Origin of the sequence: Sulfuricaulis sp., from assembly GCF_041499725.1 — a bacterium.
Classification (GTDB): domain Bacteria; phylum Pseudomonadota; class Gammaproteobacteria; order Acidiferrobacterales; family Sulfurifustaceae; genus Sulfuricaulis.
Genome location: NZ_JBGQKW010000015.1, coordinates 1 through 43329 on the forward strand (window position 1 = coordinate 1; position 43329 = coordinate 43329).

Below are 43329 nucleotides of genomic sequence, written 5' to 3' on the forward strand. Positions count from 1 at the left end.
GCTACCGGGTCGAGAAACGCCCCGAAGGGGGACGTCTGTTCCAATCGGCGCGCGAGATAGCCGTCCAGCCAGTCAGTGAGTGCCGCCAAAATGAAAAGTCCGGTGGCAAGCGCATGCGCCCACGGCCGGGCGAGGTAATACGCCACGATAAACGCAGGAATCAGGGCGATGCGCAGGAATGTCAGCAGATTCGGAGTATTGAACAGCATGGTTATTGACCCGGCATATTCGTTCTTGAACTAAGGTAGCGAACCATGAGCATTTCATGGCCTGCGTGGCGACACGGACGTGCCGGATCAATAATGAGGTGGCAAAACGGTCTCGATCCAGAGCTCAGGCAGAATATAGACTGCCGCATATGTTCAAGATGAATCATGCCGCCTCAATAATCATTCCGCGCCGTGAAAGGCGTCATAGATTTTCTGCGCCAGTTCCTGGCTGATGCCCGGCACCCGCGTCAAGTCCTCTACCCCCGCGCGCGCGACCTCCCGCAGGCCACCGAAGTTCTTGAGTAATGCCTGACGGCGCTTGCCACCGATGCCCGGAATCCGTTCGATCGTCGATGTGGTGCGTGCCCGTCCGCGGCGCAGCCGGTGCCCCGCAATGGCAAAGCGATGGGCCTCGTCCCGCACCTGCTGAATCAAGTGTAATCCAGCGGAATCGGCGGGCAGTATAGTGGGCCGCCGGGAGCCGGACAAGAAAAGTTGTTCCTTGCCCGGTTTGCGTTCGCGCCCCTTGGCGACGGCAACAAGCTTCACGTCTTCCAGCTGCAGTTCCTGCAGCACCGCCTCGGCGGCGGATAGCTGTCCCTTGCCACCGTCGATGAGCAGCAGATCCGGCAGCTTGCCCTCCCCTTCCTTCACGCGCCGATAGCGGCGGGTCAGGGCCTGGGTCATGGCGCCGTAATCGTCGCCTGGCTCGATGCCGGCGATATTGAAGCGGCGGTATTCCGATTTGATCGGGCCGTTGATGTCAAATACGACGCAGGAGGCCACCGCTGCCTCGCCCATGGTGTGACTGATATCGAAACACTCGATGCGTTCGGGGGTGGATTCGAGCTTGAGTGCATCGCGCAGCGTCTCGAAACGGCCCTGCATGTCGATCTTGCCGGCGAGGTGGCGGCGTAGCGCATCGGCGGCGTTGAATTTGGCCATTTGCATCCAGCGACGTGGCGCACCACGCGGGTTGACGGTGAGGGCGATTTTCTTGCCGGCGTGTTCGCTGAAGGCGCGTTCGAGCAGCGCGCGGTCGACGATGGCTTCGCTCAGGTATATGCGTGCCGGGATGGTGCGGCCGGACAGGTAATATTGCGACAGGAACGCGTCCAGCATTTCCCAGGGCGTGGATTCCGCGCCCATGCGCGGGAAGAACGACTTGCTGCCGAGGTTCTGCCCGCCGCGGATCCAGGTGACGACGATACAGGCAGCCTCCAGTGTGGCGGCGATGGCCATGACGTCGGCGTCGCCGCTCTCCCCCGTGATGTACTGCTTTTCCTGGATGCGCTTGAGCATGGCGATACGGTCGCGAAATAGCGCCGCCGTCTCGAAATCCTGTTTGTCCGAGGCCTGTTCCATTTGCTTGATGCTTTCGCGCACCAGGCTCTGGCTTTTGCCCTCCATGAACATCACCGCCTGCTGCACGTCGGCGGTGTAACGTTCGGGTTCGATCAGGCCGACGCAGGGGCCGGAGCAACGTTTGATCTGGTATTGCAGGCAGGGCCGCGAACGGTTGCGAAAGAAGCTGTCGTGGCACTGGCGCACGCGGAAGATCTTCTGCAGCAGGTTGAGCGCCTCGCGCACGCCGTAGGACGACGGATAGGGGCCGAAGTAGCGCCCCTTCTCGCGCTTGGCGCCGCGATGAAAACCGATGCGCGGGTACTCCTGGTTGTCCGAGACAAAGATGTACGGGTAGCTCTTGTCGTCGCGCAACAGGATATTGAAGCGCGGGAGCAGCATCTTGATGAGGTTGTTTTCAAGCAGCAGCGCCTCGGTTTCAGTGTGTGTGACGGTGATCTCGATATTCTGAGCCTGATGCATCAGCAGCATCACGCGCGCCGCGAGACCGCTGGCGCGGAAATAACTCTGCACCCGCTTGCGCAGGTTGCGCGCCTTGCCGACGTACAACACCTCGCCCTTCGCGTCCAGCATGCGGTAGATGCCGGGCTTGGGCGGCAGAGACATTATTAATGATTTGGGATGTTCGACGGGCATGGCTCACCCGGCCAGCAATTCACGCGCCTGCCGCAGGATGGCGTCGAACATCTCCGCCGTCAGGCGCTTGGTCTGGGTGTTGTAGCGGCTGCAATGATAGGAATCGATCAGGCGCAGGTCGTTCGGAAGCGCATGCTGTGCGCCGTGCGCGAATTTGTATTCTTTGCGCTTCAGCTTGAACGCCTTGAGCACGGCCTCATGCGCGACGGTTCCAAGCGCAAGAATGACGCTCTTCGGTTTGATATTCGCGAGTTCGGTTTGCAGATACAGATTGCAGGTGGCGATTTCCGCCGGCAACGGCTTGTTGCCGGGCGGCAGGCATTTGACGGCATTGGTAATACGGCAGTTTTTCAATGTCAGGCCGTCGCGCACCGATTCCGAAACCGGACGGTTGGCGAAACCATGCCGGTGCAATGTTTCATATAAAAGGATACCGGCGTGATCGCCGGTAAACGGCCGTCCGGTGCGATTCGCCCCGTGCATGCCGGGCGCCAGCCCGACGACCAGCAGCCGCGCCTTTGGGTCGCCGAACGGCGGCACGGGGCGCGCGAAATAACGCGGATACATGTCGCGGATATTGGACAGATGGCTCGCCAGCCGTGGGCAGGCTAGGCAGTGTGGATTGAATTCAGGCATTGGGACTGTCGGTAAACGGCGATACCGACATCCTAACGAACTTCAGGCGGGAACGACAGACGGAAGTTTTCGTAGGTTGGGCTGAGCCTTGCGAAGCCCAACAAATAAATATGCGTGAGCGTGCTGAGCTTCACGGCGTTCAGCCTAACCTACATTTAAGGGAAAAGCGTGAAGAGCGAGCCCGGTGTCGAGCGCTCAGTTCATACGCACCATGTTGGTGCCGTAGAAGATCTCGGCCATCTCGTGCATGAGGTGCTGCGTGACGATCTTGTTTTCCTGTGGTGACAGGTCCGCTTCTTTTACGCCGAAGAGGTAGTTATCCAGCTTGGAGTCCTTCAGCATCATCTTGGTATGGAAAATGTTTTCCTGGTAGACGTTCACGTCCATGGCCTGATAACGGGTTAGCGTGTTCTTATCGACGAAGTTCTGGACCGAGTTGATCTTGTGGTCGATGTAGTGCTTGGTGCCCTTGACGTCGCGAGTAAAGCCTCTCACGCGATAGTCGATGATTACGATGTCCGACTCGAAGCTGTGGATCAGGTAGTTCAACGCGCGCAACGGCGAAATCTTGCCGCAGGTGGACACATCGATGTCGGCGCGGAACGTGGCGATGCCGTTGTCCGGATGCGATTCCGGATAGGTGTGTACCGTGATATGGCTCTTGTCGAGGTGCGCCACTACCGATTCCTTGACCGCGCGTTCGGGTTCGAGCACCAGATTCGTCTGCACGCTGCGGTGCTGGCGGTTGTGCGCCGCGTCCGGCAGCGGGCCGGGGGCTTCGGGATTGAGCGGCTCCTCCTGGATCGGCAATTCGGAGATGAGCATGGTCACGCTCGCGCCCTGCGGGTCGTAGTCCTGGTGCGCGATGTTGAGCACATTGGCGCCAATAATGCTGGCCACCTCCGACAGGATGGCGGTCAGACGCTCCGCGTTATACGCCTCGTCAATGTACGCAAGGTATTCCTTCTGCGCCTGCTCGCTGGGGGCGTAGCAGATGTCGTAGATGTTGAAGCTCAGCGTCTTGGTGAGATTGTTGAAGCTCTCGAGCTTCAGCTTTTTAAGCGCACGAAACAGATCCAATTCCTAATACCCCCGGCAGACGGATAATATGACTTATCGCTTATTATCGGTCATCTCTGACGCGAATCAATATTTTTTTGCGCTCACGCGATGCCGGAAACGGCGCGCACTGCGTCACGATACGCCTGATCCAGCGCCAGTTGCGCGCGCGTCGTATTTTCCCGTCCGTGCATGCGCACCAGACGCAAATGTGACACCGGATCGTCGTAGGTGCCCAATCCCGTCAGTACCTGATCGGCCGCGGCCGGATCGTTGCACACCAGCACCATGTCGCAACCGGCGGAAAGCGCCAGTTTTGCCCGCGCCACGGCGTCACCCGCCCCTTTGGCGCCCTCCATGGACAGGTCGTCGCTGAAGACGACGCCCTGAAATTCAAGCTGACCACGCAGAATTTTCCTGATCCAGGTGCGGGAAAATCCGGCGGGTTGGGCGTCCACGCAGGTGAAAATCACGTGCGCTGGCATGATGCCCTCGAGGCCGTAATGAATCATGCGCTCAAAAGGCACCACGTCTTCGGCCATGATGTCGACGAGCAGGCGATCGTCTACCGGCAGGGCCACATGCGAGTCGGCCGCCACCGCTCCATGCCCGGGGAAATGCTTGCCGGTGGCGGCCATGCCGGCCCGGTGCATCCCGTGCATGTAGGCATGGGCCAGATCGGCCACGGCGTCGGGACGGGAATGAAACGCCCGGTCGCCGATGATCTGACTGATGCCGCGATCGAGGTCGAGCACCGGCGCAAAGCTGAAATCAACACCCACGGCGCGCAGTTCTGCCGCCATGAGCCAGCCGCTGGTCTCCGCCAGGCGCATGGCACGCTTGGGATTTTCATCGTAAATATGACCCAAGTGTCGGATCGCCGGCAGGCCGGTAAAGCCGTCGCGGAAACGCTGCACCCGCCCGCCTTCGTGGTCTACCGCCACCAGCAACTGCGGCTCGCGCAGGCCGTGGATTTCCCGCACCAGGTTTTCAACCTGTTCCGGGGATTGGTAATTGCGCGCAAACAGGATCACGCCGCCGACGAGCGGGTGTCTGAGCCGCTCCCGTTCGACGGCGCTCAGCGCCAGTCCCTCCACATCCAGCATGACAGGACCGAGCGACATGATCAGCCCCGGATATACACGCGCGTGCCCGGGACGACGCGGTCGAAGAGTTCGATGATCTCGTTGTTGCGCATCTTGATGCAGCCGCGCGAGCCGGGCACGCCCATGGGGTCCTCGTCCGGGCAGCCATGGATATAAATGTAGCGGCGCATGGTGTCCACAGTGCCCAAGCGGTTGTTGCCGGGCTCCAGGCCGCAGAGCCAGAGAATGCGGGTGAGAATCCAGTCGCGATTGGGGAAGGCGGTGCGCAACGACGGCGAGTAGATTTCGCCGGTCGGCCGGCGCGATACCAGCACCGCGTCAGCCGGCAGCCCGGCCCCGATCCTGGCGCGGATGTAGTGCGCGCCGCGCGGGGTCTTTTCACTCCCGTTCTCCTCGCCTACGCCGTTGCGTGCCGTGGAAATCCGGGTTTGCATGAGTATCCGCCCCTGGGCATCCTTCAGAGTCAGGGACTGGGTGGCAACGTCGATTTCGATCACCGGTTGCGACACGGTCATGATCAGGGCCGGACAAAAAGCGCCATGGATTCCACATGGCTGGTTTGGGGAAACATGTCCATCGCGCCGGCCGCGGCCAGACGGTAGCCGAGCGCATGTACGAGATATTCGCAGTCGCGCGCCAGTGTCGCGGGGTGACAGGACACGTAGACAATCCGCGACGGCAGCGGTTCGATAAGGCGCTTGATTGCCGCGATGGCCCCGCCGCGCGGCGGATCGAGCAGCAAGCGGTCGGTACGGAAATCCGTCCACGGCGTCGGGCCGCCCTCGTGGTAAAGGTTGGCCACCCTAAATTCGGCATTGGCGATGTCGTTCAGTCGCGCATTGCGCCTGGCGCCTTCGATTAATGCCGTATCGGCCTCCACACCCAGCACACGCCCGGCGTGTCGCGCCAGCGGCAAAGTGAAGTTGCCGAGCCCGCAGAAGAGATCCAGCACCTGTTCATCGCCCTTGAGTTCCAGCAGCCTGACTGCCTGGCTGACCATCTTCTGATTGACGGCGCTGTTGATCTGCACGAAGTCTGTCGGCCGGAAACGGATTTCCACGTTGAATTCGGAAAGACGGTAATACAGTTCCTCCGGCTCATCCGGCCAGAGCGTCACGATGGAATCCGGAGCATGCGCTTGAAGGTGAATTTGAATATCGTGCCGTTTGCCAAAATCGCGCAGGAGTTCCTCGTCGCGCGCCACCAGCGGGAGAAGATGCCGGAACACCAGCGCGGAGGCATTATCGCCCGAGGCCACTTCGATCTGGGGAATACGATGCGCACAGGAAAGGCCGCCGACCAGGGTGCGCAGCTCAGGCAGGAGCCCGGCAATTTTGGGTTCCAGTACCAGACAGGTATCCAGATTGGCGAGAAAACTTTTGCGCCGCTCGCGGAATCCGATATGCATCCCGCCCCGCTCGGGCACGAGCCGCGCACCCAGCCGCGCGCGCCGCCGGTAGCCTAGGGCGGGTCCCGTAATGGATTCGAGCCAGCTCTCCGGCTGCACCTTGCCGATGTGCGCGAATTGTTCCGCCAGAATCCGCTGCTTGGCCTGGATCTGGACCTCCGGATGCAGGTGCTGCAAGTCACAACCGCCGCAGGTACCGAAATGCGGGCACGGTGGCGTCACACGGTTCGGGCTGGCCTCCAGCAGTTCAACCAGCTCGCCGCTATCGAAATTCTTGTGTCTGCTGAGATAACGGAACAGCACCCGCTCACCCGGCAGTGCGCCCTCGATGAATACCGTTTTTCCGTCCAGGCGCGCGACGCCGCGGCCATCGTAGCCCAGGGATTTCACCGTGGCCGTGGCGCCGTCGCCGCCGGCGGAAGGAAGATTGCCGTGGAGGCGGGATGATTTTATAGCTGGCGTCGCCATGAAATGGGATGCTTCACTTCCAGGCATCGAGAAAGGCATGGAGATGGGGTTTGTCGGCGTCGCGCAAGGTTTTGCGCACCAGATCGGTTTCGCGCTGCCACCCGGACTCGTCGAGGTTGCCGCGTATCAGTTCGAAGCGCAGATATATAAGATAAGTATTGAGCGCGTCGGTTTCGCAATAGTCGCGGATCTCGCAGATCTTGCCGGCCAGGAACTGGCCCCAGACCTCGCTTCCGTGCCGGCCGAGCTTGCCCGGAAACCCGAGCAGTTGTGCAATCTCGTCGAGCGGCGCCGTGGCGCGCGGCTGATAGCCCGACAGTACATCCATCAGGTCGGTGTGGCGCGCGTGGTAGCGGCTGAGGTAATTGTTCCATTTGAAGTCGCGGTCATTATCGCCGGTGTCCCAGTAGCGCGGCGCCGCCACACCGTATTTGAGGGAGCGATAATGCAACACCGGCAGATCGAAGCCGCCGCCGTTCCAGCTCACGAGTACCGGCGTATATTTCTCGATGCCGTCGAAAAACCGCTGGATCAGCTCGGCCTCACTGGAATCCGGTTCGCCCAGCGACCACACGCGCAGGCTGTCGCCGGTTCGCAGCACCGCCGAAATCGCCGCCACGCGATGCAGGTGATGACGCAGAAAATCGGATTCGCCGGTCTGTTCACGGCGCTTGGCAAACATGACCTGTGCCACGTCCTTGTCGCTCAGCCCGTCCAGTCCGTGCAGCTTGCGGCCGGTGTCGACGTCCGGGATCGTTTCGATATCAAAAGCCAGGATGTTCATGACTTATTCCGGAAATACGCCGGTGGAAAGATAACGATCGCCGCGATCGCAGATGATGGTCACGATCACGGCGTTTTTCAGTTCCTGCGACAGACGCAGCGCCGCGATCGTGGCACCGCCGGAGGAAATACCGCAAAACACACCCTCCTCGCGCGCCAGTCTGCGCGTCATTTCTTCCGATTCTTTCTGCGTGACTTCCATAATACGGTCCACGCGTTTGGCGTCGTAGATTTTGGGAAGATATTCCTTGGGCCAGGCGCGGATGCCGGGAATCTGCGATCCCTCGGCGGGTTGTACGCCGATGATCTGAACCACCGGATTCTTTTCTTTCAAATAGCGTGACACGCCCATGATGGTGCCGGTGGTGCCCATGGAACTCACGAAGTGCGTGATCTTGCCCTGCGTGTCGCGCCAGATCTCCGGCCCGGTGCCTTCGTAGTGCGCGCGCGGATTGTCCGGGTTGGAAAATTGGTTCAATACCTTGCCCTTCCCTTCGCGTTCCATTTTATCCGCCAGATCGCGCGCGCCTTCCATGCCCTCCTTCTGTGTCACCAGTATCAGTTCTGCGCCGAAGGCCTTCATGATTGCACGCCGCTCGAGGCTCAAATGTTCCGGCATGACAAGCACCATGCGATAGCCTTGCATCGCCGCGGCCATGGCGAGGGCGATGCCGGTGTTGCCGCTCGTGGCCTCGATCAGCGTGTCGCCGGGTTTGATCTCGCCGCGCGCCTCGGCATGTTTGATCATGGAAAGCGCCGGCCGGTCCTTGACCGAGCCGGCGGGATTGTTGCCTTCCAGCTTGGCTAGAATGACATTCGACGTCCTGCCCGGCAGGCGTTGCAGTTGCACCAGTGGCGTGTCGCCGACGAAATCTTCCAGACGTTTCATACGCGGAATATTAACCCGCGCGCGACTGCAAAGCGACCCGGCGACATGTGTGGCAAATGTTCTCTGTCCCTGTCACGGACGGGGAATTTATGACGTGGTCGCCGGCTCGACGTTGCTGATCGCGGTGTCGGCATGTTCCAGGTGTTCGATAATCAGCTGCAACGAACGGTATCCTTGGTATTCGTTCACATCCAGTTTGTAAGCGGTGCGGATACGGGAATAGGTGACGGCTTGTCCCTCTCGTACACGGTTGAACGCGATTGCCTCCAGCGTCTTGGTGTGATGCGGCGCGCGCAAGGTCAGCTTGAGGTGCTTCTCGCCCACCACTCGCTGGCTGACCACGTCAAAGCAACCGTCGAAGACGGGTTCCGGGAATCCCTGCCCCCACGGGCCGGCCGCGCGCAACAGCTCGGCGACCGGCAGCGTCAACTCCTCGCCCGTGAGTTCGCCGTCGCTGATGATTCTTCCCTGCAAATCGCTGTCGGAAAGATGGCGGCTGACTTCTTCATCGAAGGCTTCCCGGAAGGCCTCCAGGTGCGCGCGTAGCAGGGTCAGCCCGGCCGCCATCGCATGTCCGCCGAAACGGCTCAACAACTGCGGATGGCGCGCGGCGACGGCATCGAGCGCATCGCGGATATGCAATCCGGGTACCGACCGTGCCGAGCCCTTGATCTCGCTATCGTTGGCCGGCGCAAACGCGATCACCGGACGATGGGTGTGTTCCTTGATGCGCGAGGCCACCAGGCCGATCACGCCCTGGTGCCAGGATTCGTCGAACAGGCACAAACCGCGCGGCAACGTCGCCATGTCCAGATGCAGGCTCGCTATCGCCGCGAACGCCTGCTCTTGCATCGACGCCTCGATGGTGCGCCGCTCACGGTTCAAGGCATCGAGCTTCCCGGCCATGTCTTGCGCCGCCGCACAGTCGTCGGTCAGCAGGCATTCGATGCCGAGCGACATGTCCGTGAGCCGGCCGGCGGCGTTAAGGCGCGGTCCGACGACGTATCCCAGGTCCATGGCCGTCACGCGCTGCGGTGAGCGCCCCGCCACACGCAACAGCGCCGCGATACCAGCACAGGGATTACCTTGATTAATCCGCTTCAGTCCCTGGGCGACCAGTATCCGGTTGTTGTAATCGAGCGGCACCACGTCGGCGACGGTGCCCAGGGCCACGAGATCCAGCAATCTGGCGAGATTGGGTTCGGGAATATTCTGTTGTGCGAACCACCCGCTTTCCCGCAGGCGCGCGCGCAACGCCAGCGTGACGTAAAAAATCACCCCGACACCGGCTAGGTTTTTGCTCGGGAAATGGTCGTCCGGCTGGTTGGGGTTGACGATCATCGTCGCCATCGGCAGCGTCGCGCCGGGGAGATGATGATCGGTAACCAGCACATCGATGCCGCGGCGGCGGGCCTCCGCCACGCCTTCCAGGCTCGAGATGCCGTTATCGACCGTGATGATCAGTTCCGGAGATTGCTGTGCAGCCAGCGCGACGATCTCGGGGGTGAGACCGTAGCCGTACTCGAACCGGTTCGGCACGAGATAGCGCACGTCCCGCGCGCCCATGGCCCGCAGCGCCCGCAGCGCGAGTGCGCAACTGGTCGCGCCATCGGCGTCGAAATCCGCCACGATCAGTATGCGCCGTTGCCGCTGCAGGGCGTCGGCCAGCAATGCGGTGGCCTGATCAATCCCCTTCAGTTGGGTCGGCGGAATAAGCCGATCGAGCGACTGTTCCAGTTCCTGTGCCGAGGTGACATGACGCGCCAGGTAAATGCGCCGTAGCACCGGATGCAGATCGTCCGGAAGATTTCCGGATTCACCCGGTGGACGGCGACTGATAATTTTGGCGTGCGTCATCCCTGACGCACACCCAATCTTGTTCTAGACAAAATTGTCTTGTCGGATGGCATAAATGAAGCCCTACTCTGTTCGTCCTGACATATGACTCGTAGCCCTACTTCGCTTCGCTCGTTCGTCTTGACATATGACTAGAAGCCCTACTTCGTTCGTCCTGTCATAAGAAGTGTCAGGGCTGCGCTGCGAGATAAGTCGCCAAGGGGCGACGAAACCGCCACCAGCGGCGCGCCTGGCGGGATGTGAGCGAGAGACTCATTCCCGTATCCGTAATCAATGTGGCGTTCGAGATGGCGTTTGATTTCAATGCCTGTAATAGCGGCATCATCCAGTCTCGCTCCAGTCGCTGCACGGCGTTATTCCATTCCGGCATATCGCCATATAACGCCGCGTGTTGAGCGTCGTCCAGCACCACCAGGTACTCGCCGGGTCGGTCCGCCAGTTTATGCCAGTCTTCAAATCGGTCAGGTGTGTTTTCACTTGGCGTGCCGGACAGCCTTGCCAATGATAAACTTACCGGTTCTTTGCTCCAGATCCGCGTCCAGGATACCGGCTTGATGCGCGGCAGACGACCGCCTCCCCAGAACCACAAGCTGTTGATGGGGAGTTTGCCGTTTTTCTCGCGTTCGGTATTCACGGTCGTCGTGTGCAGAAGAATCTGGATTTCATTCAGAGTCGTATGCCAGGCCTTGCCGTCAGGACCGCACGGCAGAAATGGATGCACGTCCTGGCCAATCACCTGTGCCAGAAAAGTGGTGATTATCTTCGGTGCACTTGCCGGCTTGAGATACCAGCGATCCGGTCGCGGCGCCTTGAGCAGCCATCCGTCCGCGGTAAACACTTCCATGATCTCCGCCACCATGCGGTTTGCCTCATCCTGCGTGATGTCCAGTCTCCGGGCATCGGTCAGAATCAGGCGGTCCTGTTCCAGACTCAGATGCACGGGGTCGGCGCGCAGCCACCAATCGTTGTCGATCACGCCCATGTCGTGCATGCGGCTGACGGCGGCAACTGGAAGATCGGTATTTTCCTCCTGTTCAAGGCCAAAGAGCCTGAACAGGCCATGTTCGTGCCCGGTAGGCCCTCCGGCTCGCGGCTTTTGCTCGGCCCGTGCCAGCAAGGTTTCCAGCGCACGGCATGTGCCAAACGCCATGTGGTCATTTCCGCGGGCGTTGAGCATGCCGGGGACATAGAGAGTCAACTGCAAGGGAGGTTTGTCGGGGAATAGAATCATGTTGCGCTGTTTATTTGGCTGTTCCGTAGTACTGCATGCCGCTGCGGCGATTTTAAGGTAAAAAATGCAAACAGGGTCGCGTCATGCGGAATTTTTCCGGCAGCACCGGGTTCCTCGGGCCTAGCCTTTCCACCCGGCATTCTGCTGTCTCTGGGAGGGGCGATATCGCCTGAAAAACCTGTCCCTGGCAGGAATAGACGCTTAAACACCTTTGTTTCACCTTGAATTTCAGCCTTTGGCCTGACTTTTGCATCAATATCGACATTTACTATGTTTTCAGGCAGGACGCCCTTGAACCCGAAAACCGGCTTGTCACCAGCGCAGGAGAGCCCCCTACCCGACACCAGTAATGTGGTGGCGATCGAGGATTTTGTGCAGTCGCGCAACGCCAAGGCCATCCTCGGCAGCTTTTCCGAGGAGTTGGCCCACTTCAAGCGGTGGCGTGATGATCTCGCCCAGGCGATTGCCGATTATCAATCCTGGGTCGAAGGACAGGGCCTCACGGACGGTGAGCAGGATTTGCGCGTGTATGAACTCATCGAGACGCTCCAATCCGACAAGCTGACCGTGGCGTTGGTGGCGGAATTCTCCCGCGGCAAGACGGAACTGCTGAACGCGATTTTCTTTTCCGATTACAAGCAGCGTCTCCTGCCATCGTCGGCCGGTCGCACGACCATGTGCCCGACCGAATTGCGCTGGGACGAGAAAGACGGGCCCTGCGTCAAGCTGCTGCCCATCGAGACGCGCAAGACCGCGCTCACCATTTCCGAGTACAAGCGCACGCCGGTGCACTGGACGACACAGCATATTCTGAAGCTGAGTTCCGCCGAGGAAGTACGCGAGGCTTTGTCCGAAATTACCAAAACGAAAAAGGTCAATATCCGCGAAGCGCAGGAACTGGGTCTGTATGATTCCCGGGCGCAGGCTCAGAAACCGGCGCCCAATGAGATGATCGAAGTTCCGGTATGGCGCCACGCCATCGTCAATTTTCCGCACCCCCTGCTCAAGCAGGGACTGGTGGTGCTGGACACGCCCGGACTGAACGCCCTGGGCGTGGAACCCGAGTTGACGCTGAACACGCTGGCCAATGCACAAGCCATCCTTTTCGTGCTGGCAGCCGACACCGGCGTCACCAAGACGGATCTCGAGGTCTGGGCCAACCACGTGAACACGGTGAAGGGCAATTCCCACCTCATAGCCCTCAATAAGATAGATATTCTCTGGGACGAATTGCATGACGAGGCCGCCGTGGCCAAAAGCATCGCCCGGCAGATTGAAGAAACCGCGCGCGTGCTGCATGTGGATCGGAAATCGATCTTTCCGGTATCCGCGCAGAAGGGCCTCGTTGCCAAAATCAAGGGCGATCAGGCACTAACCGAAAAAAGCGGGCTGCCGGTGCTCGAGCACAAACTGTCGGAAGACATGATCCCTTCCCGGCACATGCTCATCCGCAACCGCATCGTGCATGAAATCAGCGGGCGGGTGGAAAGCAGCCGCGCGCTGCTGGAATCGAAACTCACCGACGTCAGCCGGCAGTTGTCCGATCTCAAGACCCTGAGCGGCAAGAATCTGGAAGCCATCCAGAAGATGGTCGCGCGCATGCGCCAGGAAAAGCAGAAGTATGACAAGGAGCTCGAAGGCTTTCAGTTGACGCGTGCGGCGCTGTCCCGTCAGGCCCAGATTCTGCTTGGGTACCTGAGCATGAAAGGCCTGGACGAATTGATCTCCAAGACGCGCGTGGGTATGAATGACACCTGGACCACGCGCGGCCTCAAATCCGGTATGTCGACGTTCTTCGCGGGAACCCTGGAGCGCATGGAAAAGGTCAACAAGGAGGCTGACGAGATACGCAAGGTGGTCGAGGCTATCTATTTACGCCTGCATACCGAATACGGGCTGGCCAAGATCATTCCGCCGCGGCTGTCGCTGTTGCCGTTTGTCCTGGAGTTCAAGAAGCTGGAAGAAAAAGCCAACGAGTTCCGCGAAAGTCCCGTGACCGTGATGACGGAACAGCGCTTTGTGATCAAGCGTTTTTTTATCACCTTGGTCAGCCAGGCGCACCATATTTTCAATGAGTGCAATACCGCTTCCAAGAACTGGTTCCAGGCCGCGGTGAACCCGGTATTTGCCCAGATTCAACAGCACAAGACCATGATTGACCGCAGTTTCGAGGCCTTGAAGAAGATTCACGAGAACATGGACAGCCTGGGGGAGCGTATCGCCGAGCTGGAGGAAGTCCGGAAAGGCCTGGAAGATCAGATGAAGACCACGGATATCCTGCTGGAGCGGATCCACCGCCCCTTGACCGAGTAACGCATGCTCTGGAATTGCCTAACCGTACCTTACTGCGTCTGTCAGTAATAAATGGAAGCAAGGTTATGATCAAGAAGATACACGGGAAATTGAATGTGCAACCTGCGATTCAGCCTTTTTTTTATAGAGGTATTCCTTGGGCCGAAATTCGTCTGACATCACCCGAAGAACTACATTTATAAAGGTAAAGCCCGAACAACCGCGAGATTTGAGAATCTTATTATATACAGCCGGGCGTGGAATGACATGGACACCATTCTGATCATCGATGACCAATTCACGAGCCGAAAGATTCTCGAAGAATTAGTCTCATCCCTGGACGATGAGATATTCGTGAAAACTTTCGCCGAACCGTTGAAGGCGCTCGAATACGTCGAGCTTCACGAACCCGACCTGGTGTTAGCGGATTTCAAAATGCCGCTAATGAACGGGGTTGAGTTCACGAAACGGTTTCGCGAGATCTATAAAGATATACCGCTGATGGTAATCACGGGCGTTGACGATAAAAAAGTTCTGTATGACGCCCTGGACGCCGGCGCCACTGATTTTCTTACTAAACCCATCGACCACCGCGAATGTCGTACGCGCTGCAGTAACCTCCTTAAACTGCGTCGACAGCACCAGATCATCAAAGGCCGGGCCAAGTGGCTGGAATCGAAATTCGCCGAGGCGGTCGTGGACGTGCGACGCCGTGAACACGAGACGCTGATGCGGCTTGCCAAGGCCGGCGAATATCGGGATGAAGAAACGGGGAATCACATCATACGCATGGCGAGATATTCCCGTCTGATTGCGAATGGACTGGGACTTGGCGCGGAGGAATGCGAGCTTATCGAGTATGCCGCGCCGATGCACGACATTGGCAAGATCGGAATATCCGACACGATTCTACTCAAGCCCGGTCGCCTCACGCCCGATGAATTTAAAGTTATGCAGCAGCACACAGTATTCGGTTATGAGATCCTGTGCGGCAGCCCGTCAAAATATCTTCAGATGGGTGCGGTGATCGCGCTGGGCCATCACGAGCGATATGACGGCACGGGATACCCTCATGGCCTTGCCCGCGACGCTATTCCGCTGTCCGCCAGGATCGTGGCGATCGCGGACGTATTTGACGCGCTTACGTCCGCACGACCGTACAAAAAGGCTTGGTCGATACAAGACGCCCTTAATTACCTGAACTCAGAGATTGGAAAACATTTCGATCCTGATTGTATCGACGCCTTTCACGCCCAATTCGAGAAAATTCTCAGTATCCGTCAAAAATTCCTCGATTTACCCGCTGTTAAAAACGGATAGCGAATGATGAGCACGGATGCCAACGCCACGCCGGTTCACCAATCCATAACGCCGATAGCACTATGTACAACGTCAAGCGAAGCTGTAAAAACAGAAATCGAATCTGTAGCAGCAAGTCTGCACCGCTTGCGCTCGTTCGTGTGGGTAATCAGGCAAATTAATACCGGGAACGAATGATTATCCAATGAGCGTCGATATCCCTTCAACATCATCTCGCAGTTCAATTTTTTCCAGACTGCGCGATAAGCTCTCTCAGCGCCCTGACAGCGAACATGAGCAAGCACTTATACGTCTAGCTATAGCAGTGATTATTGTCGGCTATTTTTTTACATCGGCAATCCTTGATGGAGAAATCTCCCAAAGTGAGTACCCGGTTCTATCGCTATCTATCCTGATTTTATTGTTCTCAATTGGAATTATTTTTTGGATTTTTATTAATCTAAAAAAATCTGTTGCACGCCGCTTACTTGGGATGATGACTGACTTGTGTGCATCAGCATACTGTATGTATTTAAGTGGAGAAGCAGGGACGCCAGTTTTTGTCGTATTTCTTTGGGTCACATTTGGAAATGGTTTTCGCTATGGCGAAAAATATCTTTATGCCGCCATGACAATAAGCGTCATAGGCTTCCTGTCGGTTTTAATCGCAAGTGACTACTGGGCTGCACATCGTACTCTGGGTACAGGGATACTGATTGCGCTGATAGTGCTTCCTTTATACGTTGCAACTTTGGTGCGTCAACTCCATATGGCACTTGCACGCGCCAAGGAAGCGAGCCAAGCGAAAAGCCAGTTCCTGGCGAACATGAGTCACGAGATACGGACACCGCTAAACGGGGTGATCGGCATGAGCCATCTGCTGATGGGAACCTCTCTCCAGCAGGAACAGAAAGACTATGCGCAAACCATCCATGCCTCGGCGCAGACGCTATTAACCCTGATCGAGGATATTCTGGATATTTCTAAGATTGAGGCCGGCAAAGTCACGCTGGAAACAACCGATTTCGATCTGCATGGACTTGTCAACAGCATTGCTATGATGTTGGCGCCCCAAGCGCATGCCAAAGGTCTTAATTTTTCTGTCCACATTGCGCCTGAAACTCCCTTCCTCTTACGCGGCGATCCGCTGCATGTACGCCAGGTTCTGATCAATCTTGTTGGTAACGCGATAAAATTCACAGAGCATGGCGAAATAGAAATACGGGTTAAGCTACTCAAGGAAGAGCCCGCCAGTGTCAGCATAAGGTTTGAAGTTATCGATACAGGAATAGGAATTCCGCAAGAGGCGCAGGCAAGGATATTCGAAAGCTTCACGCAGGCGGACGCGTCCACCACACGCCGTTACGGTGGGACAGGCCTGGGAACCACCATTGCCAAGCAACTCGTACAATTAATGAACGGCCGGATAGGACTGCGCAGTACGCCCGGCGATGGCTCGACGTTCTGGTGTGAGATAAATTTCGACAAGCAAGCGCTGGCTGCACAAATACTGGCCAACACGGAGAAGCTGGTGGATAGCCGCGTGCTCATGATTTCATCCGGCACGGTTAACCGTTCGCTCGTGTTCGGTTATTTAAAGATATGGGAAGTCGAGCTGTCCATGGCGGAAAATGCCGCACAGGCGTTTGCGCTGCTGGTGAATGCGGCGCACAACGACCGACCGTTCCACACGGTATTGGTGGATCAGGAGCATCTTGACATGTACGCCCTGCAATTCATCGCGGCGGCGCGCTCGGAATCCTCGCTGTTCGAGCTTTCCCTCGTGCTCATTCGTACCAAAGAGGATAACAAGACTGCTGATGACTATCTAACAGCGGGATATTCGTACGTCCTGGAAAGTCCCGTGGAAAAACGACTGCTTTTTAACGCCCTGCATGCCAGCACTACGGCGCAGCATTACGAGAATGAAGGCGTAATATGGCTGAATGATCGCTATAAAAGACATGCGGGGATCAGACAATCCGGTCTCAAGATACTGGTCGCCGAAGACAACGCCATTAACCAAAAGGTGATCAGCAAAATCCTCGAGAGTGGAGGTCACCGCCCTACCCTGGTGGCAAACGGGGAACAGGCGCTGGACGCCCTGGGGAGGGAATCGTTTGACCTCGTAATACTCGATATGCAAATGCCGGTAGTGAGTGGCCTTGAGGTGGTGAAAATCTATCGATTCACCTGTCCGAAGGATTCCCCTGTTCGTTTTCTGGTTCTGACGGCGAATGCTACCACCGAGGCAATGAACGAGTGCCGCGAGGCTGGCGTTGATGCCTATCTGACGAAACCTATTGACCCCGCGAAATTGCTCGATCAGATCGATCTCCTTGCCCCAAAGGGGGCAGCCGGCAGTTCCACAGACAAGGTGTCAGCGCGAACCTCTGTCATGCCAGCCGTCACACCGCCATCCAGTCACATTCTGAATGACGCCACGCTTGCCAGCCTCGAGATCATGGGAAAGCGTTCCGCGTTTATACCCGAACTAATCCATGGCTTCCTGCAGGATACAGAACGGCTATTGGGTGACATGGAGACAGCCTTGAGGGGGAAAAAATACGGTGATTTTAAGGACTTTGTACATGCGATGAAGGGTAGCGCCGGCAGCGTTGGTGCCCAGGCACTCTACGATATCTGCGCAAGCATGTACGGGATGCCGGACGAGGCGCTTCGCAGCAAGGCGTCTTCACTTATGCACGAGTTGGTTACGCAGTATGAATCTGCACGTTACGAGCTATTAGCCTATTTGGATAGGCGCGCGGCTAGCTAAGAAAGTGGCACAATGTACGAAGAATCACCGTACCTTCTCAGGCGAGTTGTTTCACCACCGCCGTTGGACGAATAACTGTAAATTTCTCCTGGGCGCGTGCTATCCGTTCCATGACGCGTAAGTCTCGTTCGTTGAGTTGTAACGCGGCGTCAACCCAAATCGTGACTATACGCATGAGTTCGTCGTAACTGATGGGATGATATATTTGCCGTACTCTATGGATGGCGTCGTAACCGTTGGACGCACGCATATATTTTTTCATGTAGGCATGAACCGCTTCTTCCCCCTGATCGTTTTCAGCCAGTACGTCCACCACGCCCATCTCATAGAGTTCCTCGGCTGAATACATGCGCCCGCTGAGGATTAACCGTTCTGCGCGCGCTGGGTCGAGCCGTCGCGCGAGCAAGCTATAAGCGCCCATTCCAGGGAAAAGATTGAACAGAATTTCAGGCAGCCCCATCTGCGCCCGTCGTTCGGCAATGATTACCCGGCTTGTGAGCGCTGCCTCGAAGCCCCCTCCGAATGCATCTCCCTGGACCAGCGATATTGTCGTAATCGGCAGATGATAGGTCACGTGCAGCAAATCGATGCAGGACTTAGCGTAACGAAATAGCCCTTCTCGTTCGCCGGCACGGATCAGCTTCAGAAACAACGAGAGGTCACCACCAAGATTGAACACGCGCGGAATACGCGAGGCAACCACAAGAAAGCATACCCCGTCCCGTTTGCCAGTCTCGGCATCGAGTTTTGTGCGATGCTCGATGGCGCGATGGAAATGTTCTAGTTCGGCGAGGAGTTCAGGAGTGCAGCAGGAGCGGGATGTAGGTCGCAGGTAACACCATACGGCCCGTCGTTCCGAATCATATCGTATGTCTAGCTCGTGATAATGTTCTTGCGTGAAGTACGCGTGCGCTTGTTGCTTGCTTTCCATTTCATCGTCCCCTTTCGGCTACAATCCCTTTTTGCTTATCCAGTGCAAATAAGCGCGCCGCCCAAGAAACTAGTATCCTAGGCCGGAAACAGAAAAACAAGTTATATTGGTTTTACCTTGCGCGACGCGGCGCATGTCCCCGGTCCGGAGGGTCGACTTTAGTAGCACTGGCGCGTTTAATGCTCCGTATCCTTACTACAATACTAAGGCACTACTAAACTAAGACGACACAAGCTTTAATCGAAACGGCGCATCACCAGGGCCGCGTTATGTCCGCCGAAGGCAAAGGACTGCGACAGCCCGACGCGCGGGTCGAAGCGTTCGACGCTACGCACAAAGTTAAGGTCGAGGATTGGTGTATCGAGGTTTTTGCAAATATGCGTCATCCCGTCGCGCAAAGAGAGCGCCGTGACTAAGGCCTCAATGGCGCCACTTGCTCCTATCGTGTGCCCGAGCAGCGACTTGGTCGAATTGACCCGCACTGACTTACCGAATACGCGATTAATTACATCCACTTCAGTCTGATCGTTGTTCTTGGTGCCCGTGCCGTGGGCATTGACGTAGTCGACGTCGCGAGGCAATTGATTGGCATCAGCGAGTGCGGCGCGGATCATGCGCTCGATCTGCTCGCCGCCAGGCGCCAGGCTCATCATGGAATGGGCATCGAAAGTTTCGGCAAAGCCAATCAGCTCCGCCATGATTGCCGCGCCCCGGTGTTGAGCATGTTCGAGTTCTTCGAGCACGAGCACCGCTGCCCCACCCTGACTGAACAAAAAACCCGAGCGTTTCTCATCAAAAGGCCGGTTCGCTGTATCGGGGTCCGCGCAGTCTCGCGCCAGCGTTCCTGACACATCAAAACTGCGAAAGATATGGCCGTGTTCATCGCCAAAGTATTCGCAACCTCCGCTGATGGCAACATCGACATAACCATCGCGCACAGCGCGATAGGCATTACCGACGGCAACGGTGCTTGAGGCGCAGGCAAGGCAATAAGTTACATTCGGACCCGTGAGCGTGAACTTGATTCCCACCGCCGCCGCCGGGGCATTCGGCATCACCATGGAAACTTCAAAGGGGTTGAAGCGTTTTCCATGAGCCATCAACCCCAGGATGTTATCCAGTGACTCGCGACTGCTGAATGATCCCTGTTCCTCGGCGTAGGACATCAGCGCGGCTCGCGGACCCTTCAGCAGATGATAGGTATGGTTCTGGAGGAAAGTGATTGCCCCGCCTAGACCGGTGCCGAAATAGACGCCGGTTCGTGCATTGTCCGCTCCGGACATGATGAATGCGCGTGTACGTCCTTCGGCTGGTTTGAGAACGAACCCGGCGCCTTCGATCGCCTGGCGGGCGGCCCCGAGGGCGAGCACGGCGACCGGATCGAGCTGCAGTCGTTCGGTTCGTGCAACACCCAGGAGCTCAGAATCGATATCGGGCAGAGGCGACCAGATCCGGGAGTGCGATTCGGCGTAGCGCTGCCAATGCTCAGGGATGGGCGCGACCGACGCCTTACCCTGGAGACAATGGCGCCAAAACTCGTCCACGCCAATGCCGATAGGACTTATTACACCGGCGCCCGTGATTACTACACGCCGGCTCATACCAGGGAAGGTACTTGCGTCTTCCTTTGTATGAATTCCACGATGTCTTTGACTGTCACAAGCCCTTCCGCTTCTTCCGGAGGGATCGAGTGCTGAAACTCATCCTCCAGCGCGATAAAAAGCGTCATTTGTGCCAGGGAGTCCAGCTGAAGCTCATTACGGAGAGAGACATCCAGCTGAATCTCATTTTCCTTTCGATTCAAAACCTCGGAAATAACTTTAAGCACACGCTGCTGTACATTGGCATCCATGGATATTTACACCTGGGATTGGAAATACATTTATGTCGAAGTTGCTCAAGCGCTAGCCCGGACAATCAGTTAATGACACAGGTTCTTTGTGGCGTACGACACGCCAATCTGCGCGGCGGTTGAAGGCCTCATCTTGAGCGGAGAGTAGAAGGCTGTCCGGCAGTGGCGCAAGATCGATGTCATAGGTTGACCGGCGCAGGGAAGAGTAGTCGGCTAATGTGTCAACCCGGATCCTGTCGAAGCCCCCGGCCATGGGATGTCTTCGTAGACCCGCGGTGTACCGGCAAAACAAGGCGAAACGCAGGTCATCGTCCGGCAGTCCGCCGTTTTTGAGCAGGAAACCGTAATAATTAACGTAGCTGTGATACAGCAGATCTTCGAGTTGTGCGCGAGGCAGATTCGGGTGCAGCCATGTATAGCAACTCCCGTCAAACCGATCGAGATTACGCTCTGTGATCAGACCGGCCGCGCGAAAGTCGTCGTATTGCTCTGTGCCGGGAATCGGAGTGAGGATGTAAAACGATGCTATCCGCGGGCGCAGTGTCTTCAATACCTCGAGATGATGCCGGATCTCCTCCTCATTATCTTCTGGAAACCCGATAATGTTTGAGAAATGAGGGCGGATCCCTGCCTCGTTGCACAGCCGGATGATCTCAGCGTACTGTTCCGGATGATTGTGATGTTTTCCTGCTGCCTTGAGTGTTTTGCGGTTGAAGGATTCAACACCTACGAACATCTCATAACAACGAGCGCGGCCGAGGAGCTCGACGAGTTCAGGATCCTTCGAGATTTGAGAGTCGCATTGACAATAGAACGGCAAATCTAAATGTTCATCGATCATGGCCTGCAGCAGATCGCGAACCTGGGGAAACTTGTTAAAGTTGTCCGACACAAATTTGATGATCTTGATGCCGCCACGCTTTGCCCGCCGTAAGCTCTCCATCGTGCTCTCTAGGTCCGGACTGCGCACCTGCTGGCTGGAAATCTTGATGACGGAACAAAAACTACATTTGTAAGGACATCCTCGTACCGGATAAAGACCCAGTACAGGTGCTCCATACCGCGCCAGATCAGCTGGACTCGGTGGGTTGATTACAACCCCCGGCAACTGATCTGCCCAGCGTTGGCCTGCACCGTAAACGGGCTGCAATTCTCCACTTAGGGCGTCGTTCAGGATCTGATCCCAGATCAGTTCCGCCTCGGCCAGAGCGAAGCTCACGCCCCGACCCTGGAGCGAAGAGGTATCGCAGGTCATGGGGTGCGGCCCGCCGATGATGCAATGGCGCACGCCATGATGGCGAGCGTAGGCAGTTAGATCCAGCGCCCGGTGAAACTGGTGAGATTGAACGCCAACCAATGCGACGAGCGTGGTGACGTCCGGATCATGGTGTAGTAAGCGAAGGTAGTCGAGATCCTGCCACACGTATTCGTCCACTGTGTGGACGGTGACAGGGACATCGCCAATTCGCTCGGGTGTCAAGCTGGCGATATGCCACAAGGTGGCATTGGGCATGTATCCCTTTTTAAAACGCTCCACCGAGCCGTCGATTCCGTATTTGCTCGGTTTGATAAGAACTACCCGAAGCTGAGTCACGATGCTCCTGCATCAAAGCATTTATATGCCGCAGTCTTTCCTGACGCGTTAACGGCTGGAGTCTACCATAAAGTCAGACAGACAGGTTTTGATGCAACTCAAGTTTCTGTTGGGCATATTGTGCGGAAGACCAAGATCAGCACGCCACTACCCATACGTCGTGTAGGTCTACGATCCGGTGATATTAATGCATCAACCGTTTTCGGCGTATGAAATTCGCGTGAAAACACCACATATGGCCAGGTACCGCCTCACAGCAAGCAATACTGTCCACGAAAGCCCTTGCCTGGAAGGCTACTTGCTGACAGGCGGCTAAGGCGGGTAATGGTTGAGATGCATACTGAACACGACGTGGCGAACGATGGTGAAATTACTCCTGCTATGGCTTTACCAAGTAGCAGCAGATCGATCTCATAATTTTATGTCCCATCCCATGGGGTGGTGAGGAGGAGAATTTGTTTATATTTGCCCTCCTCCCGTTTCACCTGCTTCAGTCTGCCCTAAATGACCGCGTGCTGCTAGAACACGGTGGATGCCGGGGGAGCAGGACATGGATACACATTTAAAATATCACCTGCCGGGCGCTCGGATCCGTGGTGTATCTCCGCGGCCGGCGTAGCCACCTGCCTTCCCGCTGCGGTCAGCAGCACCCACGAGCAGAACCATTGCGGATTTGCTATAAGAAGTAAAGGTTGATATCAATCATCCGGAGGACTTATAAATGAATCAGAATCACAATATGTTCCCGTACAAGATACTACTGCTCGCCGTCATCTTGGTATTGGGCGGATTCTCGGGCACCGCGGCGGCGGCGGGTTTTGCGCTGATCGAACAGAGCGGCAGCGGTATGGGCAACGCCTTCGCCGGCGGGGCGGCCGCCGTCGACGACGCCAGCGTCCAGTTTTTCAACCCCGCGGCCATAACCGAGTTGAAAGGCACGCAGTTCTCGGTCGCCGCCCACAGCGTTATGCCCAGTGCCAAGCTTACCGACGCCAACGCCAGGGAGACGACCCTGGGCAACATACCCTACACCACCCCCGGCGCGGCCGAGGATGGCGGCGTGAATGCAATCGTGCCCAATCTCTACTTCGTGAGCGACATCAACCCTCAGACCAAGTTCGGCCTCAGCATCAGCGTACCGTTCGGGCTTTCCACCGACTACAGCAATGACTGGATTGGCCGCTATCACGGTATCAAATCCTCCGTGGAAACGATCAACATCAATCCCGTGCTCGCCTTCAAACTCAACGATCGGTTGTCACTCGGCGGCGGCATCAGCGCGCAACACATCAGCGCCGAGCTGACCTCGGCGATAGATTCCGGCGCGATCTGCTATGCGCGGGTGCTTCAGCTTGGCGGCAATCCAGCGGTAAGCTGCGCGCCAGCCGGCCTGACTCCCGGCAATAACGCAACCGACAGTTATGCCAAGATCAAGGGCGACGACTGGGGCTACGGCTTCAATCTCGGCCTGCTGTACAAGCCCGTGGACGGCGCACGCATCGGTGTCGCCTATCGCTCGTCGGTCAAGCAGAGCATCGAGGGTGACGCCACTTTCACCCGCTCGGCAGCGTTCAATGCCTTCCTGACGGGCGCTGGTTCCACCTTATTCACTAATACCTCCGACAGCGCCGACATCAATCTTCCGGCGACCCTCTCGGTGAGCGCGGCGCACGCGCTCAACACGCAGCTCGAACTCATGGGCGACATCACCTGGACCCAGTGGAACAAGTTTAAGGAGCTGCGCGTGAAGTACGGCAACCCGGCACAGCCCGATTCGGTAACCACCGAGAGCTGGAGAAATACGTTGCGCTATTCGGCGGGCCTGACGTACAAACTAGACGACCGCATGAAGTTGCGCGGTGGCGTGGCCTACGACCAGACCCCGGTGCCGGACGACGAGCATCGCACGGTACGCCTCCCTGACAACAACCGTACTTGGATCGCACTCGGGATGACCTACGCGGCCAGCAGTCAGCTGTCATTCGACGTGGGATACTCCCATCTGTTTCTCAAAGACTCCCACATCAACAGCACCACGGAGGCGTCCGTGGCCCAGAACCTCCAGGGCACCTACAAGAACAACATCGATCTTCTCAGCGCGCAGGTCAACTACATGTTCTGAATCTTGAGCGGGTAATGAAGGACTCGGGGTGATCAACCGTTGATCACCCCGTTTTTTTGTAACCGTTCGGGATATCACATAGCGTTCGGATGGTTACCGACTACCTACTTTATCCGCTTTAATTCGATGACCGCACCCGTGTACTCGATGAATGTCTTAGGACATTGATTTTCTGCGTCCTGAAGCAAGGCGCAGGTGCGTTCCTTCTTCCCTTTGAATAAATACCATTGCCCGAGATAAAAGTGAGCCTCGCGATCGATCGCCAGATAAAATATTGAGCATACTCCTCAAGTCGAGGACCATTTCTGCGGCAGTTCTTCCGGATTTGCCCATTCGAGAATACGTTCGGCAATGCGTTCGAGCGACACGACTTCACAAACAGCGCCCTGGCGGATTGCCTGTTCCGGCATTCCGAAAACCACACAGCTTTTTTCATCCTGGGCGATGGTATGCGCGCCAGCCATTTTCATCGCTTGCAAGCCGCGCGCGCCGTCACTGCCCATGCCCGTGAGAATTATGCCCAGGGCATCGGCCCCGGCGATGCGCGCCGCGGAATTGAAAAGCACATCGACAGACGGCCGGTGCCGGTTGACGGGTTCGTCCTCGTAAACCCTGACGGCATAACCGCCACCTGCCCGCATGATCGCCATGTGATAGCCGCCCGGGGCGACCAGCGCCACGCCCGGCTTCAGCCGATCGCCACTTCTGGCCTCGCGGACCTCGAGTTCGCATTGATTGTCGAGCCGTTCCGCAAACGATGCCGTGAATTTCGGCGGCATGTGTTGCACGATGGCGATGCCGGGTGTGGGGCGTGGCAGTCTCGCCATGATTTCGGCGATCGCCTGTGTCCCCCCGGCCGAGGCGCCGATAACGATTATGCCCTCGCGGGAAAACGGCAAAGTTACCGCAGGTTGTTGAAGCGGAGACGCAACGGAACGTCCCGTAGGCGGCGCGGCGCGCACGTGGGCGCCAGCGGCGGCCCTGACTTTAGCGCGGATTTCATCCATGAGTTCATGGGTCATGCCTTCACGCACGCCTCCTTGCGGTTTGGCGACGAAATCCACGGCGCCCAGATCGAGCGCGCGCAGCGTGGCGGCGGCACCCTTTTCCGTGTGCGATGACACCATGACCACGGGCAATGGATGCAAGCGCATCAGTTTTTCGAGGAACGTAATGCCGTCCATGCCGGGCATCTCCACGTCGAGAGTCAGCACATCCGGCTTGAGCGCCTTGATCTTTTCGCGCGCAATGAGAGGGTTGGCGGCCGTACCCACGACATGGATATCCGGATCCTCGTGCAGGATGGTCGTCAGCATCTGACGCATGACCGCGGAGTCATCGATGATGAGGGTCTTTATTTTCTTTTTTATTTCGTTCATGGCATCGCCAGTCTGGCATCCGTGATTGTGTTCGTGTCAGAAGAGAGTGATATCGCCATCGAGCTTCTGTTTCTTCAGGCTGATCAGGTAGACCATTTCTTCCTCGGCGGTGCGTTCTGCCTCGTTGTTGCCAAGATATTTGAGGAATACCTTTCCCGTGTGCGTGTGGAACAGCACGCGCCGCGGCTGATAGCCACCCACGTCTTCCTTAACAACAGGAATCTGTTCCGTTTCCAGAAACCGTCTTGCAAAATCGATATTGCGCTGCGGAACGCCGTCGAGACTCTCGCGAATCTTGAGCACGTGTCCGCCGCCGAAAACCTTGGCCTGAAAGCGGCGGCGCTCGCCGCCGAGCTTCATCAAATGACTGATCAGCAGTTCCATGGCGTTAACGCCATAGCGCGTGCTCGTCGGATTCTCCGGATCGGCGCCCTCCGGCAACATGAAATGGTTCATGCCGCCGATCCCCGATACCGGGTCGTACAGACAGGCGGCGATGCAGGAACCCAACACCGTGTCCAGTAACAGCGGCTTACAACTGGCGTGCAGGCCGCCGATGTTGATGGTGATGCGCGCGAGATCTTCGTCGAGATCCTGTGGGAGGCGGCTTCCGTTGACGCGATGGGGTTGCACCGGTTTCATGAAGTGATCTTCCCGCGACACTGGTAGATGCTGTGGCCCACCGGCTTGAAATAATCGACCAGTCCATAGATGGCCTCCGAATGACCAAGCATCAGATAACCGCCTTTTTTGAGCACACCGGCCATGCGCTGGAAAAGTTTCAGTTGCGTCGGCTTGTCGAAGTAGATCAGCACATTGCGGCACAGGACTACGTCGAACAGCGCCTGCATGGGCCAAGGATCGTCCTGCAGGTTGAGACGACGAAAGCGGATCAGCGATTTCAGGACGGGTTTGGCGAGAATCTCGCCCTCATGGGCGCCCTGCCCGTTTAGAAAGTAGCGGCGCAATAACGCCTCGGGAATCTGTTTGGCGTGTTCGTGTGTATAAACGCCGTTCTCGGCGTGTGACAGGACATCGGTATCGATGTCGGTCGCAAGAATGCGGATATCCCGCTCGTTGAAGGATGGCATCGCTTCCAGGGCGGTCATGGCGAGCGAATAGGCCTCTTCTCCGGTCGATGCGGCGGCGCTCCACAGGCGTATCGGCCGTTCCCGGTTCGGGTTATTACGGTACGCTGGAAAAACCTCTTCGGCCAAAAAACGGAAGTGATGCGGTTCACGGAAAAAATCGGTCTTGTTGGTGGTGATGGAGTTGATCATCGCCACCAGTTCCAGCCCGTCCGGATCGTTTTCCGTCAGAAGCCTGTAGTAGTCAGAATAATGTTGCAGATCGTGATGACGCAATCGCTTGGCGAGGCGTGAACACACGAGCGCGCGCTTGTGCCCGGAAAGCGCAATACCGCTATGCGCGTGAATAAACTCGCGCAACCGCCGGAACTCCTCATCCGTGATGGTCAGCCGGCTGTCAACCAGTAAGGATCTGATGCTATTCGAGGCGTTGTGGCTGGTTACCATGGTTATTGACCCGGCACGATCATTCTTGAACGAAACCAGCTGGCGCTGAGTATTTTCCGGCCTAAGTGGCACCACGGACGTGCCGGATCAATAACGAAAATTATTAATGATTTTTCGATTATTGAGGCGTCAAGACGGTCTCGATCCAGGGCCGAGGCGCAAATAGACCGATTCAAATGTTCGGGTTGATTCATGCCGACTCAATAATCCTGCGCCACTGTTGATGTTGTTCGGGACACGACGGGTTTATCGCTGCACCCCGGATTTTTTGAAAACCAGGGTCAGCCTAGAATTCCGTCCAGTCGCCTCCTCCTGAGCCGGTTTTTTGGGCGACGGCCCGTGGTTTGAGGTACTGCACGTTCTGGGCTTTGGCTGATTTTCTGGGTGAGACCGATTCCGGCATTGCGGATGATCCACTTGGCTTGTGATCCGAAGCGGCTGTCTTCATCTTTTCGCCCACACCCACGCTGGAGGTGAAGTGTTTTACCGCTTCGGCCTTCAACGTGAAATGCGAGACCATGCCCATCATCTGTTCCGCCTGTGCCGCCAGCGACTGACTGGTGCCGGAGAGTTCTTCGACCTGTGCGGCGTTGGATTGCGTGACACCGTCCATCTGCATGATGGCGCGGTTGACCTGCTCGATGCCGGAAGCCTGTTCCTGGCTGGAGGCGCTGATTTCGGCGATGATCTCGGCCGTGTTTTTTACGCTTTCGACAATGCTTTCGAGCGTCTTGCTCGATGATCTGACAAGTTGCGTACCATCCTGGACTTTTTCCACACTGTCCTGAATCAATGTCTTGATTTCTTTGGCCGCCGAAGCGCTACGCTGGGCGAGGTTGCGTACCTCAGCAGCGACCACGGCGAACCCGCGTCCCTGTTCGCCGGCGCGCGCTGCCTCGACCGCGGCATTGAGCGCCAGCAGGTTGGTCTGAAAGGCAATCTCGTCAATAACGCTGATGATGTCCGCAATCTTGGTGCCACTGGTGTTAATCGCTTCCATGGACCGCTTGACCGAGGACGACATCACCACGCCCTCATTTGCCGCTTCGCGAGCATCGAGCGCCACCTTGTCGGCGCGCAGCGCGTTGTCGGCATTCTGCTTCACGGTACTGGTCATCTCTTCCATCGAAGCAGCGGTCTCTTCGAGCGAGCTGGCCTGTTCCTGAGCGGAGGAGGAAAGTTGTTCCGCCGCCGAGCTCAATTCCTGTGATCCGCTGGCCACCGATTCGGCGGAACGCGAGACCTGCAGCATGCTTTCGTGGAACTCGTCCACCAGTACATTAAGTGCGCCGATAGCTTGACCGACTTCGTCCCTTCGGTCGGTGAACAGGGAAACGGTCAGGTCGCCCTGAGCGACACGCTGTATGGCACCGACAAGGCGGTTCAGCGGTTCGGAAACGGTGCGTATGAAATAGATAGCGATTCCAACCGACATGATCAGCGCCGTCACAAAGCCGCCGATCGTGATCAGACGATACTTCTGGTAGACCGCCTGTGCTTTCTCGTACTGCGGCCCAATGGTTTTGGCCAGCACCGGATTATCCTTGACGGTCGATTGCATTTCTTCGAGAGAGCCCATGACCTGGTCGAGGCTGCGCAAGCCGAGTATCCCGCCACCCAGCACCATTAACGTCATGAGGATCGCGGCCGCGATCATCTTGATCCGCAAGTTGATGCCTTTGGCATAGTACATTTCCATGACTGACTCCTATTTTTTCCTATTGTGCGTTGTTTCGCGGTATTTACTGGGCGGCCGCGACAGATGCCGCGGCCTCGGTCGTTTCCATCGCTTCCGGACTCACCATCCGGTCGATGTCCAGCAGGATGAGCAACTTGTCTTCCACCTGGGCGAGTCCCTTGATGAACTCACGGTTCTGCTGACCTTCGTATTCCGGCGTGGCGCATTGCTGCTCCAGACCGACATTGATGACATCGCTGACAGCGTCCACCACGATACCGGCCAGGCGTCCGCCGATGTTCACGACAATGATCACGGTAAAGGCATCGCGCGCCGTCTCCGGCAGGCCGAACCGCAGGCGCAGGTCGAACACGGGAACGATCACGCCACGCAGGTTCAATACGCCTTTTACGTAGGGCGGGCTGTTGGGTATCGGTGTCATCTTGTCCCAGCCCTTGATCTCCTGGACCTTGAGGATGGCGATACCGTATTCCTGCCCATCGAGACGAAAGGTCAGGAATTGTTCCTCATTAGCCTGCAAGGTTTTCTCTTGTAAAACGCGCGCTGTTTCCATATTCATACCTCAGTTTATAGTCGGTGCCATGGTCCCGGTGTTTGTGCCTGCATCCTGTATGTGGTCATGAAGTGCCGGTGCCGGCCGGGTGGCGCCCGCATGCGCCATGCGTATCAGCCCGGTGACATCCAGAATCATGGCGACGGTGCCGTCGCCCAGTATCGTGGCCGCGGAAATGCCATCCACCTTGCGATAGTGAGCCTCCAGGCTTTTGATGACGACCTGCTGTTGACCCAGCAGGTCGTCCACGTACAAGCCCGCCTTCTTGCCGTCGGCCTCGACGATCACCAGCAGCCCGTGGGTGAGATCGGTCGAGCGCGGGACGACACGGAACAGGTCGCTCAGGCGCAGCAACGGCAGGTATTCCTTGCGTAGCCCGTATAACTCACAACCACCCGCAGGGCGGCTGACTTGGTCCGGACGTATGCGCACCGATTCAACGATGCTCACGAGAGGCAGGATGTAGGTATGTGTCCCGACTTGCAGACTCAGGCCATCGAGGATGGCCAGCGTTAGCGGCAGACGCACGATGAAACAGGTTCCCTGCCCGGCCTGGGAGACGATTTGCACATTGCCACCCAAGCTATGGATATTATTGCGCACGACATCCATGCCGACGCCACGGCCGGAGATGTCGCTGACGGTTACTGCCGTCGAAAAGCCGGGATGAAAAATCAGCTCGGAGATTTCATCCTGCGAAAGTTTCGCATCGGCCGGAATCAGACCCTGTTCAACGGCCTTGTTAAAAATCCTGTCGTGCTGCAAGCCGCGGCCGTCATCACGTATTTCAATGATGACGTTGCCACCTTTTTGGAAGGCCTTAATCTCGATGGTTCCGGTTTGAGGCTTGCCGGCGGCAACACGCTCCACCGGTGGTTCGATGCCGTGGTCCAGGCTGTTGCGCACCAGGTGCAATAGCGGATCGATCAGGCGATCGATCACGGTTTTGTCAATCTCCGTCTGTTCACCGCTGATGATGAGATCGACCTTTTTTTCGAGCTTCTGACTCATGTCATGCACGAGACGCGGTAAGCGGTTGAATGCGAAACTCAATGGCAGCATCCGGATACGCATGACGCTTTCCTGCAGCTCGCGGGTGTTGCGTTCCAGCTGCTCGAGACCGGCAAAAAGCTTGGAGAGATTGTCGAAGGAGAAGTTGGCCGTCAGCTGACTCAGCATGGTTTGTGTGATCACCAGTTCACCCACGGTGTTAATGAGCGTGTCGACTTTGGGTACGCTTACACGGAGAGTGTTGGTATGAGTATCTATGGAGGCAACCGCCTCGGCGACGGTGCGCTGCGACAGCGTCGGTACCGGCATCGTTATAGGTGTGATTTCCAGATGGCAATCGTCCTGCACCCAACTGAATACATCGGCAATCGCCTCACGCGCGGTGGATCCGACAAGTTCGACGTTCCAGGAGAGATAACACTCTTCAGGATTCAATTGTTCCCAGGACGGCAAGCCTGAAACGTCAGCGGTTGTTTTCAGTTTTCCCAGGCCGGCAAGCTCGCGAAAAATACGCAACGGATCGTTGCCCGTGTGAAATATTCGCGGATCCGGCCGAAACAGAATGCGCCAATGAGTTGTCGTTGACACCTCGGACTGTGTCGGGGTTTTTCCCGTTACTGGCAAGGCAGTGCTCTCGTTTCCCAGCTTTTCGAGCTGCACGCGCACCGCTTCGATGGCATTCTGGTCGGCCCCCTTTCCTGTCTTGGCCGCAATGATCAGGCTGCGCAGACAATCCACGGCCAACAGTAACAGGCCCACCACCCGCCGGTCTGGCAGAGAGCGGCCATCGCGCAGGGCATCGAGCCGCGATTCGAGTACATGCGCAAAAGCTGCGACATCGCCGAATCCAAAGGTACTGCTGCCGCCCTTGATGGAATGGGCGGAGCGAAAAATGGTATTGAGAATTTCAGGATCTGCGCTCACGGCATCCTGACCGTTTGCACACGCCGTTCTTTCCAGGCGCAACAGCTCGGCTTCCATGACGGTCAGCCCTTCGAAACTCTCCTCGAAGAACGTCTGGTGAAATTGGCGCATATCGATGGCCATGGCTTTATCCCAGCACCTTTTTCACCACGGTTAACAATTGTTCCGGATTGAAGGGTTTGACGATCCATCCGGTGGCGCCGGCGACTTTTCCTTGCTGGCGTTTGGCTTCCTGCGATTCGGTAGTGAGCATGAGTATGGGCGTGAACTTGTAATCCGCCAGTGCACGCAGGGATTTCAAGAGGGTAATCCCGTCCATGTTGGGCATGTTGATGTCCGCGATCACCAGATCGACCTTTTTTCCTTCAAGGACTTTGAGCGCTTCTTTGCCATCCGAGGCCTGGATGACTTCATGCCCCACGCTATGCAGCGTGAAACTGATCATCTGGCGCATAGAGGCGGTATCGTCGACGGTAAGTATGGTTGCCATGGCGGTCTCCTTCAGAACAACTCCACTGCGGGCCCGTTATCCGTGGCCTGATGGACTGTGCGCGGTTCCTGTACAGCGTTTTTCATCGGTTTTGTCACCGGTCCCGGCGCGGGGTCGTCACGCATCCGTGACAGCCAGCGCTCGTTATTCGGCAGGTTCTTGAGCAAGCTCTTGTCGAGATTGATAGTTTCCTGCATCAGGTGATACAGCGAGCGACGCAGGTCGTCCATCGGTTCCAGCATGCCGCTCAGTTTCTGGCTTGTGATATCGTGGAACTGCAGGGAGACGACGACGTTGCGCACGTCTTGCGCGATTTCCTTGCTGATCTCGTTGATGCAGCTGACGGTTTCGGCTACTTCGCGGTTCTTGTCTTCCAGCGATCGCGTGAGCGAAACCACGTCCTCCTTGATCTGGAGGGCGTGTTCCATATCGGCCGCGGACAGCATGCGCATATTGCCGTAGGTCTTGCTCAGACCGGTTCTCACTTCCTTGAGATGCACGCGTATGCGATCGCTGAATTCATGCGAGCGCTTGCTGAGGCGCCGAACTTCGGACGCCACGACCGAGAAACCACGCCCGTGTTCGCCGACGCGCGCCGCTTCGATGTCGGCGTTCAGTGCCAGCAAGCTGGTCTGGTCGGCCAGTTTCTCCACGTCGAGGAGGAATCCGTCGATGGCCTGGGTGCGGCTCTGGACACCGTCAAGTTCGCGTACCATGTTGACCGACAGATCCGCCACTCGCACGACCTCATCGGCCATTTTGTTGAGTCGTTCATCCGATACCTGAATGAAATCTTTCAGCGATTGAGGCACGCCGTCGCTCGTGGCGCCTTGCGTGCCTTCGAGCAGTTCCATCGCCTGCCGCGCCTGAATGGTGGCTTTGTTGATCACCGCCTCGAAACTGCTGGCGATAGTATTGGCGGCCTGCTCGGTCTGCTTGATCACCGAGTAGATATCCTTGCGCAACACGAGCGCGGCTTCGCTGTAACGCTGCGCCACGTCCACCCAGCGACGCATCAGGTCCTCGAGACGGCGACGCTGGTTATCCGCCGCCATGTTCTGCAGAACTTCGTCGACCTGAGGAATCTGTTCAATGTCCTTGGATGGCGACATCAACGCATCCACTTGCTCGAGTACCTGTTTTGCGTCGTGTCCGCCGAGCACTTCCTCTCCCTCCAGCGGCTTTTCCTCATATTGCTTGCGGGCGTAAAACGCTAGAATGGTCAGCGTGAGAACGGCGCATAAACCACTGCCCAACCCCGCCCACCAGGGTATGAACGGCACCGTCCACGACAGGGAAACCGTCATGCCCACGACGGCCCACAGCCACCAGCGCGGCCAGGAGGCCGAGTGCGACAGAACAGAGGGGTTGAAAGAAAGCGGTCCGTTCATGATTTCATCTCAAGAATGGATTCAAGGCCGAGCCATTGCGCGGCCTGCTGCAAACCGGAAGACGGGCTTTGCCAACTGATCGCCAGACCGCGTTCGCGGGCGGCACGGAAAAAACACGCCAACACCTGCATGGCGGCGGCGTCCAGACGTTCGACCCGGCTGCCGTCCAGCACCACCGGCGTGGCGCAGGCAAGCACCGCGCTCAGCTTTGCATGCAGAGTTTGGGCATCGACAATGCCGAGCACCGCCTCTAGCGCCACATGCGTGGTATCGGCGGTATGTTCGATGTGAACCGGATCCATACTGTTTCCTGTCACGACCTATCCTTTTCGTGGCCTCGGTTGGCCATGTACCTGCCGTTCCCCGGAATTGGCCGGGGGAACCTGCAAACATCCTCATATAGTTATAGCAATAGCCGTGCCAGCCACGGGATTTTCAGCAGGGACAGGCAAACTCGCAGAAAAAAGGGGGTATGGCTGGAAAACAGCGATAAATGGCCACTTAATATGAGCGGCCAGGACTCTGCCGGGAGGCAGGGAATAGCGAAAAGAAAGCCACAGACCCCTCAGTTAAAGGAGGCCAGGTCCGGTTGCGGCAGGAATGTTACAGAGAGCGGCAGCTCAAAGAGCCAGGTTGTTCAGAATGGCCTGTTTGACGGCGCCCAATTCGGCCTTGACCTTGAGCATCGGTCCGCTGCTCTGTTTGATGGCCGTGTCGGGATCCTTGAGACCGTGGCCGGTCAGGGTACAGACCACGCGGCTGCCTTTAGGGATTTTGCCGCGTTTGATGTCATGCATAGCGCCAGCCAGCGAAATGGCCGAAGCCGGTTCGCAAAAAATGCCTTCCTTCTGGGCCAAGAGTTTTTGCGCCGCCAGGATTTCTTCGTCACTGAATTTTTCAAACCAGCCCTGCGACTCCTTCTGTGCCTGCCAGGCCTTGTCCCAGGATTGCGGATGGCCGATGCGGATAGCGGTAGCGACCGTCTCGGGATTGTCCACCATCTTGCCGAGAATGAATGGCGCGGCGCCCGCGGCTTGGTAGCCCACCATGACCGGGCGATTGTTGCAGATGCCGTGATCGGCGTATTCGCAGTAACCCATCCAATGCGCCGTGATGTTGCCGGCGTTGCCGACCGGCAAGCAGTGGTAATCCGGCGCGCTGCCCAGTTCTTCGACGATCTCGAAGGCCGCCGTTTTCTGTCCCTGCAGACGATATGGGTTGATCGAATTCACGATCGTCACCGGCGCTTCGTTGGCAACATCTTTCACCAGCGCCATGCCAGCGTCAAAGTTTCCCTCAATCTGGATGACTACCGCCCCGTGGATCATCGCCTGCGCCAGTTTTCCCAAGGCGATTTTCCCATCGGGGATGACCACGAAACAGGCAATGCCAGCGCGCGCGGCATAGGCCGCGGCCGAGGCCGAGGTATTGCCAGTGGAAGCGCAGATGATCGCACGGCTGCCCTCCTCCACCGCCTTGGTCACCGCCATGGTCATGCCACGATCCTTGAACGAACCGGTCGGATTGAGGCCCTCGAACTTAACATAGATGTCCACCTGCTTGCCCAGTTCGAGTGGGATATTGTTGAGCCGTATCAGCGGCGTGGCTCCTTCACCGAGACTGATAATACGGGTGTCGTCCGAGACCGGTAAACGGTCGCGGTATTTATCGATGAGGCCGATGTAACGGCTACCCAAGTTCATATTTAATCCTAAATAATTTGTGGAACCACAGATGAACACATATAAACGCAGATTAAAAATATTCTCGTCTATCGATTTTTAATCGTGTTCATCCGTGTTTATCTGTGGTTTCAATTATTTTATTTCCAATCAGCGTTCAGATGTTCGAGGCGGATGCGTGCGACCTTGCCTTTGATCGAGGCGAGTTTCTCGATGCGGGCAATGGCTTCGTTCATGTTCTTTTCCCGAACCCGTTGTGTCAGGATGATGACCGGCACGGTCTCCTCATTCGGGTGCGGTTCCTTTTGCAGGATCGACTCGATACTGATGTTGAGATCGGCCAGGATACGCGTGACCTCGGCCAGCACGCCGGGTTTGTCGAGCGCATGCAGACGCAGGTAATACGAGGTCTCGACATCCTCGATCGGAAGGATCGGCAGGTCCACGAGCGCATCCGGTTGAAACGCCAGATGTGGCACGCGGTTGTTCGGATCCACCGTCAGCGTGCGCACGACGTCCACGAGATCGGCGACCACGGCCGAGGCCGTCGGTTCGGCGCCGGCTCCGGCTCCGTAAAACATCGTCGGACCTACGGCATCGCCCTTGACCAGTACCGCGTTCATTGCCCCATCCACGTTGGCGATGAGCCGTCGCTCGGGAATCAGTGTCGGGTGCACGCGCAGTTCGACGCCGCCGTTGGTGCGCCGCGCGATTCCCAGCAGCTTGAGGCGATAGCCCAGCTTTTCGGCGTATTGCACGTCCATGCGGGTAATCCGGGTAATGCCTTCGGTGTAGACCTGCTTGAATTTGAGCGGAATGCCAAAGGCGATGGCCGCCAGAATCGTGAGCTTATGTGCAGTATCGATGCCTTCCACGTCAAATGTCGGATCGGCCTCGGCATAACCCAATCGTTGCGCTTCCTTCAATGCGTCGGCAAAGTCCGCACCCTTGTCGCGCATCTCCGTGAGAATGAAATTGCTCGTGCCGTTGATGATGCCGGCCAGCCATTCGATGCGATTGCCCGCGAGCCCTTCGCGCACCGACTTGATGATGGGAATACCGCCGGCCACCGCGGCTTCGAACGCCACCATGACGCCTTTTTTCTGCGCTTGGGCGAAAATTTCGTTGCCATGCACGGCGATCAGGGCCTTGTTCGCGGTCACCACATGTTTGCCGTTGGCAATGGCCTCGAGCACCAGCGCACGCGCCGGGTCGTAACCGCCGATCAGCTCGACCACCACCTCGATCTCGGGATTGCGCACCACCTCATGCGGGTCCTGTACCAGCTTGATGCTGGCAGTAGCGCATGACCGCTTCTTCTTCAGGTCGCGAGTCGAGGCCTGGATGATGCTGATTTCGCGCCCGGCGCGGCGTGCGATTTCCTGCCCGTTGCGCGCCAGCACGTTGATCGTGCCGCAGCCTACGGTGCCGAGGCCGAGGATGCCGATTTTGACCGGTTTCATGATTATGGATTTCGAATCTCTAATAAAAAAATTATTTAAACCGCAAGGACGCCAAGAGCGCTAAGTTTTTTGATCTATAAACTCGCTTTTCTTGGCGTCCTTGGCGGTTCAAGATCATATTCATTCTGTTAGAGACTCTCAGTTATTGACCTGGCGCACATTAGTCAGCACCTGATCTTTCCGAAACATCTCGCGGATAGACCGGACGGCCTGACGCGTACGGTGTTCATTCTCGATAAGCGCGAAACGCACATGCGCATCGCCAAACTCGCCAAAACCGATGCCGGGCGAAACCGCCACCTTGGCATCGGTAAGCAATTTCTTTGAAAATTCGAGCGAGCCCATCGCGCGGTATGGCTCGGGGATATGCGCCCAGACGAACATCGTGGCCTTGGGCTTTTCGACCAGCCAGCCGGCGGCGAACAGGCTGTTGCACAGCACGTCGCGCCGTTTCTGGTAGGTCAGCCGGATCTCCTCCAGGCAATCCTGCGGCCCCTCGAGCGCGAGGATGGCCGCCACCTGGATCGGTGTGAACATGCCGTAATCGAAGTACGACTTGATGCGCGACAGCGCCGCCACGAGTTTGGTGTTCCCGCACATGAAACCGATGCGCCAGCCGGGCATATTGTAACTTTTCGATAGCGTGAAAAACTCCACCGCGATGTCCTTGGCTCCGGGCACCTGCAAAATGGACGGCGCTTTGTAACCGTCAAAGACAATATCGGCATACGCCAAGTCGTGCACCACCCAAATGCCGTGTTCCCTGGCCACCGCGATCACTTTCTCGAAGAAACCGAGGTCGACGCACTGCGTCGTGGGGTTGGCCGGGAAATTCAGCACCAGCATCTTGGGTTTGGGCCAGGCCGTCTTGATGGCTTTTTCGAGTTCCGCAAAAAAATCCCCGCCCGGAATGAGCGGCACATGGCGGATATCGGCGCCGGCGATGACGAAGCCGTAGGCATGAATCGGATAACTGGGATTGGGAACCAATACCGAGTCGCCCTTGTCGACGGTCGCAAGCGCCAGATGCGAAAGACCTTCTTTCGAACCGATGGTGACGATCGCCTCGCTGTCCATGTCGAGATCCACGTCGTAGCGGCGTTTGTACCATTGGCATATCGCGCGCCGCAGGCGCGGGATGCCGCGCGAGACCGAGTAGCGATGCGTGTCTTCGCGCTGAGCGGCCTCGACCAGTTTGTCGACGATATGCTTGGGCGTGGCTCCGTCGGGGTTGCCCATGCCGAAGTCGATGATGTCTTCGCCACGGCGACGCGCCTGCGCCTTGAGCTCGTTGACGATGTTGAAGACGTAGGGCGGCAGCCGTTTTATGCGCGGAAAATCGTCGTTTTGTGACATGCTTTTAGCCGGGCTGGTATAGTAAAGGCTTGGCGCCAAGACACTGAATAACCATAGATTATAGGGCTTTCGCCACAACGATGGAACATGTGCACCGGCAGCGACCATGAAAATTCATCTTGAAACCGGTATGGGGCAAAACCTGATCCGTGCCTATGCCCCCGGCCGCATCACCATCAACGAGGAAGTCTACACCACCAGCCTGATCGTCACGCCACACCAGGTCGTCGCACAGTGGCCGCCGGCCAGCTTTGCCGATCTGTTGGCGGGGCACTTTGAAATGATTCCCCCCTTGCAACCGGAGGTGGTGATTCTGGGCACGGGTGCGCGGCTGCGGTTTCCCGCGCCGAGTCTTACCCGATCGCTGGTGGAGGCGGGAATCGGGATCGAGGTGATGGACACCGGCGCCGCGTGCCGCACCTACAACTTCCTGATGAGCGACGGCCGGCGGGTGGCCGCCGCGTTGCTAATGATCGAGGATCTAAAACAGGGAATCGACTGAGTAACCGGCCTTTTCCAGGATTACCCGCAGGCGCTTCAGGGCCTCGACCTGGATCTGGCGTACCCGCTCGCGCGTCACGCCAATGTCGGCGCCGACTTCCTCCAGCGTGGAGATCTCGCGATGGTTCAGCCCGAAACGGCGCTCGACCACCTCGCGCTGCTTATCGTTGAGCTCGTCCAGCCACTGCTGAATCAGCTGCTGCAGGTCGTCACGCTGCAAGACCTTCTCCGGATCGGGCGTGCGCTCGTCGGCGATGGCATCCAGCAGTGAGCGGTCGGGGTCGTCATCCAGCGGGGCGTCGACCGAGGCGACACGCTCATTGAGACCCAGCATGCCTTTGACGTCTTCGACCGGCTTGTCGAGCAGATTGGCGACCTCTTCCGGCGACGGCTCGTGGTCCAGTTTCTGCGCAAGATAACGGGCCGCGCGTTGATAAATATTGATCTCCTTGAGAACATGCACCGGCAGGCGGATGGTGCGCGTCTGGTTCATGATGCCGCGCTCGATGGTTTGCCGTATCCACCAGGTCGCGTAGGTGGAGAAACGGAAGCCGCGCTCGGGGTCGAACTTTTCCACCGCGCGAATCAGGCCGAGATTGCCTTCCTCGATGAGATCGAGTAACGAAAGGCCGCGGTTCATGTAACGGCGCGCGATTTTGACCACGAGGCGCAGGTTGCTTTCGATCATGCGCTTGCGCGCCTTGCCGTCGCCTTTTTGTGCCTTGCGCGCAAAGAAGACCTCCTCCTCGGCGGACAGGAGCGGCGAAAAACCGATTTCCTTAAGGTAGATGCGAGTGGCGTCCGCGTGCGAGTAGTACACGTCGCCCGCCCTGCGTCCGCCGGTTTCAGGCTCTTCGTCCTCGGCAACCGCCTTGGGGGTCGTTTCCTCGGCAGCCTCTTCTTCGGCTTCCTCGGCCGGAGCGACGGCCTCGTCCTCGATCTCTTCGGCTTCGGGCGATACCTTGATCGCGTCAGGTGATTTGACTTTGGTTTTGCCCTTTTTGACGGGGGCGCGGGACGGTTTGCGTGGTGGCATAATTACTTTCTGGGAAGATAGTCCTGCGGGTCCACCGGAGCACCGCGGTATCGAACTTCGAAATGCAGCTTGGCCCTGTCGGCGCCACTGCTGCCCATGTCGGCGATTTTCTGGCCCCGTTTTATCACATTCCCTTCCTTGACGTAAATCCTGTCGCAGTGGGCATAAGCGCTCAGAAAATCGGCGTTGTGTTTGATGATGATAAGCTGTCCGTAACCGCGAAGTCCACCACCCTGATACACGACTTGTCCCGGCGCCGCCGCGAGGATCGGTTGGCCTTTGCGACCGGCGATGTCAATACCTTTGTTCGGACCGATGGCGGAATAACGCTCCAGCAACGCGCCTTCTGTTGGCCATATCCAGTCGAGTTGTTTGGTCGCGGCGGCGGGCGCATTTCGCTTGGCGGACGTTTGCGGTTTTTCCGCCGTGACTTTTGTCTTGTCTGGTACTTTTTCGATAGTCGCGTGCTGACTCGACGCAGGTGGCAATGGCTTTAAAATCGGACGGCTCGCCTGGCCCGCACCTGCCGGCGGGAACAGGCGCAGTTGCTGTCCGGGTTTGATGACATAAGGAGGCGCGATGCGGTTCCATCTTGCCAGATCACGGTAATCGCGTCCTGACTCCCAGGCAATGCTGTAGAGCGTATCGCCCACCCGCACCTCGCGGTATCCGGCTTCCGGGTGTCGCAGCGCGGTGCCCTGCTCGCTGACCGGCGCCAGGGGAAAGCCGCAAGAGGTGAGCAGCACGAGCATGAAAGCCATTCCGCATCTTAAGGGGGCCATTCGATGGATGTTGAACGGCGCATGCGCTGTTCTCAGATGGAATCTCTCACGAGCGGAACGAAATTGACGAGTTCGAGGCGTTCCTGGGATAGACCTTTGTCCGTATGTTGTACCAGCAACAATTCCTGCATGGCCGGTCCGCCGACAGGGATGATGAGCCGGCCACCGGGCGCCAGTTGCTCGATCAGGGCCAGCGGTACTTCCGCGGGTGCGGCTGTGACGATGATTCCGTCATAAGGGGCGTGATCCTTCCATCCCCAGCTCCCGTCCGAGAGCTTGATCTGGACGTTGCGGCAACCGATTTCCCGTAAGCGCTTCCGTGCCAGTTTCATCAGCGGTTCGATGCGCTCAACGGAATAAACGGTATCCACGAGCTGGGCAAGGATAGCCGTCTGATAGCCGGATCCGGTGCCGACCTCGAGGACCTTTTTCAGGCGCCCGCCGGCCAACAGAGCCTGGGTCATGAGCGCCACGATATAGGGCTGTGAGATAGTCTGCCCCTGGCCGATGGGCAGGGCCGTGTCTTCGTAAGCGCGGGTGGCGAGCGCTTCATCCACGAAGAGGTGACGCGGCACATTGCGCATTGCCTCGAGAACCCGTTCGTCGCGGATACCCTCTTCGCGCAGCCGCTGGATAAGCCGGTCACGGGTTCGCTGCGAGGTCATGCCGATGCCGTGGACGTCCATTCTCACCGGAATTCGTTCAGCACAGGAGTTTCCTATATTTTCTTGAGCCAGGCCGAGACCTGCTCCAGCGCAGTATAACGGGTCAGATCGACATGCAAAGGGGTGATGGACACGGCATGGTGTCGAACGGCGTAAAAATCCGTGCCTTGCCCCGCGTCCGCCTCCGGTCCGGGAGCGCCCACCCAGTAAACCGGATTGCCATGGGGATCGGCGGCGCGGATCACGGGCTCGGCCTTGTGACGGTGGCCAAGACGCGTGGCTTCGAAGCCGGCGAGCTGCTCGAACGGTACATCCGGCACATTGACATTCAATATGGTATCCGCGGGCAAGGGATCGCGCTGGAGCTTGTCCAGCAAACGCAGCACTACCTCTGCCGCGGTTTCAAAATGCGTTCCGGTTTTACCCGCCAGCGATACAGCAATGGCCGGCAGGCCCAGAAAGCGTCCTTCCATCGCGGCCGCCACGGTGCCGGAATAAATCACGTCATCGCCGAGGTTGGCGCCGCGGTTGATGCCGGCGATGACGATATCGGGCTCTTTCTCGAGCAGACCGGTGATGGCCAGATGCACGCAATCGGTCGGCGTGCCGTCCACATAGTAGAAACCGTTCTCGCCCTTATGAACGTGCAGGGGCTGAGTCAGCGTGAGCGAGTTGCTGGCACCGCTGCGATCGCGCTCCGGCGCTACCACGTCGATGTGCGCCTGTGGCGCGAGCGCCCGCGCGAGACAGGCCAGCCCGGGGGCGAGATAGCCGTCGTCGTTGCTGAGAAGGATGCGCATTGGCGACTAACTGTGATTTTTATTTGGAGTCGCCTTCGGCGACATTAATGTGAATGCGGGATGCTCCACAGCTTGCAACATTGTTGTCATCTCCGCGAAGGCGGAGATCCAGGTTTTGAATGTCTCGCGCGCTTTGCGCGCGATCTCAAAAGCTAATTGCGGGTGGCTCCGCCCCTGCACCCTGGGTCCATTTCTTTTGTTCGGCCAAAAGAAATGGACGAAAGAAAAGGCCACCCGGATGGCGCACTCTCCTGCGCTCCGCGGCTTTGGGGCCCGGCACTGGCCCAACGCGTCATCCCTGTCGCGTGGGCCAGTCGCGCACCTCCCTGTGCGCGACCCCTCCGGGGCGCCCGCCCAAAGCCTTGCGGGGCTCGGGTGCGCCATACGGGTATGAAAAGCTATACCGTCGGTTACGACCGGATGAGAGCGAAGCAATAAAATTTTGATTAACAGTGACATGAGATGTTGGTCGGGGCGAGAGGGTGAAGTGGTGTTGTCGCCGATGAACGCCCGTGCATGGATGCACGGGTTGGGGCTGATCGAAGACACATGAGTCGCGCCAGGGATGGCATGCACAGGTCATTAGAATGGTCGGGGCGAGAGGATTTGAACCTCCGACCACCACCACCCCAAGGTGGTGCGCTACCAGGCTGCGCTACGCCCCGTCTGTATGTTTGCGTGGAAGGGTCCCGCATGATGTACCGCAGATATGCGGTCGCCATCATACCGGAGAATAAACGAGAGGCAAGGCTAATTTAGAGCTTTTTAAGCATGTCCAGGACGCCTTCGAGTTCGCTGATGAGCGTCTTGACGGCCTGCTGACGACTGGCATCCAGGGGTTCGGGGTTATCCAGATCGAGTTTGTTGCGCGCGCCGCTGATAGTGAATCCTTCAACGTACAGCAGGCTGCGAATCTGGCGGATGAGGATCACGTCGTGACGCTGATAGTAACGCCGATTGCCGCGGCGCTTGACTGGCTTGAGTTGGGGAAATTCCTGCTCCCAATACCGCAGCACGTGAGGTTTGACCGCGCACAACTCACTCACTTCACCGATGGTGAAGTAGCGTTTTCCGGGTATCGTGGGGAGTTCGTGATTTTCGCCGGGGTCAAGCATTTAGTTCAGCCTGCGCCTTGAACTTTTCGCGATTGGCCTGAGCATTCTGCTCGACTCGTTCCTTGAGCTTGTGACTGGCGCGGAAGGTGACGACCCGCCGGGCGGTGATGGGAATTTCCTCGCCCGTTTTAGGGTTGCGACCCGGACGGGGGTTTTTCTGGCGCAGGGAAAAATTACCGAAACCGGAGAGCTTTACCTGTTCCCCTTCGGCCAGGGCGGTGCGAATCTTTTCGAAGAAAAACTCGACAAATTCCTTTGCCTCCCGCTTGTTCAGACCCAGCTCGTTGAACAGGTTTTCCGCAAGATCTGCTTTGGTCAAAGCCATATGCCTATACCCTTCTTCTTTGTTCCCAAGGACTTATTGACGTGGTAGCGCTCCCAGCTCGGTTCCCAGAGTCGATATAACCTCTGCCATCACCTGCTCCACATCC

General features: G+C 57.5%; 39 protein-coding genes and 1 tRNA gene. 5 read left to right on the forward strand and 35 right to left on the reverse strand.

The window, feature by feature from the left end; translation table 11 throughout:
• From ACC569_RS04345 to ACC569_RS04400, 12 genes are all read right to left on the reverse strand, one after another.
• Positions 1-209, reverse strand: a 209-nt coding sequence (locus ACC569_RS04345; RefSeq protein ID WP_372522270.1) for a CDP-alcohol phosphatidyltransferase family protein, incomplete at its 3' end; no start/stop codon positions are given.
• 180 nt (positions 210-389) lie between these two features.
• Positions 390-2180 carry an excinuclease ABC subunit UvrC gene (gene uvrC, locus ACC569_RS04350; protein WP_372522271.1) on the reverse strand — a complete coding sequence of 597 codons (1791 nt, stop codon included), beginning with the start codon at positions 2178-2180 and terminating at the stop codon, positions 390-392.
• Between the two features lie 33 nt (positions 2181-2213).
• Complete coding sequence (locus ACC569_RS04355) at positions 2214-2846, reverse strand: uracil-DNA glycosylase (protein WP_372522272.1); 633 nt, start codon at positions 2844-2846, stop codon at positions 2214-2216.
• 195 nt (positions 2847-3041) lie between these two features.
• Positions 3042-3920 (reverse strand): adenosylmethionine decarboxylase, encoded by an 879-nt coding sequence (gene speD, locus ACC569_RS04360; RefSeq protein WP_372522308.1) that lies wholly within the window; start codon positions 3918-3920, stop codon positions 3042-3044.
• Between the two features lie 89 nt (positions 3921-4009).
• Positions 4010-5029, reverse strand: a complete 1020-nt coding sequence (gene nagZ / locus ACC569_RS04365; RefSeq protein ID WP_372522273.1) for a beta-N-acetylhexosaminidase — start codon at positions 5027-5029, stop codon at positions 4010-4012.
• A 2-nt stretch (positions 5030-5031) separates the two neighbouring features.
• Complete coding sequence (locus ACC569_RS04370) at positions 5032-5526, reverse strand: L,D-transpeptidase family protein (protein WP_372522274.1); 495 nt, start codon at positions 5524-5526, stop codon at positions 5032-5034.
• Between the two features lie 2 nt (positions 5527-5528).
• On the reverse strand, positions 5529-6887 hold the full coding sequence (gene rlmD, locus ACC569_RS04375; protein WP_372522275.1) for a 23S rRNA (uracil(1939)-C(5))-methyltransferase RlmD: 1359 nt from the start codon (positions 6885-6887) through the stop codon (positions 5529-5531).
• Positions 6888-6900: 13 nt separating this feature from the next.
• The gene (locus tag ACC569_RS04380) at positions 6901-7671 is read right to left on the reverse strand and encodes a 3'-5' exonuclease (protein ID WP_372522276.1); all 771 of its coding nucleotides are present in this window, start codon (positions 7669-7671) and stop codon (positions 6901-6903) included.
• Between the two features lie 3 nt (positions 7672-7674).
• Positions 7675-8559, reverse strand: coding sequence for a cysteine synthase CysM (gene cysM, locus ACC569_RS04385; RefSeq protein WP_372522277.1), 885 nt, complete (start codon positions 8557-8559; stop codon positions 7675-7677).
• Positions 8560-8646: 87 nt separating this feature from the next.
• Positions 8647-10416 (reverse strand): single-stranded-DNA-specific exonuclease RecJ, encoded by a 1770-nt coding sequence (gene recJ / locus ACC569_RS04390; RefSeq protein WP_372522278.1) that lies wholly within the window; start codon positions 10414-10416, stop codon positions 8647-8649.
• A 169-nt stretch (positions 10417-10585) separates the two neighbouring features.
• Positions 10586-11647: a hypothetical protein gene (locus tag ACC569_RS04395; RefSeq protein ID WP_372522279.1), complete on the reverse strand. Its 1062-nt coding sequence runs from the start codon at positions 11645-11647 to the stop codon at positions 10586-10588.
• The gene (locus ACC569_RS04400) at positions 11644-12045 is read right to left on the reverse strand and encodes a hypothetical protein (protein WP_372522280.1); all 402 of its coding nucleotides are present in this window, start codon (positions 12043-12045) and stop codon (positions 11644-11646) included. The genes ACC569_RS04395 and ACC569_RS04400 overlap by 4 nt, the downstream gene beginning before the upstream one ends.
• On the opposite strand from ACC569_RS04400, the gene ACC569_RS04405 reads away from it, so the two are divergent.
• From ACC569_RS04405 to ACC569_RS04415, 3 genes are all read left to right on the forward strand, one after another.
• Positions 12020-13960 (forward strand): dynamin family protein, encoded by a 1941-nt coding sequence (locus tag ACC569_RS04405; RefSeq protein WP_372522281.1) that lies wholly within the window; start codon positions 12020-12022, stop codon positions 13958-13960. The two genes, ACC569_RS04400 and ACC569_RS04405, sit on opposite strands and share 26 nt — an antisense overlap.
• A 246-nt stretch (positions 13961-14206) precedes the next feature.
• Positions 14207-15259: an HD domain-containing phosphohydrolase gene (locus ACC569_RS04410; RefSeq protein WP_372522282.1), complete on the forward strand. Its 1053-nt coding sequence runs from the start codon at positions 14207-14209 to the stop codon at positions 15257-15259.
• Positions 15260-15443: 184 nt separating this feature from the next.
• The gene (locus ACC569_RS04415) at positions 15444-18017 is read left to right on the forward strand and encodes an ATP-binding protein (RefSeq protein ID WP_372522283.1); all 2574 of its coding nucleotides are present in this window, start codon (positions 15444-15446) and stop codon (positions 18015-18017) included.
• Positions 18018-18054: 37 nt separating this feature from the next.
• On the opposite strand, the gene ACC569_RS04420 is transcribed toward ACC569_RS04415, so the two are convergent.
• The 4 genes from ACC569_RS04420 to ACC569_RS04435 form a co-directional block, all read right to left on the reverse strand.
• The gene (locus ACC569_RS04420) at positions 18055-18948 is read right to left on the reverse strand and encodes a crotonase/enoyl-CoA hydratase family protein (RefSeq protein WP_372522284.1); all 894 of its coding nucleotides are present in this window, start codon (positions 18946-18948) and stop codon (positions 18055-18057) included.
• 236 nt (positions 18949-19184) lie between these two features.
• Positions 19185-20549 carry a beta-ketoacyl synthase gene (locus ACC569_RS04425; RefSeq protein WP_372522285.1) on the reverse strand — a complete coding sequence of 455 codons (1365 nt, stop codon included), beginning with the start codon at positions 20547-20549 and terminating at the stop codon, positions 19185-19187.
• Entirely contained in the window at positions 20546-20800 is a 255-nt protein-coding gene (locus tag ACC569_RS04430) for an acyl carrier protein (protein WP_372522286.1), read from the reverse strand. Before ACC569_RS04430 ends, ACC569_RS04425 begins: the two co-directional genes overlap by 4 nt.
• A gap of 52 nt (positions 20801-20852) precedes the next feature.
• Positions 20853-22394 carry a radical SAM protein gene (locus ACC569_RS04435; protein ID WP_372522287.1) on the reverse strand — a complete coding sequence of 514 codons (1542 nt, stop codon included), beginning with the start codon at positions 22392-22394 and terminating at the stop codon, positions 20853-20855.
• 721 nt (positions 22395-23115) lie between these two features.
• Between ACC569_RS04435 and ACC569_RS04440 the strand changes: the two genes are divergently transcribed.
• Entirely contained in the window at positions 23116-24516 is a 1401-nt protein-coding gene (locus ACC569_RS04440) for an OmpP1/FadL family transporter (RefSeq protein WP_372522288.1), read from the forward strand.
• Positions 24517-24803: 287 nt separating this feature from the next.
• Here the strand turns inward: ACC569_RS04440 and ACC569_RS04445 are convergent, their stop codons facing one another.
• The 12 genes from ACC569_RS04445 to alaC form a co-directional block, all read right to left on the reverse strand.
• Positions 24804-25895, reverse strand: coding sequence for a chemotaxis response regulator protein-glutamate methylesterase (locus tag ACC569_RS04445; protein ID WP_372522289.1), 1092 nt, complete (start codon positions 25893-25895; stop codon positions 24804-24806).
• A gap of 36 nt (positions 25896-25931) precedes the next feature.
• Positions 25932-26537, reverse strand: coding sequence for a chemotaxis protein CheD (locus ACC569_RS04450; RefSeq protein WP_372522290.1), 606 nt, complete (start codon positions 26535-26537; stop codon positions 25932-25934).
• Positions 26534-27430 carry a protein-glutamate O-methyltransferase CheR gene (locus tag ACC569_RS04455; RefSeq protein WP_372522291.1) on the reverse strand — a complete coding sequence of 299 codons (897 nt, stop codon included), beginning with the start codon at positions 27428-27430 and terminating at the stop codon, positions 26534-26536. The genes ACC569_RS04450 and ACC569_RS04455 overlap by 4 nt, the downstream gene beginning before the upstream one ends.
• 286 nt (positions 27431-27716) lie before the next feature.
• Positions 27717-29129, reverse strand: coding sequence for a methyl-accepting chemotaxis protein (locus tag ACC569_RS04460; RefSeq protein WP_372522292.1), 1413 nt, complete (start codon positions 29127-29129; stop codon positions 27717-27719).
• A gap of 43 nt (positions 29130-29172) precedes the next feature.
• Positions 29173-29682, reverse strand: coding sequence for a chemotaxis protein CheW (locus ACC569_RS04465; protein ID WP_372522293.1), 510 nt, complete (start codon positions 29680-29682; stop codon positions 29173-29175).
• 9 nt (positions 29683-29691) lie between these two features.
• Positions 29692-31740 (reverse strand): chemotaxis protein CheA, encoded by a 2049-nt coding sequence (locus tag ACC569_RS04470; protein ID WP_372522294.1) that lies wholly within the window; start codon positions 31738-31740, stop codon positions 29692-29694.
• Positions 31741-31744: 4 nt separating this feature from the next.
• Complete coding sequence (locus ACC569_RS04475) at positions 31745-32107, reverse strand: response regulator (protein ID WP_372522295.1); 363 nt, start codon at positions 32105-32107, stop codon at positions 31745-31747.
• Positions 32108-32118: 11 nt separating this feature from the next.
• Positions 32119-33498: a methyl-accepting chemotaxis protein gene (locus ACC569_RS04480; protein ID WP_372522296.1), complete on the reverse strand. Its 1380-nt coding sequence runs from the start codon at positions 33496-33498 to the stop codon at positions 32119-32121.
• Positions 33495-33800, reverse strand: a complete 306-nt coding sequence (locus ACC569_RS04485; RefSeq protein WP_372522297.1) for an STAS domain-containing protein — start codon at positions 33798-33800, stop codon at positions 33495-33497. The genes ACC569_RS04480 and ACC569_RS04485 overlap by 4 nt, the downstream gene beginning before the upstream one ends.
• Positions 33801-34118: 318 nt before the next feature.
• Complete coding sequence (gene thrC / locus ACC569_RS04490; protein ID WP_372522298.1) at positions 34119-35201, reverse strand: threonine synthase; 1083 nt, start codon at positions 35199-35201, stop codon at positions 34119-34121.
• Between the two features lie 119 nt (positions 35202-35320).
• Positions 35321-36643 carry a homoserine dehydrogenase gene (locus ACC569_RS04495; RefSeq protein WP_372522299.1) on the reverse strand — a complete coding sequence of 441 codons (1323 nt, stop codon included), beginning with the start codon at positions 36641-36643 and terminating at the stop codon, positions 35321-35323.
• Positions 36644-36781: 138 nt separating this feature from the next.
• On the reverse strand, positions 36782-37999 hold the full coding sequence (gene alaC, locus ACC569_RS04500; protein ID WP_372522300.1) for an alanine transaminase: 1218 nt from the start codon (positions 37997-37999) through the stop codon (positions 36782-36784).
• A 106-nt stretch (positions 38000-38105) separates the two neighbouring features.
• Here alaC and ACC569_RS04505 point away from each other — a divergent pair, with 106 nt between their 5' ends.
• Complete coding sequence (locus tag ACC569_RS04505) at positions 38106-38501, forward strand: Mth938-like domain-containing protein (protein WP_372522301.1); 396 nt, start codon at positions 38106-38108, stop codon at positions 38499-38501.
• Here ACC569_RS04505 and rpoS read toward each other — a convergent pair.
• From rpoS to ACC569_RS04540, 7 genes are all read right to left on the reverse strand, one after another.
• Positions 38481-39536 carry an RNA polymerase sigma factor RpoS gene (gene rpoS / locus ACC569_RS04510; protein ID WP_372522302.1) on the reverse strand — a complete coding sequence of 352 codons (1056 nt, stop codon included), beginning with the start codon at positions 39534-39536 and terminating at the stop codon, positions 38481-38483. The genes ACC569_RS04505 and rpoS overlap by 21 nt on opposite strands.
• 2 nt (positions 39537-39538) lie before the next feature.
• The gene (locus ACC569_RS04515) at positions 39539-40297 is read right to left on the reverse strand and encodes a peptidoglycan DD-metalloendopeptidase family protein (protein WP_372522303.1); all 759 of its coding nucleotides are present in this window, start codon (positions 40295-40297) and stop codon (positions 39539-39541) included.
• 53 nt (positions 40298-40350) lie between these two features.
• On the reverse strand, positions 40351-41010 hold the full coding sequence (locus ACC569_RS04520) for a protein-L-isoaspartate(D-aspartate) O-methyltransferase (protein ID WP_372522304.1): 660 nt from the start codon (positions 41008-41010) through the stop codon (positions 40351-40353).
• Between the two features lie 26 nt (positions 41011-41036).
• The gene (gene surE / locus ACC569_RS04525) at positions 41037-41783 is read right to left on the reverse strand and encodes a 5'/3'-nucleotidase SurE (RefSeq protein WP_372522305.1); all 747 of its coding nucleotides are present in this window, start codon (positions 41781-41783) and stop codon (positions 41037-41039) included.
• Between the two features lie 588 nt (positions 41784-42371).
• Positions 42372-42448, reverse strand: a tRNA-Pro gene (locus tag ACC569_RS04530).
• A 90-nt stretch (positions 42449-42538) separates the two neighbouring features.
• Entirely contained in the window at positions 42539-42898 is a 360-nt protein-coding gene (locus ACC569_RS04535) for a MerR family transcriptional regulator (protein ID WP_372522306.1), read from the reverse strand.
• Positions 42891-43223: an integration host factor subunit alpha gene (locus tag ACC569_RS04540; protein ID WP_372522307.1), complete on the reverse strand. Its 333-nt coding sequence runs from the start codon at positions 43221-43223 to the stop codon at positions 42891-42893. The genes ACC569_RS04535 and ACC569_RS04540 overlap by 8 nt, the downstream gene beginning before the upstream one ends.
• Positions 43224-43329: the final 106 nt, after the last annotated feature.

Bases quoted from the DNA above. Each gene is read 5' to 3' on its own strand.
- uvrC (WP_372522271.1), bottom strand. From the start codon at position 2,180: ATGTCTCTGCCGCCCAAGCCCGGCATCTACCGCATGCTGGACGCGAAG.
- ACC569_RS04355 (WP_372522272.1), bottom strand. From the start codon at position 2,846: ATGCCTGAATTCAATCCACACTGCCTAGCCTGCCCACGGCTGGCGAGC.
- nagZ (WP_372522273.1), bottom strand. From the start codon at position 5,029: ATGTCGCTCGGTCCTGTCATGCTGGATGTGGAGGGACTGGCGCTGAGC.
- ACC569_RS04370 (WP_372522274.1), bottom strand. From the start codon at position 5,526: ATGACCGTGTCGCAACCGGTGATCGAAATCGACGTTGCCACCCAGTCC.
- rlmD (WP_372522275.1), bottom strand. From the start codon at position 6,887: ATGGCGACGCCAGCTATAAAATCATCCCGCCTCCACGGCAATCTTCCT.
- ACC569_RS04380 (WP_372522276.1), bottom strand. From the start codon at position 7,671: ATGAACATCCTGGCTTTTGATATCGAAACGATCCCGGACGTCGACACC.
- cysM (WP_372522277.1), bottom strand. From the start codon at position 8,559: ATGAAACGTCTGGAAGATTTCGTCGGCGACACGCCACTGGTGCAACTG.
- recJ (WP_372522278.1), bottom strand. From the start codon at position 10,416: ATGACGCACGCCAAAATTATCAGTCGCCGTCCACCGGGTGAATCCGGA.
- ACC569_RS04395 (WP_372522279.1), bottom strand. From the start codon at position 11,647: ATGATTCTATTCCCCGACAAACCTCCCTTGCAGTTGACTCTCTATGTC.
- ACC569_RS04400 (WP_372522280.1), bottom strand. From the start codon at position 12,045: ATGGCCTTGGCGTTGCGCGACTGCACAAAATCCTCGATCGCCACCACA.
- ACC569_RS04410 (WP_372522282.1), top strand. From the start codon at position 14,207: ATGGACACCATTCTGATCATCGATGACCAATTCACGAGCCGAAAGATT.
- ACC569_RS04415 (WP_372522283.1), top strand. From the start codon at position 15,444: ATGAGCGTCGATATCCCTTCAACATCATCTCGCAGTTCAATTTTTTCC.
- ACC569_RS04420 (WP_372522284.1), bottom strand. From the start codon at position 18,948: ATGGAAAGCAAGCAACAAGCGCACGCGTACTTCACGCAAGAACATTAT.
- ACC569_RS04425 (WP_372522285.1), bottom strand. From the start codon at position 20,549: ATGAGCCGGCGTGTAGTAATCACGGGCGCCGGTGTAATAAGTCCTATC.
- ACC569_RS04430 (WP_372522286.1), bottom strand. From the start codon at position 20,800: ATGGATGCCAATGTACAGCAGCGTGTGCTTAAAGTTATTTCCGAGGTT.
- ACC569_RS04440 (WP_372522288.1), top strand. From the start codon at position 23,116: ATGAATCAGAATCACAATATGTTCCCGTACAAGATACTACTGCTCGCC.
- ACC569_RS04445 (WP_372522289.1), bottom strand. From the start codon at position 25,895: ATGAACGAAATAAAAAAGAAAATAAAGACCCTCATCATCGATGACTCC.
- ACC569_RS04450 (WP_372522290.1), bottom strand. From the start codon at position 26,537: ATGAAACCGGTGCAACCCCATCGCGTCAACGGAAGCCGCCTCCCACAG.
- ACC569_RS04455 (WP_372522291.1), bottom strand. From the start codon at position 27,430: ATGGTAACCAGCCACAACGCCTCGAATAGCATCAGATCCTTACTGGTT.
- ACC569_RS04460 (WP_372522292.1), bottom strand. From the start codon at position 29,129: ATGGAAATGTACTATGCCAAAGGCATCAACTTGCGGATCAAGATGATC.
- ACC569_RS04465 (WP_372522293.1), bottom strand. From the start codon at position 29,682: ATGGAAACAGCGCGCGTTTTACAAGAGAAAACCTTGCAGGCTAATGAG.
- ACC569_RS04470 (WP_372522294.1), bottom strand. From the start codon at position 31,740: ATGGCCATCGATATGCGCCAATTTCACCAGACGTTCTTCGAGGAGAGT.
- ACC569_RS04475 (WP_372522295.1), bottom strand. From the start codon at position 32,107: ATGGCAACCATACTTACCGTCGACGATACCGCCTCTATGCGCCAGATG.
- ACC569_RS04480 (WP_372522296.1), bottom strand. From the start codon at position 33,498: ATGAACGGACCGCTTTCTTTCAACCCCTCTGTTCTGTCGCACTCGGCC.
- ACC569_RS04485 (WP_372522297.1), bottom strand. From the start codon at position 33,800: ATGGATCCGGTTCACATCGAACATACCGCCGATACCACGCATGTGGCG.
- thrC (WP_372522298.1), bottom strand. From the start codon at position 35,201: ATGAACTTGGGTAGCCGTTACATCGGCCTCATCGATAAATACCGCGAC.
- ACC569_RS04495 (WP_372522299.1), bottom strand. From the start codon at position 36,643: ATGAAACCGGTCAAAATCGGCATCCTCGGCCTCGGCACCGTAGGCTGC.
- alaC (WP_372522300.1), bottom strand. From the start codon at position 37,999: ATGTCACAAAACGACGATTTTCCGCGCATAAAACGGCTGCCGCCCTAC.
- ACC569_RS04505 (WP_372522301.1), top strand. From the start codon at position 38,106: ATGAAAATTCATCTTGAAACCGGTATGGGGCAAAACCTGATCCGTGCC.
- rpoS (WP_372522302.1), bottom strand. From the start codon at position 39,536: ATGCCACCACGCAAACCGTCCCGCGCCCCCGTCAAAAAGGGCAAAACC.
- ACC569_RS04515 (WP_372522303.1), bottom strand. From the start codon at position 40,297: ATGGCTTTCATGCTCGTGCTGCTCACCTCTTGCGGCTTTCCCCTGGCG.
- surE (WP_372522305.1), bottom strand. From the start codon at position 41,783: ATGCGCATCCTTCTCAGCAACGACGACGGCTATCTCGCCCCCGGGCTG.
- ACC569_RS04535 (WP_372522306.1), bottom strand. From the start codon at position 42,898: ATGCTTGACCCCGGCGAAAATCACGAACTCCCCACGATACCCGGAAAA.
- ACC569_RS04540 (WP_372522307.1), bottom strand. From the start codon at position 43,223: ATGGCTTTGACCAAAGCAGATCTTGCGGAAAACCTGTTCAACGAGCTG.